Below are 57,318 nucleotides of genomic sequence, written 5' to 3' on the forward strand. Positions count from 1 at the left end.
ATTGTAAATGAACCAGCCGGCATTGTTGCCGCTGCTGGAACCGTGGACGTACGGCTGGTTGATGTTCGTCTCGCCGACGTTCGCGAAACAGCGCCGGGCGGACAGGGTGGCGCCGGGTTCGCGGAACGTGAACACCAGGTAGCCGCCCTCGAATCAGCAGGTCGCGAAGGAGCTGTTTCTGGTCCGCCGGACAGTCGAGTTCCATCTGTCCGGTGTCTACCGCAAGCTGCAGATCGCGGGCAGGCGGCAACTCACCGAGCTTCTCGGCGTCGGCGCCCGCCCTCATGTCTGGGACGAGATCTGACGGGCTCAGCCGAAGGCCGGCGGGCTGCCGTGGAGCGCTCGCTGGATGGAGTCGGGGTCGGTGAGGAAGTTGGGCAGCTGGTCCTCGGTGTCGTAGTAGCGGTGGAAGACCGGCGTTTGCGAGCCGGAGACCGGCGGGACGATCCAGCTCCAGTCGGCCGGGCAACTGCGACCAGCACGTTCCTCCCGCTCGAGATGGATCAGGAACCTGCGGGATTCGGTGTGATGGTCGGTGATGCTGACGCCGCTCGACTCGTACGAGTGCAGTACGGCGCGGTTGAGCTCGACGAGAGCCCGGTCCCGCCAGAGGGTCGCCTCGGATGAGGTATCGAGACCCATCCGGGCCGCGATCTCCGGGATCAGCGCATAGCGGTCGTTGTCGCCGAGGTTGCGAGCGCCGATCTCGGTGCCCATGTACCAGCCGTTGAAAGGCGCGGTCGGGTAGGAGACACCGCCGATGACGAGTCGGCTGTTGCTGATCACCGGGACCGCATGCCACCGCAGACCGAGGCCGGCAAACCACGGAAGCTCGGGATGTTCGAGCAGGACCTCGTGGATCGCGGACTCAGGGAGCTCGAACAGGCGCGGCCCCTCGGTGGCGGTCTCCACAACAAGGGGGAGTACGTCGAAAGGTCCCGGATGCTCGGGCGGTTGCCAGCCACGCCGAACGAGCTCGCTGGTGAAAGCCCGGTAGCGGGGATCCCCGATGACCTGGCCGTCGGGCTGGTCATAACCGGCGTACCGGATCAGTTGCTCGTTCCAGATCCGCGGGGCATGGCTGGTTGGAGTCTCCGGTGCGAACACGCTGATCATCGGGCGGATCTTGCCGCCGTTGTGCGCGGTGCGCAGGTGGTCGAAGCAGTGCTCGGCGACCGTGCCTGTGTCGGAGACCAGGCGCAGGTCGCGCACCTGCAGGCTTTGCCAGTAGAGCCTGCCGATGCAGCGCGCGTTGTTGCGCCACGCGACGCGGGCGCCGAAGGTCAGCTCCTCCGGCGTATGCCAATAGGTGCCGGTCAGCTCGATCTCGCGCATCACCACCGTGATCCGCGAGCCTGGCGGTCCGGCCTGGTCGTTCTCGCCGTGGAAGAGCTGCAGGAATTCCTCGGCTTCTGCCTGCACCCGCTCGAGATCGGGGCGCCTCGGACTGATCTCAGGCTCGGCGCGATGCCCGGGGTGGTTACGTCGCGCCCGCACCCGGCCCGGTCCGGCGGATGCCGACCGGCCGGTCCGGGGTGCCTTGCGCCAGGCAAGGCTCATCGCTCGGTCCGAGGCGGCGCACTCCCGAGCTTCTGGTCGACCTCAGTGGCGAACGAATCCACGATCGACTGCATCTGAGCCTGCGCAGTCTGGGCATACGACCGCACCTGCTCCCCGGCGGTGTCCATGGCCGACGCGACGATCTGGCGCTCGTGCTCGCGCGCATGGCCGATCCGTTCGCGGGCGTCCCGGCTGACGTCCTGGACCATCTCCTCGACGACGAGCTGCGCCTGGCTGAACATCTGGACGACCTGCTCGTTCACCCGGTCGCCGGCCTGCTCGTAGTGCTCCAGCTCCTCCCGCATCTGCCGCAGCTCTCCCCGGCCGCGCTGCAACTCGGCCAGCAGCCGCTCGTTGCGCGCCCGGGTTTCGTTGAGCTCAAGCTCGGCCTCCTGGACCTGGTCAGCCAGCCGATCGAGGTATCCGTAGACCTTGTCCGCGTCGAGTCCCCGCATCCGGCGCCGGAAGGCTTCGGACCGGATCTGCTGCGGTCCTTGGTACTGCGGGCCATGGTGGCGGTGCTTGATCGTCACTGGGTGTCTCCTGACCTGGACCGGCGGCGTGCTCGCCCGCGGCCGCGTAGTAGAAGTGCTCGTACTTGATGTGCTCGGGCTGCATTCCCGCGGCGGCCAGCTGCTCCAGGGTGTGCGCGACCATCTGCGGGCCGCCGCACACCATGGCTGTCCGGCCGTACAGCATCTGGCGTCCCGCGACCGTCCCGACCTTCCCGCGGATGCCGGGATAGGACGCGTCGTCGGACACGACTTCGGTGTAGTCGAACCAGCCGCGCGTCGCGGCCAGCTCGCGTAGCCGCGGGCGTTCGTAGAGATGCCAGGGCATCCGGACCCCGTGCATCAGGTGGACGAGCGGCCCATTGCCCAGGCGTTGCCACTCCTGATCGATCTGCTCCAGTACGGCGAGCAGGGGCGCGAGGCCGGTGCCACCGGCGACCAGCAGCAGGTCCTTCGGTTCGCCCGCTCGCCGGGTCAGTCGCTCGCCGACCGGTGCACCGAGTTTCACGATGTCGCCGGGCTTGAGTGACCGGACCACGGCCGGGCTCACCTGACCGCCGTCGATCTGCTGGACATGCAGATCGATCGAGCTGTCCGCGCGTGGTGCGTTGGCCGGACTGAAGTAGCGCCACTGCCGCGGACGCTGCGGAATCTCCATCGAGACCGACTGCCCGGGCCGGAACACGAACGGGCTCCGCGGCCGGATGGTCAGCAACGTCAGGTCCATCGTCCGCCGCTCGGCCGTGACCACTTCGGCCTCCCACCAGTCCGGTGCGGACTCCGAGGACATCTCCGCGGCCTCGACCATGATCCGCGCTACCACCTGGTACGCGGCTGTCCAGTCGGCGGCGAGGTCCGCATCCCACGCGGGCCCGAGGAAATGCGCCAGTGTCGCGCACAAGGAGCCGCCAACAGCGTCGTAATGCGCTGCCAGTACGGCGTACTTGCGGTGATCGCGGCCGAGATGCTGCAGGAAGGCCGCGTCGGTGTCGAGCTGGTCGGCGTGGCTGACGATGCGCCCCAGCGCACCGACGAACTTGTCCCGTTGATGTGCCATCGAGAGCGGGAACATCGGCCGCACCTCGGGATGAGTGACGAAAAGGTGCGAGTAGAAGTAGAGCGGTACCTGCTCTCCGTGCTTGGTGACCTGGTCCCAACTGTGTTGCAGGGCGTGCGCATCCATCGGGTGCAGGTTCCCTCCCGATCCAATCCCCGAGTCTTGCAGTCCTTACGATCTCTCCGGTTTACCCCGGCCCAGCGGGCCGAAACCGGTGAAACGGACTCAATCGTCTCGGAATTCTTTACGGAGCGAAACCCCTTGTACACAATAAAAACGCTTGTTGGAATGCCGTGATCACAGCTGCGGCGGACCCGATCGTAGACCCGTTCGTACTGTCCTGGCTACCCTTCGTAACTGTCCTTGCTGAGGGCAACTACTTTGTCCGGACGAGGTCCTGGGCTGCAGCCGTCCACTCCGCGAACTCGAAGGTGAAACCGGCGTCGGTGAGCCGGCCGGGCGCAACGCGCCGGCTCTTCAGCAGGAGCTCGGTGTCCGAGCGGAGGATGAAGGCGCCGAGCGTGGCCATCCAGCGCGTGGCCGGCAGTCCGATCGGCATACCGACGGCTTGACGCAGTGTTCGGATGAAGTCGCGTTGCGGCAACGGATTCGGTGCGGCGAGGTTAACCGGTCCATCAAACTCGTTGTCCAGAAGGAGGTTCACCGCCCGGGCAAGATCGGTCTCGTGGATCCATGACATGTACTGACGCCCGCCCGCGATCGGTCCACCGAGCCCCAGTCGTGCCATCCGCTGCAGAATGTCGAACGCGCCGCCGCGATCCGGCGACATCACGATCGCCGTCCGCAGTGCCACCTTCCGGGTGTCCGGAGTGCTGGCTCGCTCCTGCTCGGCTTCCCAGGCGGTGGCGATGTCGATGCTGTACTTCCACTACGCCGGTACGTCGGCTTCGGTGCCGCCGATCGTGCCCGACTCGGCATTGGCCGGGCCGAAGGTGTGCGCATAGATCGTCGCCGTACTCATCTGCAGCCACACGCGTGGCGGCGTACCGGCGGCGGCGATCGCTTCGCCCACGACGCGCGCCGAGTCGACCCGCGAATCCATCATCTCCTGCAGATTCTTCGGGGTGTAGCGGCAACTGACACTGCGGCCGGCCAGGTTGATGACCGCGTCGGCGCCGTCGAGCTCCTTCGCCCACGGACCGAGCGTCCGGCCGTCCCAGCGCACCGGCGACGAGCGGCCGATGACCACGACCTCATGGCCCTGACCTGCGAAGTACCTGCTCAGAAACGATCCGATGTGGCCGGTCCCGCCGGGCATGACGATTTTCACGGTTCGACCGTAGCACTGGATTTGAACGTGTTCAATTCTTGGATTGGGGCTGGTGCGGGTGTGTGGTTGCTCGCCGCTCCGGACAAGCCGGACACGTTGCTTGTGGCTGGTCGCCGCGGCGGCCGCGTTACAGAAAGAGCTTGGCTGAGCCCGGCGCGGGTTGAGGTACTGGCGAGGCCGGCGACCGCGCTCGCGCTGCTTGAGGTGCCCGCTATGGCTGAGGTCCAAAAGCAGCGCCAAGTGTGGAAACTCCACGTCGCCATTTGCACAAAACGTTCCACCCAGCTCTCCAGGCGGGCAGGTGGGTGGGGCCGGGGAGCTTTACCCGTCATTCCAGGTCAGTTTCGCTCCCCAATGCGCCCGGATACCTCACGAATCTGGCGCTGGGGAGTTTCACCGGCGTATCCGCCTGCCGTTTCGCGCTACGCGTGACTTTTTCGGGTCCATACGCCGAAAAACTCACGCGTAGTGAGCGCCGGCGCGGCCAGCCGGGCCCACAACCGAGGGCTTGAACAAGAAGCAGTGGGCCTGGACAGGTAATTACTTGTTCACGCCCACCACCCGGCCGACGAACCCCCGACGAGTGGACAGCGCCGCGACGAGAAATGGGCAACCAGCTCGGCGGCCGGGGTCAGCCGGGCGCGGCAGCGCCCCGCACCTCGTTGCCAGCGCTTTTCACCACAGCGGAGGGTCACGTTCAAGGCTTCCTCGCTACCGGCCGCAACCATAGCGAGCACCTCAATCGGCGGTCACGCGATCGCCGACCTCGCCAGTACCTCAACCAGGCACCGGGCCCAGCCAAGCTCTTTATGTAACGCGGCCGCCGCGGCGACCAGCCACAGGCAACGTGTCCGGCTTGTCCGGAGCGGCGAGCAACCATGCGCCGCCGTACCAAACGGGCGGTCAGAGTTTGTCGGCGATGCGGATAACGTGTTCGCGGAGCCATTGGTGGGCGGGCCACTGGACGTGGCGGGGGTGCCAGAACATGCCCAGCGAGAGCTTCGGGAGCTGGGCCGTGGTCGGAACCTCGCGCAGGCCCAGTCCTGGGCCCATCTCCTCGAAGAGGCGGCGCTGGGTGACGGTGAGCATGTTGGTGCCAACCACCGACTGCAGCGCGAGCCCGAAGGACTCCACGGTCATCGCGGCGTTCTGCCGCAGGCCCTGCTCGCCGAGACGGAGGTCGACCATCGGCCGGTTGCCCACCGGCCCGGAGACCAGCACGGCCGGCTGGGCGGCGAGATCTTCCGGGGACAGCGGCTCTGGATCGGCCGGGCGCTTGCCGTCCGCGACCACGACGAACTCGTCGGTGATGACCAGTTGGTGCGGGAAGTTGAGCAGCTCTTTCGTTGCATGCGGCAACGGCCAGAACGCGAGGTCACAGCGCCGCGTTCGCAGCGACTCGACCACGTCCGAGCGCAGTGACTCGACCGTGAGTCCCACCTGGGGAGCCGTCTCGGTGAGCTCGGCCATCAGTGGGTGCAGCAGGATCTTGGTCACGTAATCGCTGGCGATCACCAGGAAGGTCCGGTCGGCGGACTCGGGATCGAATGTCCGCGCCGCCGTCAGCACCTTGCGGGCGGCCTCAAGGCGTCCTGAACCGGCTCGAGCTGCGACTCCGCGAACGGCGTGAGCACCAGTTCGCGCCCTTCGCGGACGAGGAGTGGATCGTCGAAGTGCCGGCGGAGCTTGGCCAGCGAGACGCTCATCGTCGGTTGCCCGACGGCCAGCAGTTGCGCAGCCTTGGTCACGTTGCACTCGCGCAACAGCGCATTGAGCGGTAGCAGCAGGTTGAGATCGATCCTGCCCCACTCGTTCAGCTTGTCTTCCACACCCATGTCTCCAGGTCCCCAGACGTGTCGGTGGGTGATCGTCTCATATGAGCGGAACGGTTGGTAATGATCTCATGACTCAGGGCAAGGAGGGCTCCTTTCCTGTGGGTCAACCGCAGGTTTTGAGGGCCGTGACGGGCCCGGATAGGTTCTGGGGGTGTCGACGACCTGGATCCGTAGCCGTGCACCTCGCCCCGCAGCCCGGCTTCGGCTGATCTGCCTGCCCCACGCCGGGGGTGCCGCGAACTTCTTCCAGGACTGGCACGCCCGGATCCCCGATGACATCGAGGTGCTCGCCGTCCAGTACCCGGGCCGCTGGGAGCGGACGGGCGAGCCCCTGCTCGAGTCGATGGACGAGTTGGCCGCGGCTGTGGCGGCCGAGATCCGCCCGCTGGCGGACCGCCCGATCGCTGTTTTCGGACACAGCATGGGCTCGATCGCGGCGTACGAGGTGACCCGGCGGCTGGCGGAGTGGGGGATCGAGCCTGCGCACCTGTTCGTCTCCGGCCGCTACCCGCCGAGCGAGCAGAAGACCAGCTCGGTCGTCCACCTCCTCGACGACGACGGCCTGGCCGAGGAGCTGATCCGCCTGGGCGGCATGCCGGCCGAACTGCTGGCCGACCAAGACATGCGCGACTACTTCCTGCCGATCATCCGGTCGGACTACCGGCTGATCGAGACCTACCAGTGGTCGCCCGGTCCCGAGCCGAAGGCGCCGATGACCATCCTGTACGGCGATTCTGACGCGAACATCGGCGCCGAGCAGGCCGAGCGCTGGCGGGCTCACAGCGCCGGCGAGGTCACAGTCCGCCGATTCCCCGGTGGGCACTTCTATCTCGTTCCGCAGCGCGACGCCGTACTGGAGTATGTCGTCGCCACGCTGAGCTGAGCGGCCGGATCCGGTCAGTGCCTCGCCGAGGCCTTGATCGGTGCAGATCGGCCGCCTAGCGTCCGACCTGAATCGATTCAGGCCCGCCTTGAGTCCACTCCGTCGTGAGGAGCCGTCATGTCTGTCGCGCGTACCAGCTGGGTTGGCCGGCTGCTGACGGTGTTGCTGCTGGTCTTTGCCGGGCTGGTGACGGTGCAGCCAGGGCCTGCGAACGCGGTTCCGCCGAAGACGCCCCCGTTGACGACGCCCTGGACGGCATCGGCCCTGAACGGGACGCCGCTGCCGGAGTATCCGCGGCCGCAGATGACGCGGCCGGACTGGACGAACCTGAACGGCGAATGGCAGCTGCAGCAGTCCACCGTTGACACGCCGCCCGTGTTCGGGGCGACGTTGCCGGAGCGGATCAATGTTCCGTTCGCTGTCGAGGCGCCGTTGTCGGGCGTGATGCGGCCGGCGAACGACAACCGGCACTACCTGACCTACCGACGGACCTTCACGATCCCGGCCGGCTGGAACGGCCGCCGGGTGAACCTGAACTTCGGTGCCGTCGACTGGCGGACGACTGTCTGGGTGAACGGGCAGCAGGTCGGCCAGCACACCGGCGCGTACGACGCCTTCGGCTACGACATCACGCCGCAATTGAACGGCGGCACGAACGAACTCGTCGTACGGGTGTTCGACCCGACCGATACCGGTGAGGACCGGCCGCTGCTGGGGAAGCAGTCGGCGAATCCGGGCGGTCTGCTGTACACCCCGACGTCGGGTATCTGGCAGACCGTTTGGCTGGAACCGACGCCGGTCACCTCGATCTTCAGCGCGGATCTCTACCCGAGTCTGGCGAACAACACCTTGCGGACGCACGTGTTCACGGCCGGCAACGCGACCGGCTTCACGGTGCTCGCCGAGGCACTGAGCGGTACGACGGTCGTCGGTACGGCGATTGGTGCCCCCGGCACCGACTTCGCCGTACCGGTTCCGAACCCGCGGCTGTGGACGCCTGAGGACCCGTATCTCTACAACCTGCGCTTGACGCTGCGCAACGCCTCCGGGCAAGCGGTCGACACGACGATGCACTACTTCGGCATGCGCGAGATCGGGATGAAGCTGATCGACGGGCGGATGATGCCGACGCTGAACGGCCAGTTCGTCTTCCAGGCCGGGACGCTCGATCAGGGCTACTGGCCGGACGGGGGACTGACGGCGCCGACCGATGCGGCGCTCGCGTTCGATCTGGAGAAGCACAAGGAACTCGGCTTCAACATGGTCCGCAAGCACATCAAGGTCGAGCCGTGGCGTTGGTACTACCACGCCGACCGGCTCGGGCTGCTGGTCTGGCAAGACATGCCGTCGCAGCGGATCGGCGCGTCCCGGACGCCCGAGCAGCTGGTCCAGCAGGAGCAGGAGATGCGCAATATCGTCGACCAGCACCGCAGCTTCCCGTCGGTGGTGATGTACGTGATCTACAACGAGGGCTGGGGTGAGCCGTCGCCGGGCGATGTCCGCCGGATCTCGGGGATGATCAAGGACTACGACCCAACCCGGCTGGTGAATGCGTCGACCGGTTACAACATCACGCCGAACAACGACACCGGCGCGGGTGATGTGGATGATCAGCACATCTATGCGGGGCCGGACACCGGGCATGCATCGACCCGGCGGATCGCGGTGGTTGGCGAGTACGGCTCGCTCGGATTGCGAACACCTGGGCATGAGTACAGCCCGAACGGCCAGTACGGGTACGCCGAGATGTTCACCTCGGGCACCGCGTTGACCGATCGGTACGTCGGGATGATGACCAAGATGCAGGGCCTGATCCGCACCAAGGGAACCAGCGCCGGTGTCTTCACCGAGATCAGTGATGTCGAAGGCGAACCGGTCGGCTTCTACACCTACGACCGGCAGGTGATGAAGTTCGACTGGGCCCGCGTCCGAGCCGCGAACCTGGGTCTGATCGCGATGTCGCGCACGATGAACAACGGCGGCGGTGGGAGCCCGGCGACCGCATATGCCGAATTGCCTGCCGGGTACACGCAATGCGCTGGTGAGGGACAGACCTGCTCGTTCTCGGGGTCGCGTCAGGTTGCTTATGGTGCTGGGAAGTACGCGTACAAGACGGCCACCGGCAGTACGGCGTGCACTGCGGCATCCTTCGGTGGTGATCCGGCGTCCGGCGTACTGAAGTCTTGTTACGTCGCGCCGCTGGGTGGCCCGGCGGGTTGGACGCAGTGTGCGGGGGAGGCCGGCAGCTGCGATCCGGGTGGTCCGGCAACTATTGCCTATGGCAACAACGGCCGCTTCAACTACGTCACCGCCCAAGGCCCGACCGCCTGTACGAACGGTATGTTCGGGGATCCGTTCTTCGGGGTTGCGAAGGCTTGTTATGTGGCGCCTGCTGGTGGGCCGAGCGCGGCCTGGTCTCAATGCGGTGCCGAAGGGGCGAGCTGCGCGATCGAGAGCGGTTCGGTGCTTGCCTACGGTGCGCGGGGTGCCTTCAAGTACAACAGCGCCTTGTCCGGTACGGCGTCCTGCAGCAGCGCGACCTTCGGCGGTGACCCGATCGCGAATGCCGTCAAGGCCTGTTATGTCCGCAACGGCGGTCCCACCGGATTCGGTACAACCTGCGCCGGTGAGAACGGCACCTGTACGTTCACCGGCCAGCGAACGGTTGCGTACGGCGGCCGGGGATCCTTTGTGTACAAGACCTTCACCGGTAGTGCGCCGTGCAATTCCTCGTATGCTGGTTTCGACAACGATCCTGCGTTCAAGGTGGTCAAAACGTGTTACCTCGGGTGACGTTGCTCGATCTGGCGGCGCATATCGGGATGTCGCGCAGTACTGTCTCGATGGCGTTGTCGGATCATCCGGAGATCGCGGCCGCGACCAAGGAGCGGGTCCGGAGTGCGGCGCGCGAGCTCGGGTATGTGACGAACTCGGCGGCTCGGGCTTTGCGTTCGCAGTCGGCCGGGGCCATCGCGCTGATCATCCCGGACACCGGTCCGCTGACTCTTGGGCATCCGTACTTCATGCACCTGCTCGTCGGGGTGACCGAGGTCTGCAGCAGCTACAACGCGAATGTGATCCTCTCGACCAACCAGGCCGAGAACAGCGTCGCCGCCTATGAGCGCGTACTGCGTTCACGGGCGGCCGACGGCGCCATCGTCACGGTTGCGATGGTCGACGATCCGAACATCAGGTCCCTGGTCGACTCTGGGCTGCCGGTGGTCCTGATGGGGAACTACCCGCAGCTCCCGGATGCGGTGAGCGTCGGTATCGATGATCGCGCCGGTGCCCAGCAGGTGACCGAGCACTTGATCGTCGAGCACAACCGGCAGCGCCTGGTGCACCTCGGTGGTCCGCTCGGTCATCAGGTCACAGTCGAACGCCGCTCGGGTTTCGAGCAGGCGCTGATCGCCGCGGGGATCACGCCGCCCGGCGACGTCTGGAGCGGTGACTTCAGTGAGCAATCCGGCCGCGACCTGACCCGTCAGTTGCTCGCCACCGGACAGCCGTTCGACGCCATCGTCGCGGCGAACGACGAGATGGCCTACGGCGCCATCGACGAACTGCGGGGCAGCGACATCGCGGTGGTCGGCTTCGACGACTTCGGGCTCGCCCGGACGACCACCCCGGCGATCACCACGGTGCGTATCCCGGCCGACGATCTGGCCCGGGCTGCGACCGAACGACTCTTCCAGCTGATCGGCGGAATACGCCCGGCGCAGCGCCAACTCACGCTGCCGCTTGAGGTCGTCGTACGGGCTTCTTGCGGTTGTTGATGCTTGACTCTCCCACGATAGGAGAGTTGAGGATGGAGTCCGTGCACAGGTGGAGCATCGGCGCGGTGGCCCGGCAGACCGGGCTGCCGGTGAAGATGATCCGGCATTGGTCGGATGTCGGCATTGTCGTGCCGGTCGACCGGACCGCCGGCGGGTATCGCTGCTACGACGCGGCCGGAATCGCTCGGCTACAGCTGGCTCGCACCCTGCGTGATCTGGGGATGGGGCTGCCGGAGATTCGGGCTGCTCTGGACCGGGAGGACGAGTTGGCAGCGGTCGCGGCCGCCCATGTCGAGGCTCTGGAGACCCAGATCCGCCGCCTGCGGACCCACCAGGCCGTCCTGCGCACAGTCACCCGACGGACTACCCGCGAAGGACTCGCCCTGATGGCTCGCATTGCTCAGATGTCGCCCGACGAACGGCGCACGCTGGTCCACGATTTCCTCACCGAGGTACTCGGCGATCTCGACGTACCGCAGTTCCGCGACGGTCTTTTGGCCGCCGGCGCCGAGCTCCCGGACGACCCCACGGATGAGCAGGTCGATGCGTGGCTGGAGCTGGGCGAGCTGATCGCCGCGGGTGAGCTTCGCGCCGCGATGCGCCGGCTTGCTGAGTACGGCTCCAGCCAAGGCCAGCAGGATGCGGCCGCCGAGATGCAGGCACTCACCGAGAGCTGGACGGCGCGAGTCCGTACCGCGATCGAAGCCGGTACGGCGGCCGACTCGCCAGCCGCTGACCAGGTCGTCGCGCCGGTGATCGCTGCCTGGTTAGCCAGCAGCGCGAACACCGCCGCGATCGTTGCCGACGGCACCGAAGCTCGTACCCATTTGCTCGCCCAACTCACGGCCGCGACTGAGCCAACCGTCGAGCGGTTCTGGCAGCTGCTGTGCATCCTCGGCGGTCGCCCTGCGCCCGACGGTATCAGGGCCGAAGGGGAGTGGCTGACCACCGCATTGCGCGCGAACCCGGCTCCCGGCGCGCGTAGCGCCAAGCTCGAAGCTCTGTACGACGACTCCACCGACCCCTGGCCGGGTGGAGTCCTGGACGCGTTCACCCGCGTGCAGAAAACGGTGACCGGCTTGGTTCGGGCCACCGAGCGCGACCAGTTCGGCCTGCCGACGCCCTGTGTGGACTGGACAATCCGGGATCTCCTCAACCACCTGGTGTGGGAGAACCTCATCTGGGGCGGGCTCGCTCAGGGCACGCCGCCCACGACTGGTCACACTGACGACCACCTCGGCGATGATCACGTCGCTGCGTTTGAAACTGCCGCCGCGGAGTCTCGCGAAGCCTTCCAGCAACCTGGTCTGTTGAGCCGATCGTTCGGCCCAGCTCCCGGCCGTCGGCTGGTCGAACAACTCCTCATCGAACTCCTCGTCCACGGCTGGGACCTCGCCAGCGCGCTCGGCCACTCCCGCGACCTGGAGCCCGACATCGCCCGCGCCGCTCTACCGGTCGTCCACGCGATCTACGGTGACCTGCCGCGCACCGCAGGCGGCTCGATCGCCGCCGTACAGACTGCCTCTTCCCAGGCGCCGCCGCTCGACCAGGTCGCAGCCTTTCTCGGTCGTGGACTTGCCCTTGACGCTGACGTCAGGTTTTAGCGTGCCGGTATGACAGATCTTGTACTGGTAACCGGCGCGACCGGACAGCAGGGCGGCATCGTCGCGCGTCGGCTCTTGGCGGACGGCGTGCCGGTCCGCGCTTTGGTACGGCGGCCTGAGTCGGAGGCGGCTCGGGCGATCGCCGCAGAGGGCGTCGAACTGGTGGTCGGCGACCTCACCGACCGTACGACGCTCGGTCCGGCGCTGAGCGGCGTACGGGCGGTGTTTTCGTTACAGACGCCCGATCTCAACGACCTGACGTCGGACGTCGAGCGGATCGGCGGATTGAACCTCATCGAAGCTGCCCGCGAGGCCGGCGTCGAGCAGTTCGTGCACTCGTCGGTGTCGGGTCTGGCGAAGTTCCTTACGGACGCCGCGGCTGGTCGGGCCGAGGCGTGGGGGAGTCCCCACTACTGGCACAGCAAGGCTGCTGTCGGCCTCGCGCTTCCTGAGGCCGGCTTCCAGTCCTGGACCGAGTTCCGGCCGGCGTTCTTCGCCACGAACCTGGTCCGCCCGTCGATCTGGTTCGAAGCGATGACCGGCGAAACCATCCTCACCGCCATCGATGCCGACAAGCCGTTGGCCGTGGTCGCACCCCAAGACATCGGTTCGGCCGTCGCCGCGGCCCTGGCCGACCCTGGCCGTTTCCACGAGCAGGTCATCGAACTGGCCGGCGAGCGGTTGTCGCTGAAGGAGATGGCTGCGGCGTTGACGGCCGCCGGGGAACCAGCGCGTGCGGAGACGGTCACCCCGGAGGAGGGAACGGCGCGCGGCATGCTCGGCCAACTGATGGACAACCAGGTAGGCATGAACAACCGCGAGGACTTTGCAGACCCCGCGGTTGCCGCTGCCTTCGGTATCCCGCTCACGTCCTTCGCGGCCTGGGCCGAACAGCACTAGGCAACGGCTGGCTGTAATTGACCGCTGGTTGTCCTAGCAGCCCGCGGTGATGGCCGGATCACCGCCCTACGCTGAGTTCGTGCCATCACATCGGGTTGCCATCGTTGTCCCGGCCACGTTCACGCTGTTCGAGCTCGGGGTTGCCGTTGAGGCGTTTGCTGCGCCTTGGTACGACGTCGCGGTGTGTACTGCCCAACCGAGCGGAGCCTCGGCGCGCGGCGGACTGTTCACCGCGCAAATCGCGCACGGGATGGAGGCGGTTGATGCCGCCGACACCATCGTCGTACCGGAGGCGCGGTCGGTGGACGACCCCGCCGAGCTCGAGGTCCTGGCGGCGCTTCGGCGGGCCCACGACCGGGGTGCGCGGCTAGCGTCGTTCTGCTCAGGCGCATTCGTGCTGGCGGCGGCCGGCGTACTGGATGGGCGGCGGGCGACGACGCACTGGAAGTACGCGCGGCAGCTCGCCGAGCGTTACCCGCAGATCCAGGTCGAGCCGAACGTCCTGTACGTCGACGAGGGCCACGTGCTGACATCGGCAGGTACTGCGGCCGGGGTGGATCTGTCGCTGCACATGATTCGGAGCGATCACGGGGCCGCGGTGGCTCGGCAGATCGCTCGCGCGATGGTCGTCCCGCCGCATCGCGAGGGCGGGCAGGCGCAATACATCATGACGCCGGTACCGACCTCGTCCGGTCGCGAGGATGGCGTGAACGCGGTGCTGGTCCAGGTCGCCGACAACCTGGACCGCGACTACTCGGTGGCAGAGATGGCCGCGATGGCGATCATGTCACCACGGCACTTCTCGCGCCGCTTCCGCGAAGCAACCGGTACGACGCCCAACCAGTGGCTGCTGTCGATGCGCCTGACCCGCGTCCGCGAGTTGCTCGAGGAGACCGACGAGTCGATCGACACGATCGCCCGCCTGGTCGGTTTCGGCAGCAGCATCACCCTGCGACACCACTTCCTTCGCACCCTGCAAACCTCGCCGAGCGCGTATCGCAAGACGTTCCGCGAACCTACTGTGGCGTGACCAGGTCAAAGCCTTCGTCCTTCCAGCCCTCGATCCCGCCGATCATCTTCTTCACCGGCCGCCCCAGCAACGCAAGCCGCAACGCCGCCCGGTCCGCACCGTTGCAGTGCGGACCGTTGCAGTAGACAACAAACGTCGTACCGTCGGGGAAGTCCTTGAGGTTCCGCTCGTTGAGCCGCCCGTGCGGCAGATTCACCGCCCCCGGCACATGCCCGGCGGTGAAACTCGCCGGCCCCCGCACATCAAGCAACACAAACCTCGCCGCCCCCGTCGACAACTCCTGATGCACATCCCAGCAATCAGCCTCAAACCGCAGCAGAGCTTGAAAATGCGCCGCCGCGTCAGCTGACTCAGCGGGCGCATGCTCGGTCACCGGAAAGCGGGTCGGTACGACGGTCGTCGTCATCAGGCGTCTCCTTCGTGGCTGGTGCCCCCACTCTGACGCGCCAATGCCTGTCCCGCCGAGTGCCAACACAGCCCCCATCCGCTCAAATCCAGCCGATTCACAGTGGAGGGTGGTGCGGCCCGGCACGTGGCTAAGGTACTGGCTAGGTCGGGGGCCAGGTGGTGGTGTCGAGGATGCCTAGGGTGTAGGCGCGGGCGATGAGGGCAACGCGATTGGGCACCCGGAACCTGTCGAGCAAGCGGTTGAGGTGGTAGTTGACGCCGTCTGCGGTGAGGCCGAGCTGGTGGGCGGCCTGCGCTGAGGTCGCGCCTCCGGCGGTCAGCCGGAGGACGGCCAGCTCACGATCGGTCAGGTCCGGTACGTCGGCACTCTCGATCGGCGTGCGCACCAGCGTGAGCAGCAGAACGGTGAGGCCGTAGTCGGAGAGGACCTGAATCGTCAGTGTGCCCGCGCCGGTCGGCCAGCGGACCATCAGATCACCGCGTCGGCGTCGCCGGTTGCTCAGGCTGCCGAGCACCCGGTCGTACTCCTGGGCGTCGTTGGGCTGGAGCAGGTCGTTGATCTGGCGCGCCCGCAGCTTCATCGGTGTCGTGCCGAGCAACTGGGCGAAGGCCGGGTTGACGTCGACCAGTACGCCGTCGCCCAGGCAGAGGCCGGTCGGCGTCGGGAGCCGGTCCATCAGCATCATGAATCTGTTCCGCCACGCGGTTGCATCGTCCATTTGCTACTAATTCTAGTAGGGCGATCCGCTCACCGTGCGTTCGCCCGGGGCGAGGCTGGAGGTATCCAGCCGAGCAAGGGAGATCTGCGATGACGAACGTGGCGGACAGGATCGATACGACCGGGATGCCGCACCCACCCGGCCGGATCCCGGTCGTCGGCGATCTCATGACAGTCACCAGCCAGACCCCGATCCAGGACAACACCCGGCTGGTGCGGGAGCTCGGGCCGATCTTCAGCAAGCGGTTCTTCGGCAACGACATCGTGATCGTCGCCGGCGCCGACCTGGTCGCCGAGGTCTCGGACGACACCCGTTTCGCCAAGCACGTTGCGCCGGCGCTCGACCGCATTCGGGGTGCCGCCGGGGACGGCCTGTTCACGGCGTACAACGACGAGCCGAACTGGCAGCTCGCGCACGACATCCTGCTGCCTGCGTTCGCGCTGCAGTCGATCCGCAGCTACCACCCGGCGATGCTTGAGGTGGCCAACCGGCTGACCGTGGCCTGGGATGGCGCGGCGACGGACAGCCGGCCGGTTGAGGTCACCGATGACATGACTCGGTTGACGCTGGACACGATCGGGCTGACCGGCTTCCGCTACGACTTCGGGTCGTTCGAATCCGCCGAGCCGCATCCGTTCGTCGAGGCGATGGTCCGCGCACTCGCCCACGCGCAGGCCAAGAGCCGCGAGCTGCCGTGGATCGGCCCGGTCCTGAATCGTGGCGCCGACGCGCAGTTCGCCGCCGACTCCGAGTTCATGGCGAGCGTCGTCGACGAGGTCGTCCGCCGGCGCAAGGACAGCGGCGACACCTCCACCGGCGACCTGCTCGGGCTGATGCTGAACGCGCCGCACCCCGAGTCGGGGGAGCGGCTCGACGAGATCAACATCCGCAACCAGGTCATCACCTTCCTGATCGCCGGCCACGAGACCACGTCCGGAGCGCTGTCGTTCGCGCTGTACTACCTGGCGAAGAACCCGGCCGTGCTGCAGCTGGCCCAGGCTGAGGTCGACGCCCTCTGGGGTGACCAGGATGACCCGCAGCCGACGTTCGAGGAGGTCGGCAAGCTTCGCTATGTCCGGCAGATCCTCAACGAGGCCTTGCGGTTGTGGCCGACCGCGGGTGCTTTCGCGCGGGAGGCGACCGTGGACACGACGCTCGGCGGTCAGTATCCGATCAAGGCCGGCCAGTGGCTCGTCGTACTGGCTCCCGCTCTGCACCGCGATCCCGTGTGGGGTGACAACGTCGAGGCCTTCGACCCGTCGCGGTTCAGCCCGGAACGGATGAAGGCTCGGCCGGTGCATGCGTTCAAGCCGTTCGGAACCGGCGAGCGTGCCTGCATCGGGCGGCAGTTCGCGCTTCACGAGGCGACACTGCTGCTCGGGCTGCTCATCCACCGCTACCGGCTGCGCGACGATGCCGACTACCAGCTCAAGGTGAAAGAGACACTGACCCTCAAGCCGGAAGGCTTCGAGCTCACCCTCGTACGGCGTACTGCCGCCGAGCGCTTCGTTCCGGCGCCGGCCGTGGCCACTTCAGCCGTTGATCGCGTTGCCGGCCGGGCGAAGGCTGGGACCGGACTGGCAGTGCTGCACGGGTCCAACCTCGGAACCTGCCGGGCACTGGCGCGGCAACTCGGTGATGAAGGCACAGACCGCGGTTTCGCGGCAACGGCCGGGCAACTCGACACCGCGGTCGACGCGCTTCCGACGGATCGGCCGGTGCTGATCGTGGCGGCGTCGTACAACGGGAAGCCCACCGACGACGCAGCAGCCTTTGTGGAGTGGCTGGAGACCAAGCCGGATCTGACCGGCGTGCAGTACGGCGTGCTCGGGATCGGCGATCGCAACTGGGCGGCGACGTACCAGGTGGTGCCGACGCTGATCGACGAGCGGCTGGCCGAGCTCGGTGCCGTGCGGTTGGTAGAACGCGGCGAGGCTGACGCCTCCGGGGATCTCGATGGGGAGATCGAGTCGTGGGCGACCGGCTGGTGGAATCGGGTGCTGGGAGAGGACGGCGACGGCGAGGCCGTTGTCGAGGAGCCGTCGGATCGCCTGTACGACATTCGCGTGCTGACCGGTCCGATCACGGCGGCGCTGGATGCGCGGTACGAGGTCGAGCCGATGACCGTGCTCGACAATTCCGAATTGGTTGCCGTTGACAACCCACTCGGGCGATCGAAGCGCTACCTGCGGATCCAGTTGCCGGCCGGTACGACGTATCGCACCGGCGACCACTTGACCGTCGTACCGGACAATCCGGCCGATCTGGTCGACCGGGTTGCGGCGAGGTTCGGGCTGGATCTCGATGTCGTGGTCGCGGTCAGCCCGCGGCACAAGACGCGCCGGGCGCTCCCGGTCGACCGGCCGGTGACGATCCGGCAGCTGCTCACGCACTTCACCGAGCTGCAGAACCCGGCCACCGCGGCGCAGGTCAAGATCCTTGCCGAGAGCAACCCTTGCCCGCCCGAACGACAGGCCCTGGAAGCACTGGCTACGGGAGATCTAGCTGGTCGGAGCCTGCTGGATCTGCTGGAAGAGTTCCTCGCCTGTGGTCTGTCTGCTGCCGACTTCCTGGAGCTGCTGCTCCCGATTCAGCCGCGGCACTACTCGATCTCCTCGTCGTCTGTGACGAGTCCGGGTGAGGTCGAGCTGATTGTCGGCGTGCTGTCGGGGCCGGCCATGAGTGGGCGCGGGACCTTCCGCGGCATCTCGTCGTACTACCTGTCCGAGGTTGAGCCAGGGACGCAGATCCGCGCTCGGGTTGAGCCGGCGCGCGAGGCGTTCCGGGCGCCTGCGGCCGACGTACCGGTGATCATGATCGGTGCCGGGACTGGGATCGCGCCGTTCCGCGGTTTCATCGGGGACCGGGTAGCTCGCGGAGGTGCGCAGGCTGAGGCGTTGTGCTTCTTCGGGGCGCGGCATCCTGAGGTCGACTATGTGCATCGCGCCGAGTTCGAAGCCGCTGAGCAGGCTGGTGCAGTGTCGATGCGGCCGGCGTTTTCCCGGGCTGATGGTCAATACGTCCAGGACCGGATCCGGGCCGACGGCAACGATGTCTGGCGACTGCTCGACGACGGTGCTCGCGTCTATGTCTGCGGTGACGGCCGTGGGATGGCACCTGCTGTGCGCGCTGCCTTCAAGACGATCTTCCAAGACCACACCGGAGCCGACGAGACGAGCAGCGAGGCGTGGCTGCAAGAGATGCTCAGCACCGACCGGTACCTCGAAGACGTCTGGGCGGGCTGAGATGACCTGGCAGATGGAGTGGTCGGTAGGGTGTTGGAATGACTGATCTTGCTGCGAAGGCTAGTGAGTTACTCCGTCTTCACCACACCGGCGAAACGTTGGTGTTGCCGACAGTTTGGGATGCGTGGTCGGCGCAGGCTGTGGCCGAGGCCGGGTTCCCGGCCCTGAGTATTGGTAGTCACCCGCTGGCCAATGCGCGCGGGCAGAAAGACAACGAGGGTATGACGCTCGACGACGCCCTGGACGGGATTCGGCGGATCACGAGCGCGGTCGACGTACCGGTGACTGCTGATGTCGAGTCGGGGTATGGCACGCCGGCGGCCGAGCTGGTGGAGCGCGTGCTCGAGGCTGGTGCCGCGGGCATCAACGTCGAGGACACCGTGCACAGTGAGGGTCGGCTGCGGGCGGTTCAGGAGCACGCCGACTACATCGGTGCGCTGCGTGCTGCCGCTGATGCCGCGGGCGTCGAGCTGGTGATCAACGCCCGGACGGATGCGCTGATCGGCAGGGTGGAGAAGTTCGACGACCCGCTCGGTGAGGCGATTCGCCGTTCGCAGGCCTGCGAGGCCGCGGGTGCGCGCTCCGTCTACCCGGTCCTGATCCCGAACGCCGAGGCGCTCAGTACCGTGCTGTCGGCGCTCTCCGGCCCGGTCAACGTCACCGCGCACCCGGTCAACGGCGCTGCCTCGGGCTCGTTCGAAGAGCTCAAGGCAGCGGGCGTCCAGCGGATCACTTTCGGCCCGCTGCTGCAGGTCGCGCTCGCCGAGAAGCTGACCGACCTGGTCAAGCCTTGGCGATGACCTGCTTGGAATAGTTCGCGAGATCGCGGATCTCGACGGTGAGCTGAACGTTCAGACCATCGACCGGCTTGAGGTGATCGGCCAGCAGCTTCAGGGTCAGCTCACCCAAGCGGGTCTTGGTCTCTTCGTCGCGACCCGGCAGGATCGCGATCTCCAGGTGAACCATTGCTTCACCCGGATCGCCGTCACCGATCACGGTCTCCCCGGTCGTCCGGAACCGCGTCTTGAAACCGGGCAGTGAGCTCCCGATCACCTCACCCCCGCCCGAGTGCAGCGCCAGCGCAAACCCTCGCCGATCGAACGCATCGGCGATGGAGTCGGAGTACTCAACACTGATCTGAGGCATGTGCCTAGTATCAGCCCTGGCCCTGACCGTGGTCGACGGGCAGGTTGATGCCGTTGATTCCGGCGGCGTCCGGCGAAGCGAGGAAGGTGACTGCGGCCGCGACCTCCTCAGGAGTGACGTTGCGGCCGTCGGGCATGGTCGCCGCGAGCTGAGCGAAGAATTCGGCGGTGTCGCCGCCGCCACCCAGCTTCGCCAGGCCAGGCGTCTCGGTGATGCCAGGGCTCACAGCGTTCACGCGAATCTTCCGCGGCGCCAGCTCCTGCATCCAGGAGCGGACGAGGTTGCGCCCGGCTGCCTTCGTCGCCGCGTACACGCTGCGGCCGGGGCCACCCTTCACCTCGTCGACCGACGCGGTGACGATGACGGACGCGCCGTCGGACAACAGCGGCAGTGCCTTCTCGACGGTGTAGATCAGCCCCTTGAGGTTGATGTCGATGTGCCGGTCGACGTGCGAGTCGGTGAGCGAGCCCATGGCGCCGCCCTCGGCGATCGACGCGTTCGCGAACAGTACGTCGATGCGGCCGTAGCGTTCGGCGACTTCGGCGTACAGGCGATCGAGGTCTTCGGGCCGTGCGACATCAGCGGCAACTCCGAGTGTGTCGATGCCGAGTTGAGCGACGGCCTTGTCGAGCTCCTCCTGCCGGCGGCCGACGATCACGACCGATGCGCCCTCGGCGACGAACCGTTCGGCGGTCGCCAGTCCGATACCGGCGGTCCCACCGGTGATGACTGCCACCCGGCCGTCCAGAATCCTTGCCACGACTATTCCTTCCTGACCGCTGAGTGGTGATCACCAGCGGCACTGTCCGGCGTGTTCTTCCTTTCAGGATCTACCACCTACCGTACACTCTGTTCGACATAGTGTTCGGTTCAGAGTCTCAGGAGTGCCACCGATGCCTTCGATCACGCGTACCGCCCCGGATTCCGAGGGAAATCGCCGGGTGGTGGAGACCGCGGTGTATACCGCCGTCCGGACGCTGCTCGACAGCGGTGCGAAGTACACCGAGATCAGCGTGCAGAAGATCCTGGCCGAGGCAGACATCTCGCGCTCGACGTTCTACGCCCACTTCCGGGACAAGTCCGAGCTCCTCGCGCGGATGGGCCGGTCGCTCAACCAGCGGTTCTTCGACGAGGCGACAGCCGACGCAGCGACGATCTGGGACGCGGTGGAATCACCGGACGGTCTGCAGAGCATCACCGAGTTGCTGGCGAAGGGGGTGGCCCGGCATCGCGAGCACTTCTCCGTCCTGGCGGCCATCAGCGAGACTGCGGCGTACGACGCTGCCGTCAACGACTTCTACACCTCCGGTCTGGAGGCGTTCGAGGCCAGGGTTCGCGCCGACCTGGAGAAGCGGCTCGGCAGCGCGCTGACCGACAGCAAGCTCAACGCGCGAATCTCGGCCCAGGTCATCGTCTGGGGCGGCGAGCAGGCGATCGCGCACCACATCAGCACCGAGGACGAGAGCCAGGACGCCGACTTCGCCGCGGAGCTCGCCGCGATCTGGTGGTACGGCGCCTACAACCGTCGTACCGAATCCTCCTAGCCGGATCTCCTCCAGCCAGTACCACCAGAGGCTCCATCCGGTACGCCGGGTGGAGCCTCGCTCCTTGTCGACCGGCCTGTACGCGATGGCGGCCGATTTTTCCAGCGTTTCGGGCCTTGGCGAAACCTCTCGGGTGTGACGCGCCGAACAGTTACCGTGACGAAGCGTCGGTGAGCAGGCCGGCCGGCGCGGTGTGTCATCCGGTTTCTGGGGCGAGGAGAGCACAGTGGGCGACGATTCCGAAGAGTTCGACCAGCGGTACCAATTCGGCCGGACGCTGGTCGACGAGCTGGGCGCCGCGGGCGCCGGGCCGGAGACTTTCGAACTGCTGGGGATGGAGTGGGACCTGGTACCCGGGGCCTACGCTCCGAAACCCGGCACCGGCACCGAGTGGTACACCAGCACGATCCCTTATCCGCGGCAGGGACGCTTCCTGGAGATCGGTTGCGGCGCCGGCGTCACCGCCGTCTGGGCCGCGCAGCACGGCTGTGCCTCGGTGCTGGCGACCGACATCACCGCACCTGCGGTCGAGAGCACGATTCTCAACACCCGACGGCACGGCGTCGAGGACCGGGTCCAGGTGCGGCAGAGCGATCTGTTCGCCGAGCTGGACTCAAGTGACCGGTTCGACCTGGTCTTCTGGAACTGCAGTGTGATCGAGGCACCGGCAGACTTCGAGTTCACGCAGGACTTCGAGTGGGCGATCTTCGACCGCGGCTACTCCGCGCTCGGCCGCTACCTCGCGCAGGCGCACGACTGGCTGCTGCCCGGCGGGCGTGCCCTCGTGACTTTCAACAGTCTCGGCGACGCCGAGCGGATCGCTCAGCTCGCCGCCGAAGCCGGTACGACGCTGACGAGGCTGGCCAGTGCCGATCGGCGGCTGGCGGGCCGGGACGTCACCTACAACATTTTCGAGATCGTTCGCGACCCCGCCCGGGGGCGCTGACAGCAGTGCGGCAGGACAACCTGGGGGAGAAGATGGATGTGGCTGAGCCGGGGGCGCGAACAGCGGTTCTCGATCACGCAATTGGCATCATGCAGGACCTCGCACGGGTGCCGATCGCGGCGCTGCGCGGGATCGCCAGCGGTACGTCGGTCGACGGCGCACTGCGACTCACCGACGTACTGATCGCGCTGGCAGGGGCTGATCCGTCCCTGCCGTGGTTGCACTGTCTGCGGGTCGAGCTGTTGTTCATCGCAGGCCGGCCGGTCGAGGCCGGCGCGGTCGCGGCCGCTCTGATGGCCGACCCGACGGCTCCGGCGGTGGTTCACGAGGCAGCGAAGGCAGCGAGCATCCTGGCGGCCGTCGTCGTTCATCGGGAGGACGGACGGCAACGGGCCGAGGCGATCCTGGAACGCACCGACGGCATTGCCCCGGAAGGCGATCCGGAGGCGGCGGCAGCACTCGCCGTACTGGCTGATTCGGCGTGGGAGGCCGGACGGCTGCAGAAGGGGATCGTGTGGGCGCGGGAGGCGGTCGCACGGTCGGAGGCGATTCCGTCGCCGTACTGGCGCATGTATCTGCGCATCGGGCTGGCCAACAAGCTGATCGACATCGGCGAGCTGGCCGAGGCCGGGCAGCTCGCCGAGGAGGTACGCGAGCTGCAGGCCGCTACGCCGTACCCGGGGATCGAGGCTGCCTTGGCGACCCTGCGGATCAAGGAGCTGATCCACAACGGGCAATGGTCGATCGCGGCCAACATCGCAGGCCCTGGTGACACCGGTGGCGAGCTGTACTTCACGCCACAGTTTCTAGGGCATCGCGGGATCGCGCGTCTGTACGCAGGCGATGTCGATGCGGCCAGTGCCGACCTGGATACGTGCCACGAGCTGCTGGCCGCGGCGGGTACCGGCGAGGAGACCGTCGCCTGCCACTGGGCGCAGCTGCTACTGCGCGCGGAAAGCCCGTGGCCGGTCGGCGCACCGGACCTGATGGCGGACACTTTCGCTCTGCATGCGCGGTTGGCTGGTCTCGTGGCCCAGGTGCACGGTGCCGCAGCCTGGGCAGTGCGGTCGGCAGTCCGGGATGGGCACGAGATGCTGGCGCGCCGGATCGTCCGGGTGACCGAGCATGTCGCGAAGGCCAACCCTGACATGCCACAGCTCGCGTTGATGGCGGTCCACGCTCGCGGAGCGCTTCGGCTCGACCCGGTCGACCTGGTGACCGCCGTACAGCAGGAACATCGCTGGGCGCGCGCCAACGCCGCCCATGATCTCGCCGCGGCCATGTGCCCGACCGGCGACCCGGTCGCGCGGCCGGCCCCCATGGCTCACCAACCGGCCGCGCCGCGGCCGGCGGGGTGGAACACCTTGAGCGAGCGCGAGCAGGAGATCGCGGAGCTCGTCGTCCAGGGCCGGACGAATCGCCAGATCGCGACCCGGATCCGGCGCTCGACGCACACCGTGAACTTCCATCTGCGCAACATCTTCCGCAAGCTCGACATCGCGTCGCGGATCGAGATCAGCCAGTACGCACCCGACGGTACGGCGGACACCCGGCGACCGCATGGCGCCTAGGGGCCCTAGCTCGCGTACAGCCCGTCGTCCTCCCAGCGGCGAATCGTCTCGTAGTCGGTGCGCAGCTCCTCGGGTGTCTGGGCGCTCAAGTAGATGTAGCCGGGTGAGGAGATGAGGTCGGTGGTCCGGGGCAGCGGATCGCCGGGCTCGAGCCGGGTCGTGACAGCAAGGGCCGTCGGCAACGATTCGAGCCGGCGGAGCCAGCCGAGGGACTTGACAACCCCGTCGGCCCGATTGATCAGCGAGACATAGCGAATCGGGCTCGTCCACGGCCGCGGGATCTCGCCGGTGAGTCGCAGAACCTGCTGTGGTTCGAGGATGCTGGTGGCGGCCAACGCCGCATGGGAGTGACCGATGAACTTGGTCGCAACCCATGGCAGTACGCCGCCACCCAGTCGTGCTCCTGGATCGATCAGCAGCGGTCCGCGGTCGGTGAGCATGATCTCACTGTGTCCGGCGCCGGTCCGGATACCGAGAGCGGTCAGTGCGCGGCCGACGTACTCGTGGACGGCGTGAGTGTCCGGTGCATTGAGATCGGCGGGCTCTTCGAAGTCGAAGATCGGTGCACCGTCGGCGGTCCGGGTCTTCGTGTACACCCAGGATTCGACGATCTGGTGGACACCGTTGACCGTGATGGTGTTGACCGAGAATTCGCGCCCGGCCAGGAACTCCTGAACCACGACCTCGTCGTCCAGCTGACCGAAGACATTCGGTGTGCCGACGATTCCGGCCGCGGCCCGCTCGACCTCCTCGGCGTTGCGGCAGACACGCACCCGGTCTGTGGTGGCACTCGCGGCCGGCTTCACCACGACATCGGCCAAGCCACTACCTCGGTACCACGCGACCGCGCCGGCCACCGAGGTCGCCGTACCGCTGCGGGGTGCGTCCACACCGGCGGCCTGCAGTGCGGCAGCCATCCGGTGCTTGTGATGCCGCGCGCCGGACAACGCGTAGTCGTTCCCGGGCAGACCGGTCAGGTGGTTGAGCTCATCGGCAACCCGGACGCCGGACTCGGTCCCGGCGACGATGTGCTCGACGCCGAGGGCGAGCAGCCGCTGCGCGGTCACTGTTCGATCCTCGTCGTACCCGAGGTCGACCACGTAGTCGGCCGGCTGGAAGGTCGACAAGTAATAGGTGCTCAGGGTCGGTGAGCTCAGGACGTGCACGCACTCCGCACCCTGGGCGATCAGCTCGCGGGTCAGTTCGCGGCCGCTGGACAGTCCGTCGACGACGGCAACTCGCACGTCGTCACCTCCCTCTGCTCGGTTGGCTGTTCGGGTACTTCACGCGCTCATGCCGCCGTCGATGACGAGGTCGTGGCCGACCACGAAGGCAGCCTCGGCCGACGCCAGCCACGCGATGGCAGCGGCGATCTCGGCCGGATCGGCCAACCGCCCAGCCGGTACGTCGCGTTCGATCCGGCGCTCGCGGTCGGCCGGTGCTTCACCGGGCCAGACCGACATCTCGGTATCGGTCGGGCCGGGGCTGACGGCATTGATCCGGACCCCTTCGCGGATGTACTCCAACGCCGCACTGCGGGTCAGCGTGCTGACGGCCGACTTGCTGGCCGCGTACGCGCTCTGGTGACTCACGCGCATATGGGCGCCGATTCGCGAGCCCACGTTGACGATCGAGCCACCACCGTGGTGCCGCATCTGCTCGATCTGGTGCCGCAGACACAGCCAGAGGCCGTTGAGGTTGGTGTCGACCACTTCGTGCCACTCGGCCGGGTCCATCTCGGTGACCCGGCCCCAGGACGGAATGCCCGCGTTGTTCACCGCAATGTCCAGACCGCCGGTGCGCTCGACCGTCGCCTCGACCAAAGCGCGCGCCTCAGCATCGATGCGAGTATCAGCCGGTACGGCGTATCCGGTGCCACCGGCCTTGTCGATCAGCTCGACCGTCTCGGCCAGCGGTTCGGGGCGGCGGCCGGATACCACGACCTGCGCGCCACCGGCCGCGAACGCGAGTGCGGTCGCGCGGCCGATGCCGCTGCCGCCGCCGGTGACAAGGACCGAGCGGCCGACGAAGCGACCGTCAGTCATCGGTCTCGTCGAGCCGCAGCAGCTCGCGAAGCTTGATCTCCGCCGCGGCCGCGCTGTCCAGGTCGGTGCCAACCACGACGTACTGCCAGTCGTCGCCGGTGATGAGCACGCCGGTCCGGCTCTCGGGGTCCCACGCCAGACCGTTCGCGGCGATGGCGGCCAGCGTCTCGGGCAGCGAATCCCATTGCGCCCAGCTGCGGATCACCAGGGTCCGCGTCTGGAGATAGTCCGGCCCGATGATCCGCTCGCTGAGCAGATGGACGTGCGTCGAGCCGCCGACCCGTCCGTTGATCTCGTTGAACAGGATGTCGCCGGTCGGCGTCACGATCGCGTCGATACTGACCGAGCCGCGGTAGCCGATGCTCCGCAGCGCTTCACCGAGCTGAGCAGCACCGTCCAGGAAGCGCGGGAACGCGGGCAGGCTCGCGGACGGCGACGGAACCACGAGACCGATCATCATCGACCCGGTGTCCGTGTGCTTCATCCGGACCTCGCCACTGCCGACCGGCTGCACTGCGTCGTCGGTGATCAGGTACTCGATGTAGATCGGCAGCGAACCCTGCACATAGTGCTCGACCACAACTCGCCGACGCCCCTGCTGGCTGTACCGCGACCAGGAGTTGTCGAGCAGGGTGGCGAGTGCGGCCTCGTCCGGAACGTGGTGGATCTGGTCGGCGCCGAGCGCTTCCAGGTCGGGCACCGGGCTCAGGATCTCGTTGCCGAATCCACCGCCGTGCAGGTCCTGCTTGATGATCACGACCTCACCAGCTGCGAGCAGTTCCCCCGCGAACTCGGCAGCCTCGGCCGCATCGTTGGCCACCCGGCCATCCGGTACGTCGACTCCGAGGCCGGCGGCGAGGACGCGGAAGAAGGCCTTGCTGTTGACGATCTGGTGCCCGCCCTGGCCCTGGAACCCGAACCCCGGCGTCGCAGCGGTCAGTCCGAGCTCGCGGGTGAGCCGCACCGCCAGTTCGTCGAAGTAGAACGGGTAGAGCTGGTCGATGCCGTGGTAGTCGACCAGCTTGCGCAGCTCGTCGAGGAACGCCGGGTCGCCGAAGCGATCGGCGTACAGGAGATCGTCGCCGCGCTCACCGGCCGGCGGTACGACGATCACCGGCTCCGGGCTCAGCCCCAGGTGCTGCCACACCTGCCGGGCGAAATCGGCGTCCGGCGCGGTCGGCAGCACCACGACGTCACCGGGCTCGGCGCACCAGATCATCCGGTGCGAGATGAGGCCCAGCATCTTCGCGTAGTCGGCGGTGATGGCGTGCTCTCCGGCCTCGATCTCGGCCGTGAGTTGGTTGCTGACGATCAGTCTGCTCATGGCAGCCACGGTTCCGCGCGGCGCGCCCGCGAACAACTACTCGTCTGGGCAGGCAACTTTTTCGGCAGTTCGAGCCGCGTCGAACTGGGCCGGACGGGCTACCCACACGAGTAGGTGATCCGGTTCGGCCAGGCCGGTTACGTTGGCCGCGGCTCCTCATGGACGCCGGACCAGTGTCTGCAGAATTGGCGGAAACCCATGCTCCACAACGATTTCACGGTTGTGCCGTTGCCGTCGTTCACTGAGCCTTTGGCTGCTGAGGACCTTGCTGCCTGGCGCCGGTTCCCCGCTGCCCAGCAGCCGGACTGGCCGGATGCCGATGAGGCCGGGCAGGTGCTGAAGGAGCTCGCGAACCGTCCGGGACTGGTGACGCCCGCAGAGGTGTCGACCCTGCACGGGTTGCTCGCCGAGGTCGCCGCCGGGCGACTGGCCGTCCTGCAAGCCGGTGACTGCGCGGAAGACCCGGCCCAGTGCAAGCCGCCGTACCTGACCGCAAAGATCGCTCAACTGTCGGAGTTGGCCGACCTCTTGTCGGCTCGCAACGGGACGCCGGTACTGCGCGTCGGCCGGATCGCGGGGCAGTTCGCCAAGCCGCGCTCGATGACGACCGAGCTGACCGGCGGGCAGCACCTGCCGTCGTTCCGCGGCCTGATCGTCAACGACCCCGCGCCCGATCCGTCAGCCCGGCGTCCCGATCCGCTGCGAATGCTCACTTGCTACAGCGCTGCCCGGGATGCGAGCGACCACTTACGCGGCGCTGCGAGCGGAGATGATCGGGTCTGGACCAGTCACGAGGCTTTGCTGGCCGACTACGAACTACCGCTGGTACGACGCGGTGCCGACGACCGCCTGTGGCTCACCTCGACGCACTGGCCGTGGATCGGTGATCGGACGCGCGACCCGGACGGACTGCACGTCCAGCTACTCGCGGCCGTGGCCAATCCGGTCGCGCTGAAGGTCGGCCCCAAGCTGAGCTCCGCCGAACTGCTGCGGCTGGCCGAGCGCCTTGACCCTGATCGAGTGCCGGGACGTCTGACGCTGATCAGCCGGCTCGGCGCCGGCCGGACCTTCGAACAGCTGCCCGAGCTGGTCGAGGAGGTCCGCGCGGCCGGACATCCCGCGATCTGGCTCTGCGACCCGATGCATGCGAACACCGTGCTCACCGGAGCCGGCCGCAAGACCAGAGTGCTGACCACGATCCGGTCGGAGGTGTCCGAGTTCGGCGCCGCGATCCGGGCCGGCGGTGCCGTGGCAGGTGGTCTCCACCTGGAGATCACGCCGGAGGACGTCGGTGAATGCGTCGACCACGAAGGAGCGCTGGACACCGTCGGCCGCAGTACGACGCTGTGCGATCCGCGCCTCAACCGGAGGCAGGCGGTGTCGGTGATGGAGAGCTGGACAGCCGGAGGAGAAGGTCCACGATGACGCAGGGAATTGCCCCGATTGCTTCCTACCCGATGCCCGGCGAGGCGGACCTGCCGCTCTCGCGGGTCGACTGGCAGCCTGATCCCGCGCGTTCGGTTCTGCTGCTGCACGACCTGCAGGAGTACTTCCTGCGCCCGTTCGAGCCGACCGCCGAGCCACGGTCGGCGATGGTCCCGAACCTCGTTCGGGTGCGAGAGACCTGCGCCCAACTCGGCGTACCTGTGGTCTACACCGCTCAGCCGGGCAGCATGACTCCGGCCGAGCGCGGCCTGCTCAAGGCCTTCTGGGGCAACGGGATGACCGCCGACGCCGCCGATCGCCAGGTCATTCCCGAGCTCGCGCCGCGACCCGGCGACCACGAGCTCGTGAAGTGGCGATACAGCGCCTTCCACAAGACCGGCTTGCTCGACCTGTTGCGCAGCACCGGGCGGGATCAGCTCCTGATCGGTGGGGTCTACGCACATCTGGGCTGCCTCGTTTCCACGATTGATGCCTACAGCAACGACATTGAGACCTTCCTGATCGCGGACGGTCTGGCGGACTTCGACCGCGAGCGCCACGAGCATGCTCTGACGTATGCCGCTGCCTCGTGCGCTGCGGTTCGCAGTACCGATCAGTTGCTGGCGGCCTTCGACCGGACGGTCATGGTGAGCCATGAGTGAACCGGTGGACATCACCTCGTTGCTGCGGCCCGGCGCGCCGCCGTTCGCGCTGCTGTATCGGCCCGAGTCCACCGGTGGCCGGATGGTCGACGTCATCACCGGGGACATCGTTCGGCCGGGATCGCTGGCTGAGCTGCCGGACGACGTACTGGCTGTGCTGCCGTACAAGCAGGTTGCGGAGCGCGGGTTCGACTATCCGGATGACGATGCCGAGCTCTTGGGACTGACCGTCCGCAACCATCGGCTGATCGGCCTGGCGGCGCTCCTCGAACAGTTGCCGGAGGCATCGGTTGAGCTGTCCGGCGCCGGGTTCGATCTGGACGACGACCAGTACGCCGGCCTGGTCCGGCAGCTGATCGACGACGAGATCGGTCAGGGTGAGGGTTCCAACTTCGTCCTCCGCCGATCGTTCACCGCGCAGGTGCGCGACTGGTCGCCGGTGATCGCCGGGACGCTGTTTCGGCGGCTGCTGGAGCAGGAATCGGGCGCGTACTGGACATTCCTGGTGCACACCGGCGAGCAGACGTTCATCGGCGCGAGCCCGGAGCGACAGGTCACATTGACCGACGGTCTGGCCGTGATGAACCCGATCAGCGGCACCTATCGCTATCCGCAGTCGGGACCGGACATGGCCGGCGTACTGACGTTCCTGGACGACGGCAAAGAGTCCGACGAGCTGTTCATGGTGCTCGACGAGGAACTGAAGATGATGGGCGGGATCTGCCCGAACGGCGGTCGTGTCGTCGGACCGTTCCTCAAAGAGATGGCGCACCTGGCGCACACCGAGTACTTCATCGAGGGCGAGACCGACCTCGACGCGCGCGAGGTGCTGCGTCGCACCTTGTTCGCGCCCACGGTGATCGGCAGTCCGCTGGAGAGTGCGTGCCGAGCGGTTGCGCGCTACGAGCCGTCAGGGCGCGGGTACTACGGCGGCGCAGTCGCGTTGCTGGGGCGCGATGCCGCCGGCCGCTCGACGATGGACTCGGCGATTCTGATCCGGTCGGCGCAGGTTGCCGCCAGCGGTCAACTGACCTTCGGTGTCGGGGCGACCGTCGTACGGCATTCTGATCCGGACTCCGAGGCGGCAGAGACGCGGGCCAAGGCGTCTGGCTTGCTGCGGGCGTTGAGCGGACCGGTCGCGCGGACAGGCCGGCAGTTGCCGGTCGCTGGTCTCGGTGCAGATCCACGGGTGCAGAAGGCGCTTGCCGCCCGCAACGACATCCTGGCGCCGTTCTGGCTGCGCGGCGGTGGCTCCGCGGTGCAACCGCTCCCGGCGGAAACGCGGGTGCTGGTGATCGATGCCGAGGACGACTTCACCTCGATGCTGGCGCTGGAGATCGGCGCGCTCGGGGCGGAGGTCGCGATCATCGCGCACGACCAGCCGTTCGATGCCGACCAGTACGACGTCGTCGTACTGGGCCCGGGGCCCGGCGACCCGCGCGACCGGAGGCATCCGAAGATCGCCGCCTTGCGCGAACGGGCGTCCTGGCTGGTCGGGATGGGCAAGCCGGTACTGGCAGTGTGCCTTGGTCATCAGGTGATCAGTCAGCTACTCGGGCTGTCGCTGGTGCGGCGCGACCGCCCGTACCAGGGCGCTCAGCACACGATCGACCTGTTCGGGCAGACCTCGCGCGTCGGCTTCTACAGCTCGTTCGCTGCGCGCTCAGCAGTCGACGAGTTCTGGTCGCCGGTGCTGCAGGGTCCGGTCGAGCTGAGCAGAGATCGACACACGGGTGAGGTGCATGCGCTGGTGGCGCCGCGCCTGCGATCCTTCCAGTTCCACCCGGAGTCGGTGCTGAGCCCGGACGGGTTCGGCATTCTGGAAAGTGCACTGTCGGCCCTGACGCCGGCCCGGGTCAGCGGCCGCTGCGAACAACGGATCAGGTGAGGCGGAAACATGTCGTATCGAAGACTGGCAACCCGACCGCTGGCGGCGTGGGTGCTGACGTCCTCGTTGGCCCGGCTACCCAATGCCATGGGTGCACTCGGGCTGGTATTTCTTGGCCACGGCAAGACCGGTGGCTACTCGACCGGCACGGTGCTGGCCGCGGCGTACATCGTGGGGGAGGTGGCCGGTGCATCGTCACTGGGCACACTGATCCACCAGCGCTGGATGCGACCGCACCTGGTGATCGGTCTGAGCGTTGCTGCGGCAGCGTTCGGTGGGATGGTGTTGTTACCGGATGCACCGGTCGCTGTGCTGGCACTGCTCGCGGCCATCGCGGGTGCGGCTCCAGCGGCGAGCCCTGGAGCTTTGCGAACGCTTCTGACCAGTCTGGTCTCTGAGGACGATGTGCCTCGAGCCTTCAGCGCGGACGCGGTGATTCAAGAGATCCTGTGGCTGGCTGCACCGGGCCTGGTTGTGCTGCTCGCACTCCAGGTGTCGAGTGTGGCGCCGCTGGCTGTGTCGGCTGCCTGTCTGGCAGCTGCGGCTCTGTCGGTGCTGTTGATGCGTTCTATCCGCGCGGCGGAGGAAGAGGATGCTGACACCAGTCGCCCTGCGCTGCGCGTGCTGCTGAGCGCCTGGCCGATCTACCTGACCAGCGCAGCGGCCATGTCGCTGATGGCGGTGTCCGAGCTGGTTCTGCCCGCACTGCTGGAGTTCCGGCACCAGTCGGTTGGGCTGGCCGGTCCACTGCTGATGGCCTTCGCCGCTTGCTCGGCCGGTGCGGCGTTTGTGTTCGGTCTGCGGCGCTGGCCAGGGTCGGCTCGCGTGCAGAGTCTGGTCTGCCTGCTGGCCACCGCGGTCGGCATCTCCATCATGGCTGTGGTTCCGAACCTGGTCGGCATCATCGCCGGTCTGCTGGTGGCCGGCTCGTTCCAGGCCGTCGTGATGGTGACCCGCAACCTGTCACTGCGGGAGAGCCTGCCGGCCAATGCGCACACTGCTGGCTATTCGCTGCAGTACGCCGTACAGGGTGTCGGGTACTCGCTGTCCGCGATCTTCGCCGGGCTGGTGCTCGACCGCTCAACTCCGAACGTCGCTGTCCTCGGCGGGGTGGCGATCACTGTGCTTCTCGTGGTGATCAGCACGGTGGCCGAGCGTGCCGGTGTGACCGGCGCGGCGCGAGCGGAGACCGACTCAGCGGCAACCCTGTCGCCGTGAGGGTCGAGCAGCGGCTCGCCCGCCATCGGCCCGTGCGCCCGACACTGGGTGCACAGTGGGACGGCGAAGAAAGCGTTGGCCGGCCGGCGAACGCCGTACCGGCTTATGGGTTGCCTCGGAACGGCGGTCCGCGCAAGCGGGTCCTCATTCTCGGTGCGGGTATGGCCGGGTTGATCGCGGGTTATGAGCTGCTGCGACAAGGGCACGAACCGATCATTCTGGAGGCGCGCTCACGCGTCGGTGGGCGCATCCACACGATTCGCGGTCTCGCACCCGGTCTGTACGCCGAGGCCGGGGCGATGCGGATTCCGCGCGTGCACGAGTTGACGCTGGCGTACTGTCGGCACCTGGGTCTGCGCCTGCGACCGGCGGTCACCCGCAACGACCAGACCCTCGTCTATATCGACGGGAAGCGCTTTACTGCGCGGGAGGTTCGCGAAGATCCGTCGCTGCTCCCGTACCAGCTGGCTCGGCATGAGGAGGGTCGCGGGCACGAGGAGCAGTGGGACGACTCGATCGAGCAGGTCCGCGATCTCTATCAGCGCGAGGGTAGTTGCGCGATCGAGAAGCTGACGGCGAAGTACGACGCCTTCTCGCTGCGCGACTTCCTGCACAGCAACGGCTGGTCCGAAGGGGCGATCGAACGCTACGCCGTGATGACGTTCACCGAGTCGACGCTGGGCACCGGCGTGATCCAGGAGTTCCGCGAGATGGTCGGCCGGGCCTATGAGGACCTGCAGGAGATCACCGGCGGGATGGATCGGCTGCCCGAGGCGTTGTACCAGCGGCTCAAGCAGCACATTCACTTCGGCACCGAGGTTCGTGCGGTGAGTCAGGACGACCAGTCGGTCACCGTGCACGCCCGGCGGGCGGGGGAGCGGCTCGACTTCAGCGCCGACTACGCGATCTGCACACTGCCCTTCTCCGTCCTGCGTGGCATTGACATCAAGCTGTCCGCCGGTAAACAACGTGCCGTCCGGCAGCTGCACTACGACGCCGCCACCAAGATCTTCTTCCAGGTCCGCACGCCGTTCTGGCAGCAGACCGACAACATCCGCGGCGGGACCACGGTCACCGACCTACCGGTCCGCCGAGTCATCTACCCGTCCAACCCTGCTGGTCAAGACGATCGCGCCGTACTGCTGGCGAGCTACACCTGGGGGCAGGACGCCTTGCAGTGGGCAGCGCTCGATCCGGACACCCGCGTCGAGCGCGCACTGCAGGAGGTCTCCGCGATCCATCCTGAAATCGCGGCCGAGTTCGAGACGGGCGTCAGCTACAGCTGGTACGACGACCCCTACGCGATGGGAGCGTACGCGCTCTTCGAACCCGAACAGCAAAGCACCCTGCACGCGGACATCGTTCGCCCCGAAGGCCGGATCCATTTCGCCGGCGAGCACTGCTCACGCTGGCCGGCCTGGATCGAAGGTGCCGTCGAATCAGGCCTGCACGCCGCGGCCACCATTCACCAGCGGCAGTCGTTCATTCCAACGCTGGCTTGAATTCCGGGGTCCGGAAAGGACCCCGAAAGATGCGGGAAAACCTTCACAGCAAGGCATTTCGCTCACTCCGGCCGCGACGTACCGTCGCCGGATGACGGACACGACGGCACCGCACAGCCCGATCGACGAGCTCTCCGAACGCTTCCTGACGGCGCATGCCGAGTTGTCGCCGGCCGCGGCGACGATCATGGGGATGCAGGGGTACGACGACAAGCTTCCGGACCGGTCGCCGGACGGGTTCGGCGCGCTGCTCGACCTGCATCGGTCGACGATCGCCGAGGCGAAGGCGGTCGAGGTCTCGTCGTTTCGCGAAGAGACGGCCAAGGATGCGCTGCTGGAGCGGATCGAGCTCGGCGCCGAGCGTTACCAGGCGGGCGTTCCGCAGTACGAACTCAATGGGATCTCGTGTGTTCCGGTCGAGCTCCGGCTGGTCTTCGACCTGATGCCGACCGCGACCGACGAGGACTGGGAGAAGATCGGCCTGCGACTGAATCAGGTCGGTACGACGCTCGACGGGTACCGCGAGACGTTGCTGGAGCAGGCCGCTGCTGGTCGGGTCTCGGCGGCTCGGCAGGTCCAGGTGCTCGCCGGGCAGATCGCCAAATGGACGGGGGCCGAAGGCAACGACTACTTCACCGGCCTGACTGAGAAGGCGCCGGAGTCGTCGGTCAAGGGCCAGGTGGAGGCCGCCGCGATTGCGGCCAGTAAGGCTTTCGGGCAGTTCGGTCAGTGGCTGACCAGTGACTTGTTGCCGCAGGCACCGGATCGGGATGCGGTCGGGCGCGAGGTGTACCAGCTTGCTTCGCGCGATCACATCGGCGCGGAGCTCGACCTGGACGAGGCCTATGCATGGGGTTGGCAGGAGCTGGCCCGAATCGAGCAGGAGATGCAGACGATCGCGGCCGCGTTGAACTCCGGCGACCGCAGCATCCCGGCGATGGCCGCCGTACTGGATGCTGATCCGGCGCGGAAGATTCACGGCAAGGAAGCGTTCCGGGACTGGATGCAGGAGCTCGCCGATGGCGCCGTCCAGGAGTTGGGTGGGAAGCACTTCGACATCCCGGCCGAGATCGGGCGGATCGAGTGCATGATCGCGTCGACCTCCGAAGGTGTCATCTACTACACGCCGCCGAGCGAGGACCTGACCACGCGGCCCGGCCAGATGTGGTGGGCGGTGCCGGAAGGGATCACGGACTTCGCGACCTGGCGCGAGGTGACCACCGTCTATCACGAGGGTGTGCCCGGGCATCACCTTCAGGTCGCGCAGACGATGCTCCGCTCCGACCTGCTGAACCGGTGGCAGCGCGTCGGGTGCTGGGTCTCCGGTCACGGTGAAGGCTGGGGCCTGTACGCCGAACGGCTGATGGAGGAACTGGGGTATCTCGACGAGCCGGGCGTGAAGTTCGGCATGCTCGACGCCCAGGGATTCCGCTCGGCGCGGGTGATCGTGGACATCGGAATGCACTTGGAGCTGGAGATTCCGCGGGACAACCCCTTCGGGTTCCACCCGGGGGAGAAGTGGAATGCGGAGCTGGGGTTCGAGTTCCTGCGGGCGCACTCGCGGATGGAGACCGGGTTCCTGCAGGCCGAGCTGAACCGGTATCTCGGCTGGCCGGGGCAGGCACCGTCGTACAAGCTTGGTGAGCGGATCTGGCTGCAGGCGCGCGAGGAGGCCAAGCTGCGCAAGGGCGCCGACTTCGACCTGCGGGCGTTCCACCGGGACGCGCTCAACCTCGGCTCGCTCGGTCTCGACCCGCTGCGCCGGGCGCTCGCCCGGCTGTGAGTCAGAAGATGTAGAGGCCGGTGACGGCGGTCGGCAGGATGCCGACCAGGAGCCAGAGTGACAGCGGCCTGCGGCGGAAGATGGCGAGGATGCCGGCGGCGGTGAGGATGCCGATCACGCCGGACATGATCCAGAGGCCGACGCCGCGGCCGAAGTCGTCGGCCGCGACCCCGATGCTGTAGACCGCCAACGTGATGGCGGGGACGCTGCCGACGTGGAAGAGGATGGCGGAGGCGACCCAGCGCTGGACGGTCTCGATGTTCATCGGACGAGGGGTACGCCGGCGTCGAATCACGCGCTGTTCCATGCCTGCTCCTATTGCTTAGGGTACTAATCGTTAGCGTACAGAAGATTGCTACACTCACGACATGACGGAGATCACGGAGACCGAGAACCCGCTGGCGCTGGAGCACCAGGTCTGTTTCGCGCTCGCGGTCGCCGCGCGGACGGTCATCGCCCTCTATCGCCCGGTTCTGGAGCCGATGGGGCTCACGCATCCGCAGTACCTCGTGATGCTCGCCCTCTGGGAGCATGAGCCGGTCTCGGTGAAGGACCTGTCCGGCATGCTTCAGTTGGAGCCCGCGACTCTTTCGCCGCTCCTCAAGCGACTCGAAGCCGCCGGCTTGCTGCGGCGCGACCGCTCAACCACCGATGAGCGCTCCCTTGCGGTGGCGCTCACTCCGGAGGGACGCGAGCTGCGCAATCAGGCGCTCGAGGTGCCGCCCGCGATTGTTGAGCGCCTGGGGATGAATGTTGACGAGCTGATGGAACTGCACGGACGCCTGACCACGGTGATCGCCGCGGCAACTTCTTCGCGCAAGTAAAGCCGTGGCTACTTCGTCAGGGCGACGGCGATGCGGGCTGCGATGACTGCGTTGTTGCGCGCCAGAGCGAGGTTGGCGGGGATGCTTTCGCCGTCGGTCTCCTTCTCGATCCTCGCCAGCACGTAGGGGGTGACGGCGGGGCCGGTGATACCCGCGCTTGCTTCCAGGGCGGTGGCGAGGGCCGCGGCGATCCGTGACTCCGGAATCTCGTCGGCCTCGGGGATCGGGACGGTGAGCAGTACACCGGTGTTGGGGCGGCTGCGGTAGCGCAGAACGTCGCAGACTGTCTGCTCGTCGTCAACGCGGTGGGGGACTGGCAAGCCGCTTGAGCGGGTGTAGAAGGCAGGGAACCAGTCGTGCTGCCAGCCGAGAACCGGTACGCCGGCCGTCTCCAGATACTCGAGTGTCTTCGGCAAGTCGAGAAATGCTTTGGCGCCGGCCGAGACGGTGATGACCGGGTGGTTCGCGATGGCATCGAGGTCGGCGGAGATGTCGCCGGTGAGTTCGGAGCCGCGGTGGACGCCGCCGATACCGCCGGTGGCGAAGACCGAGATTCCCGCGGCGTGGGCCAGCGCAACTGTTGCTGAGACCGTGGTGACACCCACATCCCATTGCTGGGCCTGGGCCACGGCGAGATCGCGTTCGGCGACCTTGCGGGAACCCTGCAGGACTCGCTTCTCCTCGTCCGCGGTCAGCCCGAGCCGGGGACGGCCGTCGATGATGGCGGCCACGGCGGGGGTGGCGCCGTACTCGAGCACTGCTTGTTTGCAGACCTCGAGAGCTTCGGCGTTCGCGGGGGCGGGCAGGCCGAGCGTCGAGAAGATGGTCGACTCGAGAGCGACGACCGCGCGGCCGTCGGTCAAGGCTCGCGCCACGTCATCGGAAAGAATGGCTGTCACGTTTCGGCTCCCGGGTCATCGGTGGACAGGGTGGCGCCAGGCTCGCTGAGGACCCGCCTAGCCAGGCTGTGGCCGGCCCCGATTGCGGCGATCGGATCCGCGGTGTTGAGGATTGCGGCGAGGAAGCCGGCCGCGAACGCATCACCGGCGCCGGTCGTGTCCCGTACGGCGGCAACCGCAGGCGGCCGGACGGTCGCGAAATGGTCGCCGGGGGCATGGATCTCGGTGGGATCCACGCCGTTCTTGACGACAACCGTCGTACCGGTCAGGTCACGCAGTTCGCCGATGTCGGCCTCGGCGCGGTTCGCGAACACATAGGTGGGCCGCAGGGCGCTGACCATGGCGCGGAACTCCTTCGGTCCGACCTGGTCAATGAGCGCGACCGATGCGGCGTCGACGGTGAGGATCGCGCCTTCGCTGTGCGCGATCTCCGCGGCGCGGCAGAGCACCGGCCAAGAAGATCCGACCAACGAGTACGCCGAAAGGTGGCAGGCTCGCGCGCCGGAGATCCACTCATCCGGTACGTCGGCCAATTCGGCTGCGGCGGCGCGGTCGGGGAACATCGTCCGCTCCCCGGCGGCATCGACCAGGATGACGATGGTCCCGGTATGCCCGTGCTGCTGGACCTTCGGCTCAACACCCGCCGCCACCAGTTGGCCCACCAACGCCGCACCGGCTGGGTCGTCGCCGACTCGCCCGACGAAGCGAACCGGCGTCCCGAGACCGCTGGCGAACACAGCAACATTCGACGCCGAGCCCCCGCGCAGTCGCTGAACCCGTGCCGGGTTGTCCGTGCCCTGCCGCACCACCTCACGCGGCCAGACCACGACGTCCTCGACCAGATCGCCGATACACACCAGGGTCATCGCCCCACACTACGGCGCTGGCGCCGCGAGCAACCGCCGTACGGAATGTCGCGGCTAGCGCTGCCACGGGGGATTGATGGTCTCCAGCCAGTCCGTCACCTGCGGACTGAACAACGTTGCCCAGACTGCGATCGCGAGGAAGATGCCGGCCAGGCTGATCGGGCTGACCAGAACCAGGTTGGCCAGGCCGACCAGGATCACCAGGATCTCGATGAAGACGGCCAACGGGCGCACCCAGGACTTGCCTAGCGGCAACCAGATCGCACAAGCCAGCAACGCCAGTCCAGCCAGCAGTCCCACTCCGATGATCGGGTACACCACCGGAAGCACGTCCTGGTTGTGGTCGAAGCGTTCCTTCACCTCGTACGCCGCCAGCCCGCTGGCCAGCAGATTCAGAACCGCCTGCACCCACAACACCACCTGCACAACTCGCACCGGCCTCGGTGTCGGCGGCCGCGACGCAATCTGTTCGGTCATGCAACGGAACCTAGCGACAAAGACGCACCGCAAGAGCCTCCAGTCAGCTTTAGGCCAAACCCCGGCGAACAGCGGGGCAGCCTATGGGCGTGAGGTTGAGGTTTGGGCTTCCAGGCGTTTGAGGGCGTTGGAGAAGGCGGCGGTTGATTTCAGGTCGGCTGTGCCGTTGGTGTAGTCGGTCATTTGGTGCCATTGGTTGTCTGCGACGTAGTAGACGTGTGGGGTGATGGGGCCTGGGGATTCGGTGTAGAAGGTTGTTGCCAGCTTGACCATTGCTGCGAAGGCGTAGATGACTGTTGGGTCGTGCAGCACGTGGATGAGCAGGATGTCTCGGACGGGCATGGCTACCAGGCAGCCGAAGGAGGGGTTCTCGACGTGGAGGGACTCGCGGAGGACGGTGTCGAGGACCAAGGCCCGGGAGGCTGCGAACATGTGGCCGCCGAGCATCGTGAGCTCGGCGCCGGGGACCTGGATGTGCTCGACGGTGTCCTGGAGACGGCGGAGGTTGGCCAGGCCAATCTGGTTGAGCTCCGGCCATGGGCGGCCGAGGGCGTCGGGATCGAAGTGCAGTGCGACGGCTCGGCCGGCATGGGTGGCGGGTGCAATGAGCACGCCTGGGACGAGTTCGGGGACGCGCTCGGTCCAGTCGGGATCGATCGTGGAGGCATCGACCAGGCGTAGGTAGAGCTCGTTGTCCAGGTCTTCAGGGACCTCGGGTGGTTCGCCGCCTGGGGACATCTGGTCGAAGTGCGCGGACACGGCGGCTCGCCATTGCTGTCGTGGTAACCCGCCGACGGTGCGCGCGAGGTTCGCGAGGCCGGCTGCCATGCCGTGGTCGGTGGTTGACAGCAGCGCGCCCGCGCCGTCGTACCGCATTGGAAAGCCGCGGGCCGATGCTGCGTTCTCGGCCAGTCGCACCAGGCGGCTCACCTGGGTCATCGTCAATGGTCGTAGGACCGGGTGCGGCTGGTCGCCGCTCTTGTTCTTCCTGCCAGTACTCATCGAGCACCTCCTTGCCCAAGAACATACGAGCGTCGGAGCCTCGAAAAACGACGACTTTGCAACCTGTGGATAACCCGGCGTCAGTCAGCCGCGGCGGGTCCACTGTTCGAGGACTACGAGGGTCTTGGTGCTGGCGATGGCTCGGGTGGAGCGCAGCGAGCTGACGACGCGGCGGAGGTCCTCGACACCTTCCACCTGGATGCGCACCAGGGCGTCGGGGTCGCCGGCCAGGGTGAGGACTTCGCGGACCTCGGGGATCTGGGCGACGAACTCCATGATCTGCGCGAGATCGAGGTCGTCGGCGAAGTGGAGCTCGGTCATCGCCTCGATGCCGGTGGCGATGCGGCCGTGGTTGATCTGCACTGTGTAGCGCTCAATGACGCCGAGCTTCTCCAGGCGGGCGATGCGGCGCTGGACGGGGGCGACGGTGAGACCGACCGCGGTCGCTATCTCGCGCAGCGGGCGGCGGGCGTTCTCCTCAAGCAGTGCGAGGATGGCGCGGTCGGTGGAGTCCAAGGTCGCAGGCACGCAACAAACACTACCTCGAAGAACGCATCTGTTGCGGCTGGAGTACCAAAAGCAGCGCAAAGGTTGCGGATCGTCGCCAAACTCGACGGCATCTCTTGTGACCGGACCCACCAGACCTCAGGCTCGTGGGAACCGCCGCGGACCCCCTGGAGAGCCGATGACGACCATCGCCCCTGCCGAGATCACAGTGGAGCGGCTCGCCGCACCGCCGTACGACCTCGGCAATCGCTTCCGCCCGTCGGGTCCGACGACGCTGCTCACCGGCGTACAGGCGATTGCGCGGCTGCTTGTCGAGCACCGCGCGCTCGACCGGCGCCGCGGACTCCGTACGGCGTCCTTCGTGTCCGGCTACCAGGGCAGTCCGCTCGGCGGGCTCGACAAGCTGCTGGCCGACCTGCAGGACGTGATGGACGAGAACGACGTCCGATTCGTGCCCGGCCTCAACGAAGAGCTCGCCGCGACGTCGGTGTGGGGGAGCCAGATCGAGCTGCCGCTCGGCACCGGCACGCACGACGGCATCACCGGCTTCTGGTACGGCAAGGGCCCCGGCGTTGACCGCGCCACGGACGCACTGCGCCACGCCAACATGTACGGCGTCAATCCGCGCGGCGGCGCTGTTCTCCTGGTCGGCGATGACCCCGCGTCGAAGTCGTCGACCGTGCCGGCCGTGAGCGAGCGCTCCCTGGCCGCACTGGGCATCCCCGTCCTCTTTCCGCGCAACGCGGCCGAGATCGTCACCCTCGGCCTGCACGCGATCGAGATGTCACGGGCGACCGGCTGCGTCGTGGCGCTCAAGATCGTGGCGGATGTCGCCGACGGCGCCTGGGCGGTCGGACCCGCCACTGTGCTCCCGGTCGTGCCCGCGATCGAGTGGGACGGCAAGCCCTACACCTACGAGCAGCGTCCGATGGTCCTCCGTCCCGACGCCATCGTGCGGGCCGAGGCCGACATGGTCGGTCCCCGCACCGAGCTCGTTCGCCAGTACGCCGTTGCCAACCAGCTCGACGTGGTCGACATCGACTCTCCCCACGCCCGGGTCGGATTCGTTGCCTCGGGCAGCTGTTACGACTCGATGCGCCAGGCGTTCACCGATCTCGGTGTCACCGACGATGCGCTGGAGCAGGCCGGCATCCGGGTGCTGCGGCTGGGCCTGATGAGCCCGGTTGCCCACGGCACCGTTCAGACGTTCGCTGAGGGACTCGACCGGATCATCGTGGTCGAGGACAAGACGTCGTTCGTCGAGACCCAGCTCCGCGACATCCTTTACGGTACGCCGAATGCGCCGCAGATCCTCGGCAAGCGCGACCTCAACAACCTCACCCTGATCCCCGCCGACGGCGAGCTCACGTCGGGCCGCCTGCTGTCCCCGCTGCGGCACGTCCTCAAAGACCTCGTCACGATCACCCCGCCTGCCCCGAAGCGCATTCCGCTTCCGCTGCTCTCGACCAGCCGCTCGGCCTACTTCTGCAGCGGCTGCCCGCACAACCGCTCCACTGCGATCCCTGAGGGGGCGATGGGCGGTGGCGGTATTGGCTGCCACGCCATGGTCACCATCTCCGACCGCGAGGACAGTTCGGTCACCGGTGTCACCCAGATGGGTGGCGAGGGCGCGCAGTGGATCGGGCAGGCCTGGTTCACCGACGCCGGCCACATCTTCCAGAACGTGGGCGACGGTACGTTCTTCCACTCCGGCCAACTCGCCGTACAGGCTTGTATTGCTGCTGGAGTGAACATCACCTACAAGGTGCTCTACAACGACGTTGTGGCGATGACTGGTGCGCAGGACGCCGAGGGCGCGCTGAGCGTGCCGCAGTTGACGCACAAGCTCAGCACTGAGGGCGTGCAGAAGATCATCGTGTGTGCGGACGAGCCGGAACGGCACCGCCGCCGCGACCTGGCGGCCGGAACGCTGCTCTGGCACCGCGACCGCCTCGACGAGGCCCAGAAGCTGCTGCGCGACGTCCCTGGCGTCACCGTGCTCATCTACGACCAGCACTGCGCCGCTGACGCTCGCCGTCAGCGCAAGCGCGGCACCCTGCCGGCCCGCACGCAGCGCGTCGTCATCAACGAGGCAGTCTGCGAGGGCTGCGGTGACTGTGGCGTGAAGAGCAACTGTCTGTCGGTGCAGCCGGTCGACACCGAGTACGGCCGCAAGACCCGCATTGAGCAGACCTCCTGCAACACCGACTACAGCTGCCTCGACGGCGACTGCCCATCCTTCGTCACCATCGAGACGGCGAGCCCCAAGGCCAAAGCGAAGCCCAAAGCGCGCAAGTCGTTCCCAACGCCGCCTTCGGTTGTCGCGAGCAGTGCCGAGGACCGGGTCGTCGGCACCCAGAACGTCTTCATGGCCGGCATCGGCGGCACCGGCATCGTCACGGTCAACCAGGTGCTCGCCACGGCAGCACTCCGCGCCGGGTACGCCGCTGAGTCGCTCGACCAGACTGGCCTGAGCCAGAAGGCCGGACCGGTCACCGGCCACCTGCGGTTCGCCCTCGGAGAGCTTGAGCCGGCCAACAGGCTCACACCTGGCTCGGCGGATTGCTTCCTCGGCTTCGACCTGCTCACGCTGGCCGAGGACCGCAACCTTGCCTACGGCAACGTTGCCACCACTCGGATCGTCGTCTCGACCAGCCGCACTGCAACCGGTGCGATGGTCTACGACCCGTCCGTGCAGCACCCGGAGGAGGCCGGGCTGCTGGAGCGCGTCCGCACTGCCGGTGCGGAGCTGTTCGACTTCGACGCCCTCGAGGCAGCGGATCGCCTGTTCGGCCACACGATCGCCGCGAACTTCCTCCTCGTCGGCGCCGCGTACCAGACCGGCGCTCTCCGCATTCCGGCCGCGGCCATCGAAGAAGCCATCACCATCAACGGCACCTCGGTGGCAGCGAACATCGCAGCCTTCCGCTGGGGCCGCGTGGCAGTCACCGACCCGGCCACCTTCAACGCAGCCGGTACGACGGCCCGCCCGGCCACCGTCCGCGCCGTACCGGCCTCGGTCGCGGCTGCTGGTTTCCAAGGCGAGCTACTGCGGCTCGTGGAGCAGCGTGCGACCGACCTAGTCGGCTTCCAGAGCGTCAAGCTGGCCAACTCGTACGTCGACCTGGTGGCGCGCGTCGCTGCCGCCGAGCAGGCCGTCACCGCCGAGACCCGCTTCAGCGAGGCCGTGGCACGCAACCTGTTCAAGCTGATGGCCTACAAGGACGAGTACGAGGTCGCCCGCCTGCTCACCGACCCGGAGTTCCTGGACTCGACCGGTGAGTCGTTCCCGGGCGGCACGGTCTCGTTCAAGCTGCACCCGCCGGCGCTGCGCGCAATGGGCCGCAAGAAGAAGCTCTCCTTCGGCCCCAAGTCTCACGGCGCGCTGCGCGTCCTCGCTCGGCTGAAGCCGCTGCGTGGCACTCCTGCCGACGTGTTCGGCTACGCCCATCTCCGCAAGGTCGAGCGTGCTCTCCGCGACCACTACAGCGCGCTGGTCACCGACTTGGCCGCCGGGCTGGACCAGACGTCGTACGAGCGCGCAGTGCAGGTTGCCGAGCTGCCTGATCTGGTCCGCGGCTACGAGACCGTCAAGCTCCGCAACATCGACCGCTACACCGAGACGATGCAGGCAATGGGGGTGGAGCCGCCGCGCTTCTAGCGGCGGGCTGGTCCGGTGCTGTCGCGGATCACGAGTGAGGTGCGCAGGAGCTGAGCCGAGTTGACTGGGGGAGTGCCTTCGGTGATGGCTCGCAGCAGCAGGGAGGTTGCCTGCTGGGCCATCTGACGGGCCGGTACGGCGATGGCGGTCAGTGCCGGGTGTGTCAGCGCCACGGGGGCAGTGTCGTCGAAGCCGATGACCGAGACATCGCCGGGCACCGACCGGCCGGACTCCTTCACCGCCTCGAGCACCCCCAGGGCCAGCAGGTCATGCGAGGCGAAGATCGCCGTCAGTCCCGGATCGGCAGCCAGCGCTGCCTGGGCAGCGGCGAACCCACCGGCCGGGGTGGCCTCGATCGGCGCGAACACCATGTCGTCCCCGATCCGCACCCGGTGTCGCTCGAAGGCTGCCCGCAGACCGGCCAGCCGCCGTTCGTGGGTCGGCAACTCGACCACCGCGGCGACTCGCGTGTGGCCCAGGCTGCGCAGATGTTTGCCGGCCAGCAAGCCGGCGTGCTCGTAGTCGATGGTGACGACCGGCAGTGAATCGGGGATGTCTGTTTCCCAAGCACACAAGGCGATCGGGAACCGAGGATCAGGCAGCAGCGCGAGCGGATCGGTCAGGTCCCGGTCACCGGCGATCAGTAGCGCATCGACCAGCCGGCTGGACAGCCCGGCGAGCTGCCGCTTCGCACGATCGCCGTCGGCTCGCGTCGTCGCGAGTACCAGGTGATAGCCGTGCTGGTCGAGAACGTCCTCGACCTCCTCGACGATCTCCGAGTAGAACGGGCTGGCGACGGTCGGCACGATCAGCCCGACAGTCATCGTCGTACCGGTTGCCAGTGAGCGTGCGACCAGGTTCGGTTTGTAGCCCAGATCGGCGATCGCGGCCCGGACGCGTGCGGCCGTGTCGGGGCGGACCGCGGCCCGGCCGTTGACCACGTTCGACACCGTCTGCTTGGTGACGCCCGCCCGGGTGGCCACGTCCTGCATCGTCACCACGGGCGACCCTCATCTGTTGGACCGGTCAACTGGATCTCCGAGTATCTGGCGCTCAGCCCAGCGAGTCAAGGCCGACAAACTCTTGTTTACCGGTCAAATGGACTCTACTGTTCCGGCAATCCCCTGATGTGAGGAGTTCCGATGTCACGTTCCCGGAAGACAGCTGTGGTCGCCGTACTGGGCCTCGGGCTCGTCGCGGCCGGTCTCGGCTCGGCCGAAGCGGCGCCGCCGAGTGCGTCGTACACGATCACTGTCGGTGCCAAGGGCAACTGGACCACGCCCACCGACACCCCGGCCGGTGCGTACATCGACAAGGACGGGACGTTCTACTTCCAGCAGTCAGCCGCCCTGTACGGCGCCTCGGATCCGCGCAAGTGGGACTTCTACACCGGCACGAACTTCGACACCGCGACCAAGTCGACCGCGATCAGCAACGCGGTCAATCCGGCCAACGCGAACGACAAGAACAACGACACGACCTGGCGCTGCAACAACAGCCCGACCGGCCTGGAGTCGACGTTCGCTCCGAGCGGTTCGGGCTATGCGCAGAAGAACTACTGCGACCTGGCCGGCGTCTGGGTCGACCCGGACACCGGTGACTGGTACGGCCTGGTGCACAACGAGTTCACGCCGCAACCCTTCGGCGACGGACTGCACTACGACGCCATCGACTACGCCGTGTCCACCAACCAGGGCAAGACGTGGGCGATCAAGAGCCACGTGATCACGTCGCCGTACAGCACCAAACGCAACGACAGTACGGCGTTCCCGAACCAGACCTACTCGTACGGCGACGGTGACCAGCGACTGTTCGTCGACACCGCCTCCGGCTATTTCTACGTGTACTACGGCTCCCGAATCGTCGACAAGTCGGGCAGCTGGAAGAACTTCCGCCAACACGTTGCGCGGGCCAAGATGTCGAGCAAGATGGCGCCCACCTCCTGGCAGAAGTGGTACGACGGCCAGTGGTCGGAGCCCGGAGTCGGCGGCAAGGAGAGCAACCTGGTGCCGGTCGACGCGAGTAACCCCAACGGTTACACACCCTTGGCGAAGGACTACAAGCCCACCACGACCGGCACCGCGGACCAGCAGGTTGCCGCCGGCACCTTGTCTCCGACTTCGCCGCTCTTCGTGATGGACATCGCCTACAACGCCTACCTCGGCCTGTACATCGGCGAGCCGCAGGTCGTGGACCAGAGCGGCAACGCGCCGCAGCAGTTCTACGCCACCGATGATCTGACCAGTCAGAAGTGGTATCCGATCGGCGACACCGGCAGCTACACGACCGCCTCCTGGTACCGCTGGTTCGTCGACTCGGCGAACAAGACCAACTCGACCATCATCGGCAAGGACTTCCGGACCTACTGCTCCTTCGGCTGTTCGGGCGGAAAATCCGGCGAGTACGTCAACCTGACGATCACCTCGACCGCGCCCGCCGCCGCACCGGTCGACCTGACCAAGACCTACCGGATCGCCAACGGTGACGGCCGGATCCTCACTGCCCCCGATGGCTGGTACTTCGTTGCCGTCGGCGACGGTTCTTACCAGATCCGCGACGCGTCGACAGGCAACACCCTGGGCGTCGACGCCGGTACGACGACCAGCCGTGCCTGGGGTACCAAGCCGACAGCCACTGCACCCGGTACGACCGTGGGTCAGCAGTGGTGGCTGATCAAGAACGCCAACGGGACGTTCCGTTTCGTCAACCGGTACAGCGGTCTCGTCCTTGGTCTAACGGCCGCTGGAGCCGAGACCACGCCGACTCGGGACTGGACCAACGCAACGGGTAACGCCGTCGGTGGCACCCGCACCGGTGGCGAGCAGACCCTCACGCTCACCGCAGTCGGAACCGCACCGCAGAACCTCAACGGCGTCCACACCATCTCCACCGGCGGGAAGGCGCTCGACAACCCCGACCGCAGCACGGCGAACGGAACCCAGCTGATCACCTGGACCACCAATGGGTACACAAACCAGCAGTGGACCTTCATCCAGCAGCCGGATGGTTCCTACACCCTGAAGAACGGCTCCTCGGGCCTGTGCGCCGACGTCAACGGCGGTGCGACCAGCGCTGGCACGGCCATCATCCAATGGACCTGTACCAACGGCGCGAACCAGCGCTGGACCGCAACCAAACTTGCCAATGGCAACTACACCCTGAAGTCCGTCGGCAGCGGCCTGCTGCTCACGACCGCAGCCGCAACGGACGGCGCCAAGGTCACTCAACAAGCTGACACGAACTCCGCTCTCCAGCAGTGGAGCATTAGCTAGGACTTGATGACTCCCTGCGTGCTGGTCCGGTTGCCATCCCAGTCGCCGACCAGCGCGCGGTCGCCGGTGTCCCCGTACCGGATCTTCTCGGTGGTTTCGGTGGGGTCGATACCGCTCATCCGGAAGTAGAAAGTCGCGTTGGCCGGGTTGTAGAGACCCGGCTCATCGCGGCCGTCGCCGTTCCAGTCGCCGGCCAGCGGCTTCCAGTACGGGTCGCCATAGACGATCGACCGCGTGCTGCCGTCGGCGAGCCGGAGGTCGAAGGCCGCGTCGGATGCGCGATAGACGCCCACATCGTCCACGCCGTCACCATCCCAGTCGCCGATCAGCGGGGTCCGGTACTTGCCGCCGAAGGCGACTGTGGTCGTCGTACCGTCCGTGGCGCGCTTCGTGAACGTGCCGGTGGATGGTGTGTAGGTGCCGACCTCGTCGGTGCCGTCGCCGTTCCAGTCGCCGACGATCGGACGGTCGCCGTTGTTGCCCAAGGCAATCGTGACCTGGCCGACGCCGCCGTTGAAGTTGTTGGACAGGAAGAACTTGTGCTCGTCCGGGCTGTACGCGCCGGGGGTGTCGCCGCTCGCTCCGTCCCAGTTGCCGGCCAGCGGCACCATCGGAGTGTTGCCGTAGGCAAAGGCCGGGATGGTTGCCGTGCCGGACGTGCGGCTGTTGGACAGGTACCAGTTGTAGGTGCAAACGGCCGCCGGTGCGGCAGCCTGGGTCTGCCCGCGAGAGAAGACGTTGGGAGCAGCGATAACGACAGCGGCGACAGCGGCCGCGACGCCGCCGGTGATCAGTTGGCTGAGGAGCTGGGTGCGCATCTCGTCCCCTTTATGCGTCGAGCCGGTAGAGGGCCGCGGCCCCGGGTGCCAGGGTGGCGACGATCTTGGTCTTGTCGGTCTGCGCGGTGTAGGCGCGGGTCGCCGGATCGAAGACCGAGACCTTTGTGACCGTTGTCTGGTTCAACGAAACGGTGCTGGTCGCGCTCGCCCCGGACTGCCGGTTCGCGACGAGTAGCCACCGGGTCCGCGCCGCATCGGTCGGCCGGAACCGCCCCAGTACGGCGGCACTGCCCGACGTACCGGTGAGATAGCTGTCCGGGGTGAATCCGGCCGGGCCGGCCGGCGGGGTTTCGTTCGCGTGGACAGCGAGTTCGGAGATCAGCGGTTTGAGCTCGGCGCCGACCGGGCGGAGCCAATTCGTGTTGATGGTCTTGGCGGCGTCGTACAGGGGAGTGTGGGTGCCGTCGAGGGTGGTGAGCGCGCGGCCGAAGCTCTCGCCGCGTGCGGGGTCGGGCTGCCAGTAGGTGAAGTACTGGATGCCCTTGCAGCCGTAGGCGAGGCTCGTGTTGATGTTCCACAGGAGCTCGGGCTGCGTCGGGAAGCGGTGGCCGGAATATTCGACGCTCTGCACGAAGACCCACGACGGGATGTTCGCGCGCAGCGCCTCGGAGCGGATGATCGCCCAGTTGCCGAAGTAGTTCGGGTCCTCGCCGGAGGTCAGCAGCGGATACCGGTCGTACGACAGCATCGGCGGATGGCAGGTGTCGACGAAACGGCGAACCATCGCGCGGTAGCCGTCGCCGGTGCCTGGGACAAGATTCGAGTACGGCGTATAGGTCGGCGCTTGCTCACGCGCGATCGCGAAGGCTTTGCCCAGCGAAGGGAGCTGCGCTTCGGGCGGCTCGTCGCCCAGGCTGAAACCGGCGAACGACTCGAAACCGCGATACTGGTTCAGCGCATTGGTCAGCAACGTCCGCGCGTCGGCCGTGGTGATCGACATCGGGACCGATCGGTCGTCGCTGATCGTGAACCGACGGGCCATGTTCTGCACGTCGGGATCGCTGGAGACCAGCACCTTCAGCCCGACCTGCTCCGCGATCGCCAGCGAGTGCCGGATGATCGCCTGGTCGTCCACGTAGTTGCCGGTGATCACGAAGTTGAAGCCGGCGTCGCGGATCTCGCCGTACCGCTCGACGGTCGTTTGGTACGGCGGTGGGGGCCAGAACAGCCCGATCGGGTATTCGGCGCCGCCCACCAGCGGCAGGTCCACGCAGGCTGCCGCGGCTTGGGTGGGTACGGCGGCCGATCCGGTGCGGCGGTGGGCGAACGGAAGCGGTGCGGCGGCCAGGGCCCCGATGACGGCACCCCGAAGGACTGCCCGCCGACCGAATCCTCCTGCGGCCTTCTGCTCAGGAATGATCATGCTGACCAGAACAACCGACGCGGTGACGCTGAGCAATCCTTGAGGCCACGTTCGAAGTGAACGTCTGCCGACCAATACCGGACAGCCGATGCACAGCCGCCCGAATCCGGGTTTGATCACATGCAGTAATCTCGGGGGTTGGCGCCCGCAGGAGCGGGTTGCTGTACGGGCGGGGTGGGTACGAGGACCGGATGTTGATTGCAGGGCGGTACCGGCTGGGCGAGTCGCTCGGCCGCGGTGGGATGGGCGAAGTGCACCGCGCCACTGACGAGTTGCTGGGCCGCGTCGTCGCTGTGAAGACGATGCTGCGGTCGAGTGCGGACCCGTCGGCGGCCGAGCGGTTCCGGCGCGAGGCGCGCGCCGCTGCCCGGCTGAGCGATTCACACATCGTGGCGGTCTACGACTTCGGCCAGTACGACGATGCGTTCTACCTGGTGATGGAGCTCGTCGAGGGGCGGTCGGTCGCGGGCGAGCTGGCTGCGAGCGGCCCGCTGCCGTGGGAACGAGCGATGGCGATTGTGCGCCAGGCGGCGATCGGGCTCGCGGCCGCGCATGCCGAGGACGTCGTGCACCGTGACATCAAGCCCAGCAACCTGCTGATCGCGGGAGACGGGACGATCAAGGTCGCCGACTTCGGCATCGCGCAGATGCCGGGCGGCGAGGCCAACGAGCTGACGGTCACCGGCCAGATCCTCGGCAGCCCGTACTACTTGTCGCCGGAGCGTGCGCAGGGCCGGCCTGCGGGCTCCGAGGCTGACATCTACGCGTTGGGCTGTGTTCTGTACGAGCTGGTCATTGGCCGGCCGCCGTTCACCGGTGATCATCCGACGGCTGTGCTCTACCAGCACGTGGATGCCGAGCCGGTCCCGCCGAGTGAGCTGCGGCCGGAGCTCGCCGGGCCGCTCGAGGGCATGCTGCTGCAGATGCTCGCCAAGGATCCGGCGGAGCGCCCGACTGCCGAGCAGCTCGCCGCCGGTAGCTGGACGCCCACGGTTGTGACCCAGCAGTCGACACAGGGCACCACGGCACCGCTCGCGGTTCCTGCTGGTCCGGCGCCGACCCCGGTGCGCTCGAACAAGCAGTTGATGATCATCGTGGCCTGCGCGTTCGCGCTGGCCGCCGCGGTCGCGGTCGCTGTCGTCCTCCAGAACACCGGTAACGACGTGCCTCCGACCGTCGACCTGCGGCCAAGCGTCACCGCGCCGGTGCCGACCACGTCGGGCCCGACCGATCCGACGCAGACCACCGAGACCACTCGGCCGCCGTCGACCACACCCTCGGCGACGCCGACTCCCACGCCGACGCCGACCCCGACACCGACTCCTACGCCGACCCCCACTCCAACACCGACGCCGACCCCGACGCCGACCGCCACGGACCCCCCGACGCCGTAATTAACTCAAGACAGTCGGCGCGCCTTCACCGTGCCGTCCTGGTAGTGGAGTTCCTTACCGTCGATCACCTTGACGCTGTCATGCGCAGCTTCGGTGAGGACCTCCCACCGGCCGTCCTTGAGTCCGAGGTCGGCCACGACCTCGGCCGGCGTCGGGAAGTGCACATCGGCATGCGCCTGGTGCTGTGACTTGTCCGGGAACTCCAGGTGCCCCTCGATCAGCAGTACGCCGCCGACGGTCACCGCATCGGCCGCCTGCCGGAGAATCTCTTCACGCGGCAGCTCGATCGTCGAGTGCAAGAACTGCGCCGACACCAGCTCGAACGTCCCCTCCGGGAACGTCTTGCCCAGCTCGTGATGCTGCCACTCGATCAACCCGTCGACACCAGCCTCCTTGGCATGCTCCGCGGCCCTCCCGAGCGCGACCGGCGACACGTCAACCCCCGTCACCCGCCACCCCTGCTGAGCCAGCCAGATGGCGTCGCCACCCTCACCGGACCCCAGATCAAGCGCCCGCCCCGGCTCCAGCCCGGCCACCTCCACCACCAACGCCGCGTTCGGCGCACCACTCCAGATCCGCTTGCTCTCGGCGTACCGGGCGTCCCAAAGCTCTTCTGCTGTCGTCATACCACCAGCTTCCGCCGCCACCCCAGGATCGACAACTTCCATTGCCAATCCGGCAAACCGCGGACCGAGCCCTCATGCCATTTGGTGAGTGTCTAGGCGAGCTCGATGGTGGCTAGGCCGATCCACTTGGCGAGGCTCGCTAGTTCACCCTCGACGGCTTTCCGTGTCTTGTTGGTGAAGGTGATGTCCTCGTGGATCGCGTGCACGCGCAGCACCGAGGCCTTGCGGTCGGCGGTTGCGTCGAGCTTGCCGACCAGTTGGTCGCCGTGCAGGATCGGGAGGGCGAAATAGCCCCAGCGGCGTTGGGCTGCGGGCTTGTACATCTCGAGGGTGTACTCGAAGCCGAAGAGTTCCTCGGCCCGGCCGCGGTTGTGGATCAGCCGGTCGAAGGGTGACAGCAACGCCGTACGGGGTTCGAAGTCGGGCGCCTCCAGGGCGGCGGGGTCCACGCGCCACTCGCCTGTGGTGCCTTCGACTGTCGCGGGCTCGCCGACGAGTCCGACGATCCATGGTTCGACGGGGACCTCGGTGCCAGTCGCTCGGGCGATGCCCAGCGACTGCAGCCGCCGCTCGTTCTTCTGCCGGGCTGCTTCCTCGACGCTCGGGACAACCAGGCCGGCGGGGTAGACGCGCTCCGGCAGATCCCACGTCCGCTGCCGACCGACGCGGCCGGAGATCGCGACCTCGCCGCGGGCGATCAGGCAGTCCAGCATCTTCGTCACGTTGCGCGCGTTCGACCAGCCGGTCGACTGCCACGGCTCGGTCGCGGTGTCGGGGATGTCGCGCGAGAGCAGCGGCCCGCGCTCGCCGAGCAGCTCCAGGATGTCGCGCCGAAAGCCGTCGTTCTTCCGCATCCAGTCCCGAGCCCGCTCCCACGTCGGCTGCTCCGCAGCACCCGCGAGGTACAACCCGACATCGCTGGTCGGGCGGATCAGCGCGTTGTACTCGAAGAGCGTCCGATCCACCTCCAGCGCGTGCCGCAACTGCCCAGGCTCGTACGACGCCCCCAGCCGGCTCCAGGGGACAAGGTCCGCATTCGGCGCGATCGCCGCGGTCGGATCGATCTGCAGCAAGGTCAGGTCATGAACCATCGACACCAGGTCGGTCGGCCGATCCGCCGTCAGCAACTGCGCCCGTACGGCGATCCTGCGCGCCTGCTGCTTCGTCAGTTGGAGCACCGCCCCACCGTACCGTCAGGTAACGGTCAGGGGTGATCAGGCTCACAGCCGACCAGGTAGATAATGACATCCATTTTCACTAAGTTGCGGTGGTGCAAACCTCTCCGCGCCAGTGGTGCCTGCTTGTTGTCCTTGCTGTGGTTGGTCTTGCCGGTTGCGGTGGTCCCGCGCCGGCCAGTAGTGCCCCCGACCGGTTCGTCGTCATCGACGGCGAGGAGCTGGGGAATTTCAATCCGCTGACCGGTCACGGCAGTAACGGCGAGTCGAAGATCTACGAGAGCCTGTACCGCGTCGCCGAGGGCCAGGACGACCGTATCCCGGATGCCGTGCCGGTGCTCGCCGATGGCGCGCCTACTCCTGTCGGCGGCGATCTCACGCACTGGCGGGTCCAGACCCGCGCCGGGATTACGTTCTCGGACGGTTCGACCTTCGGCCCGGAAGATGTCGTTGCCACCTACAACGCGGTGATCAACCCGGCCTTCGCCGCGCCGATCGCCGCCAACTTCGACTTCCTGCGCACGGCGAAGGTCTCCGGCCCGAACAGCGTCGACCTCTGGCTGACCGGCGCCTACGCCGATGTCCCGCACCGCCTGTTCCTCGCGATCGCGCCCGCCGAGACTCTGGCGAAGCCGGGCCCCGCGGACAAACTTGCCCTGGGCAACAAGCCGGTCGGGACCGGACCCTATGCGCTGACCGAACTGCGCGCCGACCAGGTCGTCCTCACCGCCCGCGACAACTACTGGGGAACCAAGCCGCAGGTCACAACCTTCGTCGTACGGCGAACTGACGACGAGAAGGCCCGTGCCGCCCAGCTCGCGAGCAGTGCGGATGGCACCCGGCTCTCGCCTGCCCTGGCCAAGGCGGTTGCGAAGAACGGCTATCGCACCGTGGTCGGCAAGGCCAACGACTGGCTCGGCATCACGCTTCCCACCGGAAATCCGGTCGCCGGCGATCCCGCGATCCGCCTCGCGCTGAACCTCGGTGTCGACCGCGGCGCCATGGTCCGCGACATTCTCGAGGGCGAGGGCACCGCTGTGTCCACCCTCGTCACCTCCTTGTACGGCGCTGCTTACGACCCGGCCCAGGACTTCACCTTCGACGCCGACCGCGCGCGGAAGGTCCTCGACAGCGCCGGCTGGCAAGCTGGAGCCGACGGCATCCGCGTCCGCGACGGCAAGCGCGCGACCTTCGACGTCGCCTACTACCCGACCGACATCCTGCGCCGCGATCTCACGATGGCTGCTGTCTCCGACGCCAAGAAGATCGGCGTCGAGCTCAAGCCGGTGGCGGTCGAGAAGTCGACGATGACCCCGGAATACCTGGCCAAGACCGCGTTCATGCTCGGCGGCGGCGGGCAGCCCTACACCCTCGACACCCAGCTCTACCCCAAGTTCCACTCGAAGTACGCCACCGCGGGCGCCGGTTCGAAGTGGGACAACGCCTCCGACTACGTGAACCCCGCAGTCGACCGCGCGCTCGCAGCGGCCCGTGTCGAACGCGATCCGGCCAAGCGCGCCAAGCTGTACCGCGACTTCCAGGTCGCCTACCACGCAGCGCCCGCGATGTTGGCGCTCGTGTCGGAGAACCACGTCTACGTCGTGCGTGACAACGGCTGGAAGTTCGGATCCACCGCGCTCGAGCCGCACGCTCACGGCGTCGCATGGGGCCCGTGGTACTCCCTGGCCCGCTGGACGCGCCAGTGATCCGGAGCCGCCGCGCCCGGATCGGCCAGCTCGCCGGCCGACGACTCCTGTACGGCGTACCGCTGGTGCTCGTCGTTTCGCTGGCGACCTTCGCTTTGGCCGCAGCCAGTCCGTTCGATCCGTTGGAGGCGTACCTCGGCGGATCGGGCGACGGCTTCACCGAAGCGGAGCGTGGTGCGCTGCGGGAGACGCTCGGGCTCAACCAGCACTGGTTCACAGCTTGGTGGCAGTGGCTGACTCATGCGCTGACCGGCGATCTCGGCTATTCACGCAGCTTCCACGAACCGGTGGCGCAGGTCCTGTCCGAGCGTCTGGGCTGGACCGCCTTGCTCGGCGTCAGCGGCTCAATCGTCGCGGTGCTGCTGTCAGCGGCTCTAGGAATTGCAGCGGGGCTACGCGCCGGTGGTTTGGCCGACCGGCTGATCAGCGCCTTCGCGGTCGTCTTGTACGCCGTACCGCCGTTCATCGTTGCTTTGGGCGCCGTGCTCCTGTTTGCCGTGACCCTACGATGGGCTCCGGCGGCCGGGCTGAGTGATCCGGGCGAGGCGATCACCGCTGCGTCGACCGCGCGGCACCTTTTCCTGCCAGCGCTGGTACTTGGGCTGTCCCAGGTGCCACCGCTCGCGCTCGGGCTGCGGGAGGCCATTACGAGCGCGGCGGCTGGAGACGCCGTACGGGGGGCTCGGGCTCGCGGTTTGCCGTGGCGGATCGTCAATCGTCGGCATGTGCTCCCGATGGCCGCTGCGCCGTTCTTCGCCCTCGTCGGGGGCCGACTGCCGGAACTGCTCGTCGGGGCGACCGTGGTGGAGACGGTCTTCGCTTGGCCCGGTCTCGGTGACGCGGTGGTGAACTCGGCGCGAGCGCTGGACTTCCCGCTGCTTGCGGTCGTCATCGTGCTAACGGTGACGCTGGTTGTCCTCGGCAACCTTGCAGCCGATGTCGCTGCGGCCGTTGTCGATCCGAGGATTGAAGCCGATGGCTGACCGGTCCCGGGCGAGCTGGGTCGCCGCCGCAGCCGTCGTACTGCTCGCCGGGTACGCGATCCTCGCGCCAATCGTGCATCCCATCGACGAATCCATCACCGACTTCGCGGCCGGTGGCCAAGGGCCGGGCGCCCAGCACTGGTTCGGCACCGACGACTCAGGGCGCGACCTGCTGACGTTGGTTGCCAAGGGCATGCGTGTCTCTCTGGTGATTGCGCTGGCGACCGCGGTGATCTCCACCCTCGTCGGGCTCGTCGTCGGGATCACAGCAGGCGCCACCGGTGGCTGGTGGGACCGGATCAGCATGCGGGTCGCTGATGCGATGACGGCGGTCCCGAGCCTCTTGCTGTCGCTGCTCATCGTCTCGCTGTTCCGCGGCTCGCTCATCGCGATCGTCGTCTCGCTGGTCCTGACGCACTGGACGGCGACCGCCCGCGTCGTACGGGCCGAAGTCCTGTCGGTCCGCAAGGCCGAGTACGTCGAAGTGGCCCGGCTACACGGGCTCACCGCAACTCGGATTGCGCGGGTTCACTTCCTGCCGGTCGCGGCGGGCCAAGCGCGGATCGCCGGCGTACTGCTGATTGCGCATGCCGTCTGGCACGAGTCGACGCTGTCGTTCCTCGGCGTCGGTCTGCCACCGCATCAGGCATCCCTCGGCACACTGCTCGCGGATTCCGGCCAGGCGTTGCTGCTCGGGCATTGGTGGCAGTTGGTGTTCCCGGCCGGCGCGATTGTCGCCGTCACGCTTGCGCTCGCGACGCTCGCCCGGTCGCTCGCCGTACCGCGCAAGGAGACGATCGCATGACCCTCGAACTCGAACAGGTCGAGGTACGCATCCCCATCGGCTCCGGTCGCGAGGTGCATGCCTTGACCGAGATCGACCTGGTCGCAGTGCCGGGCAAGCCGCACTTCGTGGTCGGCGGCTCGGGCTCCGGTAAGTCGACGCTGTGCTCAGCCGTGACCGGTCTCCTTCCCGGCAACGCCCGCTTCAGCGGCACGGTGAAGGTCGGCGATCTCGCCGCGCCCGCCCTGTGGGGTCAACGCGGACGAGTCATCGGTGTGGTGCCGCAGTCCGCAATGACCTGTTTCACCCCAGTACGGCGCCTCGGCGGCCAACTGGCCGAGACGGTCCGCTACCTCGGCGGTGAGCGCGGTCCCGGAGAACTGCTCGATGTCGTCGGACTCGACCGGAGCGCGCTCGCAAAGTATCCGCTCGAACTGTCGGGCGGCATGCTTCAACTGGCTGCCATCGCCGCCGCACTGGCCGGTGACCCGCCGGTCGTGGTGGCCGACGAGCCGACTTCGGCGCTCGACCGTCAGCGCTCGGAAGATGTCGTTCAGTTGCTAGCGAAACTCGCCGCTGATCGAGTCGTTCTGGTGGCGACGCACGACCTCGCTGCCGTCCGAAGCGCGGCCGCCGACGCGGACCTGTCAGTCATGTTCGCGTCGCGCATCGTCGAGACCGGCACGGCCGGAGAGGTCTTCGACAACCCGAGCGCGGACTACACCCGAGACCTGCTCGCCGCGCTGCCGGAGAACGGGCTGCACCCGCTCCCGTGGCCGACGCCGGATCTGATCGACCTGCCCGCCGACTACCGGTACGGAGGCTGAGAACCCCATGCTCTCGGCGCGTTCCCTCGCGGTCGGCCACGGCCGGACCGCTCTGCTCACCGACGTCGAACTCGATGTCGCCCCCGGCGAGATCGTCGGACTGGTCGGACCCTCGGGCTCCGGCAAGACCTCGTTGCTGCGCGTCCTCAGTGGACTGACTCGTCCGCTGGCAGGCGAGGTCCTGATCGACGGCACTCCACCGCCTAAGCGTCCGCAGGGTCGAGTGGCGATGCTGTTCC

Annotated in this window: 52 protein-coding genes and 1 pseudogene (2 of these 53 running past the window's edge); 27 read left to right on the forward strand and 26 right to left on the reverse strand. The window is 67.4% G+C overall.

What is annotated here, in order from left to right; translation table 11 throughout:
• A protein-coding gene (locus tag E1263_RS02890) for a hypothetical protein (protein ID WP_132165029.1) crosses the window boundary here: on the reverse strand, positions 1 to 135 show its 5' portion. The gene continues 93 nt to the left of window position 1, outside the view; 135 of the gene's 228 nt are visible here — the first part of the coding sequence; it begins with the start codon at positions 133 to 135; the stop codon falls past the left edge of the window.
• 25 nt (positions 136 to 160) lie between these two features.
• Here E1263_RS02890 and E1263_RS44255 point away from each other — a divergent pair.
• Positions 161 to 304 (forward strand): annotated as a pseudogene (locus E1263_RS44255) (LuxR C-terminal-related transcriptional regulator); the annotation flags it as partial.
• A 5-nt stretch (positions 305 to 309) separates the two neighbouring features.
• On the opposite strand, the gene E1263_RS02900 reads toward E1263_RS44255, so the two are convergent.
• From E1263_RS02900 to E1263_RS02925, 7 genes are all read right to left on the reverse strand, one after another.
• Positions 310 to 1,560, reverse strand: a complete 1,251-nt coding sequence (locus E1263_RS02900) for a nitric oxide synthase oxygenase (protein WP_132165031.1) — start codon at positions 1,558 to 1,560, stop codon at positions 310 to 312.
• Positions 1,557 to 2,015: a hypothetical protein gene (locus E1263_RS02905; RefSeq protein ID WP_132165152.1), complete on the reverse strand. Its 459-nt coding sequence runs from the start codon at positions 2,013 to 2,015 to the stop codon at positions 1,557 to 1,559. The genes E1263_RS02900 and E1263_RS02905 overlap by 4 nt, the downstream gene beginning before the upstream one ends.
• On the reverse strand, positions 1,963 to 3,255 hold the full coding sequence (locus E1263_RS02910; RefSeq protein ID WP_132165033.1) for a globin domain-containing protein: 1,293 nt from the start codon (positions 3,253 to 3,255) through the stop codon (positions 1,963 to 1,965). Before E1263_RS02910 ends, E1263_RS02905 begins: the two co-directional genes overlap by 53 nt.
• Positions 3,256 to 3,505: 250 nt before the next feature.
• Positions 3,506 to 3,943 (reverse strand): DUF1731 domain-containing protein, encoded by a 438-nt coding sequence (locus E1263_RS43110; RefSeq protein ID WP_202868695.1) that lies wholly within the window; start codon positions 3,941 to 3,943, stop codon positions 3,506 to 3,508.
• A 75-nt stretch (positions 3,944 to 4,018) separates the two neighbouring features.
• Entirely contained in the window at positions 4,019 to 4,420 is a 402-nt protein-coding gene (locus E1263_RS43115; RefSeq protein ID WP_202868696.1) for an NAD-dependent epimerase/dehydratase family protein, read from the reverse strand.
• A gap of 903 nt (positions 4,421 to 5,323) precedes the next feature.
• Positions 5,324 to 5,989, reverse strand: coding sequence for a LysR substrate-binding domain-containing protein (locus tag E1263_RS02920; protein WP_132165035.1), 666 nt, complete (start codon positions 5,987 to 5,989; stop codon positions 5,324 to 5,326).
• The gene (locus tag E1263_RS02925; protein ID WP_132165037.1) at positions 5,983 to 6,255 is read right to left on the reverse strand and encodes a helix-turn-helix domain-containing protein; all 273 of its coding nucleotides are present in this window, start codon (positions 6,253 to 6,255) and stop codon (positions 5,983 to 5,985) included. Before E1263_RS02925 ends, E1263_RS02920 begins: the two co-directional genes overlap by 7 nt.
• Before the next feature lie 151 nt (positions 6,256 to 6,406).
• Here E1263_RS02925 and E1263_RS02930 point away from each other — a divergent pair, with 151 nt between their 5' ends.
• From E1263_RS02930 to E1263_RS02955, 6 genes are all read left to right on the forward strand, one after another.
• Positions 6,407 to 7,138, forward strand: coding sequence for a thioesterase II family protein (locus E1263_RS02930; RefSeq protein ID WP_165956441.1), 732 nt, complete (start codon positions 6,407 to 6,409; stop codon positions 7,136 to 7,138).
• A gap of 117 nt (positions 7,139 to 7,255) precedes the next feature.
• On the forward strand, positions 7,256 to 9,931 hold the full coding sequence (locus tag E1263_RS02935; RefSeq protein WP_132165041.1) for a glycoside hydrolase family 2 protein: 2,676 nt from the start codon (positions 7,256 to 7,258) through the stop codon (positions 9,929 to 9,931).
• A complete protein-coding gene (locus E1263_RS02940) occupies positions 9,916 to 10,914 on the forward strand; it encodes a LacI family DNA-binding transcriptional regulator (RefSeq protein WP_132165043.1) in 999 nt (332 codons plus the stop codon). The genes E1263_RS02935 and E1263_RS02940 overlap by 16 nt, the downstream gene beginning before the upstream one ends.
• A gap of 41 nt (positions 10,915 to 10,955) precedes the next feature.
• A complete protein-coding gene (locus tag E1263_RS02945) occupies positions 10,956 to 12,518 on the forward strand; it encodes a TIGR03086 family metal-binding protein (RefSeq protein ID WP_202868697.1) in 1,563 nt (520 codons plus the stop codon).
• A 9-nt stretch (positions 12,519 to 12,527) separates the two neighbouring features.
• A complete protein-coding gene (locus tag E1263_RS02950) occupies positions 12,528 to 13,418 on the forward strand; it encodes an NmrA family NAD(P)-binding protein (RefSeq protein WP_132165047.1) in 891 nt (296 codons plus the stop codon).
• A 79-nt stretch (positions 13,419 to 13,497) separates the two neighbouring features.
• Positions 13,498 to 14,448 (forward strand): helix-turn-helix domain-containing protein, encoded by a 951-nt coding sequence (locus E1263_RS02955; protein ID WP_165956442.1) that lies wholly within the window; start codon positions 13,498 to 13,500, stop codon positions 14,446 to 14,448.
• Here the strand turns inward: E1263_RS02955 and E1263_RS02960 are convergent.
• Both E1263_RS02960 and E1263_RS02965 read right to left on the reverse strand, forming a co-directional pair.
• Positions 14,435 to 14,854, reverse strand: coding sequence for a rhodanese-like domain-containing protein (locus tag E1263_RS02960; protein ID WP_132165051.1), 420 nt, complete (start codon positions 14,852 to 14,854; stop codon positions 14,435 to 14,437). The two genes, E1263_RS02955 and E1263_RS02960, sit on opposite strands and share 14 nt — an antisense overlap.
• A gap of 142 nt (positions 14,855 to 14,996) precedes the next feature.
• Positions 14,997 to 15,575 carry a helix-turn-helix transcriptional regulator gene (locus E1263_RS02965; RefSeq protein ID WP_132165052.1) on the reverse strand — a complete coding sequence of 193 codons (579 nt, stop codon included), beginning with the start codon at positions 15,573 to 15,575 and terminating at the stop codon, positions 14,997 to 14,999.
• Positions 15,576 to 15,664: 89 nt separating this feature from the next.
• Between E1263_RS02965 and E1263_RS02970 the strand changes: the two genes are divergently transcribed.
• Together E1263_RS02970 and E1263_RS02975 are read left to right on the forward strand one after the other, a co-directional pair.
• On the forward strand, positions 15,665 to 18,820 hold the full coding sequence (locus E1263_RS02970; protein ID WP_202868698.1) for a bifunctional cytochrome P450/NADPH--P450 reductase: 3,156 nt from the start codon (positions 15,665 to 15,667) through the stop codon (positions 18,818 to 18,820).
• Positions 18,821 to 18,858: 38 nt separating this feature from the next.
• Entirely contained in the window at positions 18,859 to 19,620 is a 762-nt protein-coding gene (locus E1263_RS02975; protein ID WP_132165054.1) for an isocitrate lyase/PEP mutase family protein, read from the forward strand.
• Here the strand turns inward: E1263_RS02975 and E1263_RS02980 are convergent.
• On the reverse strand, positions 19,604 to 19,966 hold the full coding sequence (locus E1263_RS02980; RefSeq protein WP_132165056.1) for a 5-carboxymethyl-2-hydroxymuconate Delta-isomerase: 363 nt from the start codon (positions 19,964 to 19,966) through the stop codon (positions 19,604 to 19,606). The two genes, E1263_RS02975 and E1263_RS02980, sit on opposite strands and share 17 nt — an antisense overlap.
• Positions 19,967 to 19,976: 10 nt before the next feature.
• On the reverse strand, positions 19,977 to 20,726 hold the full coding sequence (locus E1263_RS02985) for an SDR family NAD(P)-dependent oxidoreductase (protein WP_132165058.1): 750 nt from the start codon (positions 20,724 to 20,726) through the stop codon (positions 19,977 to 19,979).
• A gap of 133 nt (positions 20,727 to 20,859) precedes the next feature.
• On the opposite strand from E1263_RS02985, the gene E1263_RS02990 reads away from it, so the two are divergent.
• The 3 genes from E1263_RS02990 (at position 20,860) to E1263_RS03000 (ending at position 24,027) form a co-directional block, all read left to right on the forward strand.
• Positions 20,860 to 21,510, forward strand: coding sequence for a TetR/AcrR family transcriptional regulator (locus tag E1263_RS02990; protein ID WP_132165060.1), 651 nt, complete (start codon positions 20,860 to 20,862; stop codon positions 21,508 to 21,510).
• Positions 21,511 to 21,736: 226 nt separating this feature from the next.
• The gene (locus E1263_RS02995) at positions 21,737 to 22,456 is read left to right on the forward strand and encodes a methyltransferase (RefSeq protein ID WP_132165062.1); all 720 of its coding nucleotides are present in this window, start codon (positions 21,737 to 21,739) and stop codon (positions 22,454 to 22,456) included.
• An 89-nt stretch (positions 22,457 to 22,545) separates the two neighbouring features.
• Entirely contained in the window at positions 22,546 to 24,027 is a 1,482-nt protein-coding gene (locus E1263_RS03000; RefSeq protein ID WP_132165064.1) for a helix-turn-helix transcriptional regulator, read from the forward strand.
• A 5-nt stretch (positions 24,028 to 24,032) separates the two neighbouring features.
• On the opposite strand, the gene E1263_RS03005 is transcribed toward E1263_RS03000, so the two are convergent.
• From E1263_RS03005 to E1263_RS03015, 3 genes are read right to left on the reverse strand one after another with little or no spacing between them, the layout of a single operon-like run.
• Positions 24,033 to 25,271 carry an ATP-grasp domain-containing protein gene (locus tag E1263_RS03005; RefSeq protein WP_132165066.1) on the reverse strand — a complete coding sequence of 413 codons (1,239 nt, stop codon included), beginning with the start codon at positions 25,269 to 25,271 and terminating at the stop codon, positions 24,033 to 24,035.
• A gap of 39 nt (positions 25,272 to 25,310) precedes the next feature.
• Complete coding sequence (locus E1263_RS03010) at positions 25,311 to 26,072, reverse strand: SDR family NAD(P)-dependent oxidoreductase (protein WP_132165068.1); 762 nt, start codon at positions 26,070 to 26,072, stop codon at positions 25,311 to 25,313.
• Positions 26,065 to 27,396, reverse strand: coding sequence for a preATP grasp domain-containing protein (locus E1263_RS03015; RefSeq protein ID WP_132165070.1), 1,332 nt, complete (start codon positions 27,394 to 27,396; stop codon positions 26,065 to 26,067). The genes E1263_RS03010 and E1263_RS03015 overlap by 8 nt, the downstream gene beginning before the upstream one ends.
• A gap of 198 nt (positions 27,397 to 27,594) precedes the next feature.
• On the opposite strand from E1263_RS03015, the gene E1263_RS03020 reads away from it, so the two are divergent.
• From E1263_RS03020 to E1263_RS03045, 6 genes are all read left to right on the forward strand, one after another.
• A complete protein-coding gene (locus E1263_RS03020) occupies positions 27,595 to 28,821 on the forward strand; it encodes a 3-deoxy-7-phosphoheptulonate synthase (RefSeq protein WP_132165072.1) in 1,227 nt (408 codons plus the stop codon).
• Entirely contained in the window at positions 28,818 to 29,483 is a 666-nt protein-coding gene (locus E1263_RS03025; RefSeq protein ID WP_132165074.1) for an isochorismatase family protein, read from the forward strand. The genes E1263_RS03020 and E1263_RS03025 overlap by 4 nt, the downstream gene beginning before the upstream one ends.
• Positions 29,476 to 31,371 (forward strand): anthranilate synthase family protein, encoded by a 1,896-nt coding sequence (locus E1263_RS03030; protein WP_132165076.1) that lies wholly within the window; start codon positions 29,476 to 29,478, stop codon positions 31,369 to 31,371. The genes E1263_RS03025 and E1263_RS03030 overlap by 8 nt, the downstream gene beginning before the upstream one ends.
• Positions 31,372 to 31,380: 9 nt before the next feature.
• Entirely contained in the window at positions 31,381 to 32,589 is a 1,209-nt protein-coding gene (locus tag E1263_RS03035; protein WP_132165078.1) for an MFS transporter, read from the forward strand.
• Complete coding sequence (locus E1263_RS03040; RefSeq protein ID WP_202868699.1) at positions 32,586 to 34,091, forward strand: flavin monoamine oxidase family protein; 1,506 nt, start codon at positions 32,586 to 32,588, stop codon at positions 34,089 to 34,091. Before E1263_RS03035 ends, E1263_RS03040 begins: the two co-directional genes overlap by 4 nt.
• 91 nt (positions 34,092 to 34,182) lie before the next feature.
• Entirely contained in the window at positions 34,183 to 35,874 is a 1,692-nt protein-coding gene (locus E1263_RS03045; protein WP_132165080.1) for a DUF885 domain-containing protein, read from the forward strand.
• A 1-nt stretch (position 35,875) separates the two neighbouring features.
• On the opposite strand, the gene E1263_RS03050 is transcribed toward E1263_RS03045, so the two are convergent.
• Positions 35,876 to 36,139 carry a hypothetical protein gene (locus tag E1263_RS03050; protein WP_132165082.1) on the reverse strand — a complete coding sequence of 88 codons (264 nt, stop codon included), beginning with the start codon at positions 36,137 to 36,139 and terminating at the stop codon, positions 35,876 to 35,878.
• A 103-nt stretch (positions 36,140 to 36,242) separates the two neighbouring features.
• Between E1263_RS03050 and E1263_RS03055 the strand changes: the two genes are divergently transcribed.
• Entirely contained in the window at positions 36,243 to 36,698 is a 456-nt protein-coding gene (locus E1263_RS03055) for a MarR family winged helix-turn-helix transcriptional regulator (RefSeq protein ID WP_132165084.1), read from the forward strand.
• Positions 36,699 to 36,706: 8 nt separating this feature from the next.
• Here E1263_RS03055 and E1263_RS03060 read toward each other — a convergent pair whose 3' ends face one another.
• The 5 genes from E1263_RS03060 to E1263_RS03080 all read right to left on the reverse strand — a co-directional run bounded on the left by E1263_RS03060 (position 36,707) and on the right by E1263_RS03080 (position 40,470).
• Entirely contained in the window at positions 36,707 to 37,597 is an 891-nt protein-coding gene (locus tag E1263_RS03060; protein ID WP_132165086.1) for a pseudouridine-5'-phosphate glycosidase, read from the reverse strand.
• Complete coding sequence (locus E1263_RS03065; RefSeq protein ID WP_132165088.1) at positions 37,594 to 38,463, reverse strand: carbohydrate kinase family protein; 870 nt, start codon at positions 38,461 to 38,463, stop codon at positions 37,594 to 37,596. The genes E1263_RS03060 and E1263_RS03065 overlap by 4 nt, the downstream gene beginning before the upstream one ends.
• Positions 38,464 to 38,517: 54 nt before the next feature.
• On the reverse strand, positions 38,518 to 38,940 hold the full coding sequence (locus E1263_RS03070; RefSeq protein ID WP_132165090.1) for a hypothetical protein: 423 nt from the start codon (positions 38,938 to 38,940) through the stop codon (positions 38,518 to 38,520).
• A gap of 81 nt (positions 38,941 to 39,021) precedes the next feature.
• Positions 39,022 to 39,942, reverse strand: a complete 921-nt coding sequence (locus tag E1263_RS03075) for a hypothetical protein (RefSeq protein WP_132165092.1) — start codon at positions 39,940 to 39,942, stop codon at positions 39,022 to 39,024.
• Between the two features lie 84 nt (positions 39,943 to 40,026).
• A complete protein-coding gene (locus E1263_RS03080) occupies positions 40,027 to 40,470 on the reverse strand; it encodes an Lrp/AsnC family transcriptional regulator (RefSeq protein ID WP_132165094.1) in 444 nt (147 codons plus the stop codon).
• 157 nt (positions 40,471 to 40,627) lie between these two features.
• On the opposite strand from E1263_RS03080, the gene E1263_RS03085 reads away from it, so the two are divergent.
• Positions 40,628 to 44,110: an indolepyruvate ferredoxin oxidoreductase family protein gene (locus E1263_RS03085; RefSeq protein ID WP_132165096.1), complete on the forward strand. Its 3,483-nt coding sequence runs from the start codon at positions 40,628 to 40,630 to the stop codon at positions 44,108 to 44,110.
• On the opposite strand, the gene E1263_RS03090 is transcribed toward E1263_RS03085, so the two are convergent.
• Entirely contained in the window at positions 44,107 to 45,102 is a 996-nt protein-coding gene (locus E1263_RS03090; RefSeq protein ID WP_238161051.1) for a LacI family DNA-binding transcriptional regulator, read from the reverse strand. The two genes, E1263_RS03085 and E1263_RS03090, sit on opposite strands and share 4 nt — an antisense overlap.
• A gap of 150 nt (positions 45,103 to 45,252) precedes the next feature.
• Here E1263_RS03090 and E1263_RS03095 point away from each other — a divergent pair, with 150 nt between their 5' ends.
• Complete coding sequence (locus E1263_RS03095; RefSeq protein ID WP_132165100.1) at positions 45,253 to 47,382, forward strand: RICIN domain-containing protein; 2,130 nt, start codon at positions 45,253 to 45,255, stop codon at positions 47,380 to 47,382.
• On the opposite strand, the gene E1263_RS03100 is transcribed toward E1263_RS03095, so the two are convergent.
• Together E1263_RS03100 and E1263_RS03105 are read right to left on the reverse strand one after the other, a co-directional pair.
• Entirely contained in the window at positions 47,379 to 48,200 is an 822-nt protein-coding gene (locus E1263_RS03100) for a hypothetical protein (protein ID WP_132165102.1), read from the reverse strand. The two genes, E1263_RS03095 and E1263_RS03100, sit on opposite strands and share 4 nt — an antisense overlap.
• Positions 48,201 to 48,210: 10 nt before the next feature.
• The gene (locus E1263_RS03105; RefSeq protein WP_238161049.1) at positions 48,211 to 49,584 is read right to left on the reverse strand and encodes a hypothetical protein; all 1,374 of its coding nucleotides are present in this window, start codon (positions 49,582 to 49,584) and stop codon (positions 48,211 to 48,213) included.
• 191 nt (positions 49,585 to 49,775) lie between these two features.
• Between E1263_RS03105 and E1263_RS03110 the strand changes: the two genes are divergently transcribed.
• Positions 49,776 to 50,978, forward strand: coding sequence for a serine/threonine-protein kinase (locus E1263_RS03110; protein WP_132165104.1), 1,203 nt, complete (start codon positions 49,776 to 49,778; stop codon positions 50,976 to 50,978).
• 5 nt (positions 50,979 to 50,983) lie between these two features.
• Here the strand turns inward: E1263_RS03110 and E1263_RS03115 are convergent, their stop codons facing one another.
• Together E1263_RS03115 and E1263_RS03120 are read right to left on the reverse strand one after the other, a co-directional pair.
• On the reverse strand, positions 50,984 to 51,604 hold the full coding sequence (locus E1263_RS03115) for an SAM-dependent methyltransferase (RefSeq protein WP_132165106.1): 621 nt from the start codon (positions 51,602 to 51,604) through the stop codon (positions 50,984 to 50,986).
• Between the two features lie 92 nt (positions 51,605 to 51,696).
• Positions 51,697 to 52,782, reverse strand: coding sequence for a winged helix-turn-helix domain-containing protein (locus tag E1263_RS03120; RefSeq protein WP_238161050.1), 1,086 nt, complete (start codon positions 52,780 to 52,782; stop codon positions 51,697 to 51,699).
• A 92-nt stretch (positions 52,783 to 52,874) separates the two neighbouring features.
• On the opposite strand from E1263_RS03120, the gene E1263_RS03125 reads away from it, so the two are divergent.
• The 5 genes in view from E1263_RS03125 to E1263_RS03145 are tightly spaced (at most 7 nt apart) and all read left to right on the forward strand, a layout consistent with a single transcriptional unit that may run on beyond the window.
• Positions 52,875 to 54,485, forward strand: a complete 1,611-nt coding sequence (locus E1263_RS03125) for an ABC transporter substrate-binding protein (RefSeq protein ID WP_202868700.1) — start codon at positions 52,875 to 52,877, stop codon at positions 54,483 to 54,485.
• A complete protein-coding gene (locus E1263_RS03130) occupies positions 54,482 to 55,468 on the forward strand; it encodes an ABC transporter permease (protein ID WP_202868701.1) in 987 nt (328 codons plus the stop codon). Before E1263_RS03125 ends, E1263_RS03130 begins: the two co-directional genes overlap by 4 nt.
• Entirely contained in the window at positions 55,461 to 56,273 is an 813-nt protein-coding gene (locus E1263_RS03135) for an ABC transporter permease (RefSeq protein ID WP_132165110.1), read from the forward strand. Before E1263_RS03130 ends, E1263_RS03135 begins: the two co-directional genes overlap by 8 nt.
• Positions 56,270 to 57,079, forward strand: coding sequence for an ATP-binding cassette domain-containing protein (locus E1263_RS03140; protein ID WP_132165112.1), 810 nt, complete (start codon positions 56,270 to 56,272; stop codon positions 57,077 to 57,079). Before E1263_RS03135 ends, E1263_RS03140 begins: the two co-directional genes overlap by 4 nt.
• A 7-nt stretch (positions 57,080 to 57,086) precedes the next feature.
• Positions 57,087 to 57,318, forward strand: partial view of an ABC transporter ATP-binding protein gene (locus tag E1263_RS03145; RefSeq protein ID WP_132165114.1) — the 5' portion only. Its footprint extends 395 nt past the window's final position; 232 of the gene's 627 nt are visible here — the first part of the coding sequence; its start codon is at positions 57,087 to 57,089; its stop codon lies off the right edge, out of view.

It is taken from the genome of Kribbella antibiotica (assembly GCF_004349055.1).
Lineage (GTDB): Bacteria > Actinomycetota > Actinomycetes > Propionibacteriales > Kribbellaceae > Kribbella > Kribbella antibiotica.

Excerpts from the sequence above, each read along its gene's own strand:
- E1263_RS03110 (WP_132165104.1), top strand. The coding sequence starts at position 49,776 with ATGTTGATTGCAGGGCGGTACCGGCTGGGCGAGTCGCTCGGCCGCGGT.
- E1263_RS03095 (WP_132165100.1), top strand. The coding sequence starts at position 45,253 with ATGTCACGTTCCCGGAAGACAGCTGTGGTCGCCGTACTGGGCCTCGGG.
- E1263_RS03065 (WP_132165088.1), bottom strand. The coding sequence starts at position 38,463 with ATGACCCTGGTGTGTATCGGCGATCTGGTCGAGGACGTCGTGGTCTGG.
- E1263_RS03055 (WP_132165084.1), top strand. The coding sequence starts at position 36,243 with ATGACGGAGATCACGGAGACCGAGAACCCGCTGGCGCTGGAGCACCAG.
- E1263_RS03015 (WP_132165070.1), bottom strand. The coding sequence starts at position 27,396 with ATGAGCAGACTGATCGTCAGCAACCAACTCACGGCCGAGATCGAGGCC.
- E1263_RS03135 (WP_132165110.1), top strand. The coding sequence starts at position 55,461 with ATGGCTGACCGGTCCCGGGCGAGCTGGGTCGCCGCCGCAGCCGTCGTA.
- E1263_RS02970 (WP_202868698.1), top strand. The coding sequence starts at position 15,665 with ATGACGAACGTGGCGGACAGGATCGATACGACCGGGATGCCGCACCCA.
- E1263_RS02990 (WP_132165060.1), top strand. The coding sequence starts at position 20,860 with ATGCCTTCGATCACGCGTACCGCCCCGGATTCCGAGGGAAATCGCCGG.
- E1263_RS03140 (WP_132165112.1), top strand. The coding sequence starts at position 56,270 with ATGACCCTCGAACTCGAACAGGTCGAGGTACGCATCCCCATCGGCTCC.
- E1263_RS02980 (WP_132165056.1), bottom strand. The coding sequence starts at position 19,966 with ATGCCTCAGATCAGTGTTGAGTACTCCGACTCCATCGCCGATGCGTTC.
- E1263_RS03115 (WP_132165106.1), bottom strand. The coding sequence starts at position 51,604 with ATGACGACAGCAGAAGAGCTTTGGGACGCCCGGTACGCCGAGAGCAAG.
- E1263_RS03010 (WP_132165068.1), bottom strand. The coding sequence starts at position 26,072 with ATGACTGACGGTCGCTTCGTCGGCCGCTCGGTCCTTGTCACCGGCGGC.
- E1263_RS02910 (WP_132165033.1), bottom strand. The coding sequence starts at position 3,255 with ATGGATGCGCACGCCCTGCAACACAGTTGGGACCAGGTCACCAAGCAC.
- E1263_RS03090 (WP_238161051.1), bottom strand. The coding sequence starts at position 45,102 with ATGCAGGACGTGGCCACCCGGGCGGGCGTCACCAAGCAGACGGTGTCG.
- E1263_RS03070 (WP_132165090.1), bottom strand. The coding sequence starts at position 38,940 with ATGACCGAACAGATTGCGTCGCGGCCGCCGACACCGAGGCCGGTGCGA.
- E1263_RS03050 (WP_132165082.1), bottom strand. The coding sequence starts at position 36,139 with ATGAACATCGAGACCGTCCAGCGCTGGGTCGCCTCCGCCATCCTCTTC.
- E1263_RS03000 (WP_132165064.1), top strand. The coding sequence starts at position 22,546 with ATGCAGGACCTCGCACGGGTGCCGATCGCGGCGCTGCGCGGGATCGCC.
- E1263_RS02900 (WP_132165031.1), bottom strand. The coding sequence starts at position 1,560 with ATGAGCCTTGCCTGGCGCAAGGCACCCCGGACCGGCCGGTCGGCATCC.
- E1263_RS03020 (WP_132165072.1), top strand. The coding sequence starts at position 27,595 with ATGCTCCACAACGATTTCACGGTTGTGCCGTTGCCGTCGTTCACTGAG.
- E1263_RS02905 (WP_132165152.1), bottom strand. The coding sequence starts at position 2,015 with ATGCGGGGACTCGACGCGGACAAGGTCTACGGATACCTCGATCGGCTG.
- E1263_RS03030 (WP_132165076.1), top strand. The coding sequence starts at position 29,476 with ATGAGTGAACCGGTGGACATCACCTCGTTGCTGCGGCCCGGCGCGCCG.
- E1263_RS03105 (WP_238161049.1), bottom strand. The coding sequence starts at position 49,584 with ATGATCATTCCTGAGCAGAAGGCCGCAGGAGGATTCGGTCGGCGGGCA.
- E1263_RS02950 (WP_132165047.1), top strand. The coding sequence starts at position 12,528 with ATGACAGATCTTGTACTGGTAACCGGCGCGACCGGACAGCAGGGCGGC.
- E1263_RS03100 (WP_132165102.1), bottom strand. The coding sequence starts at position 48,200 with ATGCGCACCCAGCTCCTCAGCCAACTGATCACCGGCGGCGTCGCGGCC.
- E1263_RS03085 (WP_132165096.1), top strand. The coding sequence starts at position 40,628 with ATGACGACCATCGCCCCTGCCGAGATCACAGTGGAGCGGCTCGCCGCA.
- E1263_RS03075 (WP_132165092.1), bottom strand. The coding sequence starts at position 39,942 with ATGAGTACTGGCAGGAAGAACAAGAGCGGCGACCAGCCGCACCCGGTC.
- E1263_RS02960 (WP_132165051.1), bottom strand. The coding sequence starts at position 14,854 with ATGACGACGACCGTCGTACCGACCCGCTTTCCGGTGACCGAGCATGCG.
- E1263_RS02935 (WP_132165041.1), top strand. The coding sequence starts at position 7,256 with ATGTCTGTCGCGCGTACCAGCTGGGTTGGCCGGCTGCTGACGGTGTTG.
- E1263_RS02925 (WP_132165037.1), bottom strand. The coding sequence starts at position 6,255 with ATGGGTGTGGAAGACAAGCTGAACGAGTGGGGCAGGATCGATCTCAAC.
- E1263_RS02965 (WP_132165052.1), bottom strand. The coding sequence starts at position 15,575 with ATGGACGATGCAACCGCGTGGCGGAACAGATTCATGATGCTGATGGAC.
- E1263_RS03035 (WP_132165078.1), top strand. The coding sequence starts at position 31,381 with ATGTCGTATCGAAGACTGGCAACCCGACCGCTGGCGGCGTGGGTGCTG.
- E1263_RS02975 (WP_132165054.1), top strand. The coding sequence starts at position 18,859 with ATGACTGATCTTGCTGCGAAGGCTAGTGAGTTACTCCGTCTTCACCAC.
- E1263_RS03025 (WP_132165074.1), top strand. The coding sequence starts at position 28,818 with ATGACGCAGGGAATTGCCCCGATTGCTTCCTACCCGATGCCCGGCGAG.
- E1263_RS03045 (WP_132165080.1), top strand. The coding sequence starts at position 34,183 with ATGACGGACACGACGGCACCGCACAGCCCGATCGACGAGCTCTCCGAA.